General features: G+C 70.6%; 53 protein-coding genes and 2 tRNA genes. 33 read left to right on the top strand and 22 right to left on the bottom strand.

Annotation, left to right across the window (positions count from 1 at the left end):
* Positions 1 to 241: 241 nt before the first annotated feature.
* Positions 242 to 370, top strand: coding sequence for a DLW-39 family protein (locus tag ACYSUO_RS14805; protein WP_003999697.1), 129 nt, complete (start codon positions 242 to 244; stop codon positions 368 to 370).
* Between the two features lie 148 nt (positions 371 to 518).
* Positions 519 to 2000 carry a hypothetical protein gene (locus ACYSUO_RS14800; protein ID WP_461776560.1) on the top strand — a complete coding sequence of 494 codons (1482 nt, stop codon included), beginning with the start codon at positions 519 to 521 and terminating at the stop codon, positions 1998 to 2000.
* Positions 2001 to 2037: 37 nt separating this feature from the next.
* On the opposite strand, the gene ACYSUO_RS14795 is transcribed toward ACYSUO_RS14800, so the two are convergent.
* Together ACYSUO_RS14795 and ACYSUO_RS14790 are read right to left on the bottom strand one after the other, a co-directional pair.
* Positions 2038 to 3798: a serine/threonine-protein kinase gene (locus tag ACYSUO_RS14795; protein WP_461776559.1), complete on the bottom strand. Its 1761-nt coding sequence runs from the start codon at positions 3796 to 3798 to the stop codon at positions 2038 to 2040.
* Between the two features lie 54 nt (positions 3799 to 3852).
* The gene (locus tag ACYSUO_RS14790) at positions 3853 to 4401 is read right to left on the bottom strand and encodes a DNA-binding protein (RefSeq protein ID WP_426902745.1); all 549 of its coding nucleotides are present in this window, start codon (positions 4399 to 4401) and stop codon (positions 3853 to 3855) included.
* 183 nt (positions 4402 to 4584) lie between these two features.
* On the opposite strand from ACYSUO_RS14790, the gene ACYSUO_RS14785 reads away from it, so the two are divergent.
* A tRNA-Ala gene (locus ACYSUO_RS14785) sits at positions 4585 to 4657 on the top strand.
* A gap of 61 nt (positions 4658 to 4718) precedes the next feature.
* Here the strand turns inward: ACYSUO_RS14785 and ACYSUO_RS14780 are convergent.
* On the bottom strand, positions 4719 to 5417 hold the full coding sequence (locus ACYSUO_RS14780; protein ID WP_461776723.1) for a DUF5324 family protein: 699 nt from the start codon (positions 5415 to 5417) through the stop codon (positions 4719 to 4721).
* 282 nt (positions 5418 to 5699) lie between these two features.
* On the opposite strand from ACYSUO_RS14780, the gene ACYSUO_RS14775 reads away from it, so the two are divergent.
* Positions 5700 to 6227 (top strand): peptidylprolyl isomerase, encoded by a 528-nt coding sequence (locus ACYSUO_RS14775; protein WP_426902746.1) that lies wholly within the window; start codon positions 5700 to 5702, stop codon positions 6225 to 6227.
* A 151-nt stretch (positions 6228 to 6378) separates the two neighbouring features.
* Positions 6379 to 7278: a rhomboid family intramembrane serine protease gene (locus ACYSUO_RS14770; protein ID WP_461776558.1), complete on the top strand. Its 900-nt coding sequence runs from the start codon at positions 6379 to 6381 to the stop codon at positions 7276 to 7278.
* 298 nt (positions 7279 to 7576) lie between these two features.
* Here the strand turns inward: ACYSUO_RS14770 and crgA are convergent, their stop codons facing one another.
* On the bottom strand, positions 7577 to 7834 hold the full coding sequence (crgA, locus tag ACYSUO_RS14765; protein ID WP_326022336.1) for a cell division protein CrgA: 258 nt from the start codon (positions 7832 to 7834) through the stop codon (positions 7577 to 7579).
* 153 nt (positions 7835 to 7987) lie between these two features.
* Here crgA and ACYSUO_RS14760 point away from each other — a divergent pair, with 153 nt between their 5' ends.
* From ACYSUO_RS14760 to ACYSUO_RS14735, 6 genes are all read left to right on the top strand, one after another.
* Complete coding sequence (locus ACYSUO_RS14760; protein ID WP_461776557.1) at positions 7988 to 8755, top strand: DUF881 domain-containing protein; 768 nt, start codon at positions 7988 to 7990, stop codon at positions 8753 to 8755.
* A gap of 30 nt (positions 8756 to 8785) precedes the next feature.
* A complete protein-coding gene (locus ACYSUO_RS14755) occupies positions 8786 to 9481 on the top strand; it encodes a class E sortase (RefSeq protein ID WP_461776556.1) in 696 nt (231 codons plus the stop codon).
* 41 nt (positions 9482 to 9522) lie between these two features.
* Positions 9523 to 9684: a hypothetical protein gene (locus tag ACYSUO_RS14750; protein WP_327662535.1), complete on the top strand. Its 162-nt coding sequence runs from the start codon at positions 9523 to 9525 to the stop codon at positions 9682 to 9684.
* Complete coding sequence (locus ACYSUO_RS14745) at positions 9681 to 10355, top strand: aminodeoxychorismate/anthranilate synthase component II (RefSeq protein ID WP_461776555.1); 675 nt, start codon at positions 9681 to 9683, stop codon at positions 10353 to 10355. The genes ACYSUO_RS14750 and ACYSUO_RS14745 overlap by 4 nt, the downstream gene beginning before the upstream one ends.
* The gene (locus tag ACYSUO_RS14740; RefSeq protein WP_461776554.1) at positions 10352 to 11623 is read left to right on the top strand and encodes a class E sortase; all 1272 of its coding nucleotides are present in this window, start codon (positions 10352 to 10354) and stop codon (positions 11621 to 11623) included. The genes ACYSUO_RS14745 and ACYSUO_RS14740 overlap by 4 nt, the downstream gene beginning before the upstream one ends.
* A gap of 61 nt (positions 11624 to 11684) precedes the next feature.
* Complete coding sequence (locus ACYSUO_RS14735) at positions 11685 to 12425, top strand: class E sortase (RefSeq protein ID WP_461776553.1); 741 nt, start codon at positions 11685 to 11687, stop codon at positions 12423 to 12425.
* Positions 12426 to 12526: 101 nt separating this feature from the next.
* Here the strand turns inward: ACYSUO_RS14735 and pknB are convergent, their stop codons facing one another.
* The 6 genes from pknB to ACYSUO_RS14705 all read right to left on the bottom strand — a co-directional run bounded on the left by pknB (position 12527) and on the right by ACYSUO_RS14705 (position 20738).
* On the bottom strand, positions 12527 to 14527 hold the full coding sequence (gene pknB / locus ACYSUO_RS14730; RefSeq protein ID WP_461776552.1) for a Stk1 family PASTA domain-containing Ser/Thr kinase: 2001 nt from the start codon (positions 14525 to 14527) through the stop codon (positions 12527 to 12529).
* A 199-nt stretch (positions 14528 to 14726) separates the two neighbouring features.
* On the bottom strand, positions 14727 to 16187 hold the full coding sequence (locus ACYSUO_RS14725) for a peptidoglycan D,D-transpeptidase FtsI family protein (protein WP_461776551.1): 1461 nt from the start codon (positions 16185 to 16187) through the stop codon (positions 14727 to 14729).
* Entirely contained in the window at positions 16184 to 17611 is a 1428-nt protein-coding gene (locus ACYSUO_RS14720) for an FtsW/RodA/SpoVE family cell cycle protein (RefSeq protein WP_426902755.1), read from the bottom strand. The genes ACYSUO_RS14725 and ACYSUO_RS14720 overlap by 4 nt, the downstream gene beginning before the upstream one ends.
* Before the next feature lie 25 nt (positions 17612 to 17636).
* Entirely contained in the window at positions 17637 to 19166 is a 1530-nt protein-coding gene (locus ACYSUO_RS14715) for a Stp1/IreP family PP2C-type Ser/Thr phosphatase (protein WP_461776550.1), read from the bottom strand.
* Between the two features lie 158 nt (positions 19167 to 19324).
* Positions 19325 to 19846: an FHA domain-containing protein FhaB/FipA gene (locus ACYSUO_RS14710; protein ID WP_461776549.1), complete on the bottom strand. Its 522-nt coding sequence runs from the start codon at positions 19844 to 19846 to the stop codon at positions 19325 to 19327.
* 10 nt (positions 19847 to 19856) lie between these two features.
* Positions 19857 to 20738, bottom strand: coding sequence for an FhaA domain-containing protein (locus ACYSUO_RS14705; protein WP_461776548.1), 882 nt, complete (start codon positions 20736 to 20738; stop codon positions 19857 to 19859).
* 334 nt (positions 20739 to 21072) lie between these two features.
* Here ACYSUO_RS14705 and ACYSUO_RS14700 point away from each other — a divergent pair.
* A tRNA-Leu gene (locus tag ACYSUO_RS14700) sits at positions 21073 to 21155 on the top strand.
* Between the two features lie 183 nt (positions 21156 to 21338).
* Here the strand turns inward: ACYSUO_RS14700 and ACYSUO_RS14695 are convergent.
* Positions 21339 to 21992 carry an FMN-dependent NADH-azoreductase gene (locus tag ACYSUO_RS14695; RefSeq protein WP_461776547.1) on the bottom strand — a complete coding sequence of 218 codons (654 nt, stop codon included), beginning with the start codon at positions 21990 to 21992 and terminating at the stop codon, positions 21339 to 21341.
* A 154-nt stretch (positions 21993 to 22146) separates the two neighbouring features.
* Between ACYSUO_RS14695 and ACYSUO_RS14690 the strand changes: the two genes are divergently transcribed.
* The 4 genes from ACYSUO_RS14690 to ACYSUO_RS14675 all read left to right on the top strand — a co-directional run bounded on the left by ACYSUO_RS14690 (position 22147) and on the right by ACYSUO_RS14675 (position 25490).
* The gene (locus tag ACYSUO_RS14690) at positions 22147 to 22536 is read left to right on the top strand and encodes a winged helix-turn-helix transcriptional regulator (protein WP_461776722.1); all 390 of its coding nucleotides are present in this window, start codon (positions 22147 to 22149) and stop codon (positions 22534 to 22536) included.
* Positions 22537 to 22714: 178 nt separating this feature from the next.
* The gene (locus tag ACYSUO_RS14685) at positions 22715 to 24163 is read left to right on the top strand and encodes a DUF2252 domain-containing protein (protein ID WP_461776546.1); all 1449 of its coding nucleotides are present in this window, start codon (positions 22715 to 22717) and stop codon (positions 24161 to 24163) included.
* Between the two features lie 129 nt (positions 24164 to 24292).
* Positions 24293 to 25111 (top strand): hypothetical protein, encoded by an 819-nt coding sequence (locus tag ACYSUO_RS14680; RefSeq protein WP_461776721.1) that lies wholly within the window; start codon positions 24293 to 24295, stop codon positions 25109 to 25111.
* Between the two features lie 49 nt (positions 25112 to 25160).
* Positions 25161 to 25490, top strand: coding sequence for a rhodanese-like domain-containing protein (locus ACYSUO_RS14675; protein ID WP_461776720.1), 330 nt, complete (start codon positions 25161 to 25163; stop codon positions 25488 to 25490).
* A gap of 49 nt (positions 25491 to 25539) precedes the next feature.
* Here ACYSUO_RS14675 and ACYSUO_RS14670 read toward each other — a convergent pair whose 3' ends face one another.
* The 6 genes from ACYSUO_RS14670 to paaA all read right to left on the bottom strand — a co-directional run bounded on the left by ACYSUO_RS14670 (position 25540) and on the right by paaA (position 30636).
* On the bottom strand, positions 25540 to 26694 hold the full coding sequence (locus ACYSUO_RS14670; protein ID WP_461776545.1) for an acyl-CoA dehydrogenase family protein: 1155 nt from the start codon (positions 26692 to 26694) through the stop codon (positions 25540 to 25542).
* A gap of 142 nt (positions 26695 to 26836) precedes the next feature.
* Positions 26837 to 27931, bottom strand: a complete 1095-nt coding sequence (paaE, locus tag ACYSUO_RS14665; protein WP_461776544.1) for a 1,2-phenylacetyl-CoA epoxidase subunit PaaE — start codon at positions 27929 to 27931, stop codon at positions 26837 to 26839.
* A complete protein-coding gene (gene paaD, locus ACYSUO_RS14660; protein WP_461776543.1) occupies positions 27931 to 28518 on the bottom strand; it encodes a 1,2-phenylacetyl-CoA epoxidase subunit PaaD in 588 nt (195 codons plus the stop codon). The genes paaE and paaD overlap by 1 nt, the downstream gene beginning before the upstream one ends.
* Positions 28512 to 29201, bottom strand: a complete 690-nt coding sequence (gene paaC, locus ACYSUO_RS14655) for a 1,2-phenylacetyl-CoA epoxidase subunit PaaC (protein WP_461776719.1) — start codon at positions 29199 to 29201, stop codon at positions 28512 to 28514. The genes paaD and paaC overlap by 7 nt, the downstream gene beginning before the upstream one ends.
* Before the next feature lie 89 nt (positions 29202 to 29290).
* Positions 29291 to 29602: a 1,2-phenylacetyl-CoA epoxidase subunit PaaB gene (gene paaB / locus ACYSUO_RS14650; RefSeq protein WP_461776542.1), complete on the bottom strand. Its 312-nt coding sequence runs from the start codon at positions 29600 to 29602 to the stop codon at positions 29291 to 29293.
* The gene (gene paaA / locus ACYSUO_RS14645; RefSeq protein WP_461776541.1) at positions 29599 to 30636 is read right to left on the bottom strand and encodes a 1,2-phenylacetyl-CoA epoxidase subunit PaaA; all 1038 of its coding nucleotides are present in this window, start codon (positions 30634 to 30636) and stop codon (positions 29599 to 29601) included. Before paaA ends, paaB begins: the two co-directional genes overlap by 4 nt.
* A 291-nt stretch (positions 30637 to 30927) precedes the next feature.
* On the opposite strand from paaA, the gene ACYSUO_RS14640 reads away from it, so the two are divergent.
* From ACYSUO_RS14640 to ACYSUO_RS14630, 3 genes are read left to right on the top strand one after another with little or no spacing between them, the layout of a single operon-like run.
* Complete coding sequence (locus ACYSUO_RS14640; protein ID WP_461776540.1) at positions 30928 to 31794, top strand: DUF5819 family protein; 867 nt, start codon at positions 30928 to 30930, stop codon at positions 31792 to 31794.
* A gap of 23 nt (positions 31795 to 31817) precedes the next feature.
* On the top strand, positions 31818 to 33005 hold the full coding sequence (locus ACYSUO_RS14635) for an HTTM domain-containing protein (protein WP_461776539.1): 1188 nt from the start codon (positions 31818 to 31820) through the stop codon (positions 33003 to 33005).
* 46 nt (positions 33006 to 33051) lie between these two features.
* Positions 33052 to 33843, top strand: coding sequence for a TrmH family RNA methyltransferase (locus ACYSUO_RS14630; protein ID WP_461776718.1), 792 nt, complete (start codon positions 33052 to 33054; stop codon positions 33841 to 33843).
* Here the strand turns inward: ACYSUO_RS14630 and paaN are convergent.
* Positions 33840 to 35552 (bottom strand): phenylacetic acid degradation protein PaaN, encoded by a 1713-nt coding sequence (gene paaN, locus ACYSUO_RS14625; protein WP_461776538.1) that lies wholly within the window; start codon positions 35550 to 35552, stop codon positions 33840 to 33842. The genes ACYSUO_RS14630 and paaN overlap by 4 nt on opposite strands.
* Before the next feature lie 228 nt (positions 35553 to 35780).
* On the opposite strand from paaN, the gene ACYSUO_RS14620 reads away from it, so the two are divergent.
* Together ACYSUO_RS14620 and ACYSUO_RS14615 are read left to right on the top strand one after the other, a co-directional pair.
* Positions 35781 to 37289, top strand: a complete 1509-nt coding sequence (locus ACYSUO_RS14620) for a 3-hydroxyacyl-CoA dehydrogenase (protein ID WP_461776537.1) — start codon at positions 35781 to 35783, stop codon at positions 37287 to 37289.
* Positions 37286 to 37894 carry a TetR/AcrR family transcriptional regulator gene (locus ACYSUO_RS14615; protein ID WP_266711888.1) on the top strand — a complete coding sequence of 203 codons (609 nt, stop codon included), beginning with the start codon at positions 37286 to 37288 and terminating at the stop codon, positions 37892 to 37894. The genes ACYSUO_RS14620 and ACYSUO_RS14615 overlap by 4 nt, the downstream gene beginning before the upstream one ends.
* A 43-nt stretch (positions 37895 to 37937) precedes the next feature.
* Here ACYSUO_RS14615 and ACYSUO_RS14610 read toward each other — a convergent pair whose 3' ends face one another.
* Complete coding sequence (locus ACYSUO_RS14610; protein ID WP_461776536.1) at positions 37938 to 38447, bottom strand: Lrp/AsnC family transcriptional regulator; 510 nt, start codon at positions 38445 to 38447, stop codon at positions 37938 to 37940.
* A gap of 174 nt (positions 38448 to 38621) precedes the next feature.
* Here ACYSUO_RS14610 and pdhA (ACYSUO_RS14605) point away from each other — a divergent pair, with 174 nt between their 5' ends.
* The 7 genes from pdhA (ACYSUO_RS14605) (at position 38622) to ACYSUO_RS14575 (ending at position 46926) form a co-directional block, all read left to right on the top strand.
* Positions 38622 to 39764: a pyruvate dehydrogenase (acetyl-transferring) E1 component subunit alpha gene (pdhA, locus tag ACYSUO_RS14605; protein WP_461776535.1), complete on the top strand. Its 1143-nt coding sequence runs from the start codon at positions 38622 to 38624 to the stop codon at positions 39762 to 39764.
* Positions 39761 to 40783, top strand: coding sequence for an alpha-ketoacid dehydrogenase subunit beta (locus ACYSUO_RS14600; protein ID WP_461776534.1), 1023 nt, complete (start codon positions 39761 to 39763; stop codon positions 40781 to 40783). Before pdhA (ACYSUO_RS14605) ends, ACYSUO_RS14600 begins: the two co-directional genes overlap by 4 nt.
* Before the next feature lie 14 nt (positions 40784 to 40797).
* A complete protein-coding gene (locus ACYSUO_RS14595; protein ID WP_461776533.1) occupies positions 40798 to 42231 on the top strand; it encodes a dihydrolipoamide acetyltransferase family protein in 1434 nt (477 codons plus the stop codon).
* A gap of 81 nt (positions 42232 to 42312) precedes the next feature.
* Complete coding sequence (locus ACYSUO_RS14590; RefSeq protein WP_461776532.1) at positions 42313 to 43224, top strand: DUF6457 domain-containing protein; 912 nt, start codon at positions 42313 to 42315, stop codon at positions 43222 to 43224.
* On the top strand, positions 43221 to 44792 hold the full coding sequence (locus tag ACYSUO_RS14585; RefSeq protein ID WP_461776531.1) for a molybdopterin molybdotransferase MoeA: 1572 nt from the start codon (positions 43221 to 43223) through the stop codon (positions 44790 to 44792). The genes ACYSUO_RS14590 and ACYSUO_RS14585 overlap by 4 nt, the downstream gene beginning before the upstream one ends.
* The gene (locus tag ACYSUO_RS14580; RefSeq protein WP_426902776.1) at positions 44789 to 45886 is read left to right on the top strand and encodes a potassium channel family protein; all 1098 of its coding nucleotides are present in this window, start codon (positions 44789 to 44791) and stop codon (positions 45884 to 45886) included. Before ACYSUO_RS14585 ends, ACYSUO_RS14580 begins: the two co-directional genes overlap by 4 nt.
* A gap of 59 nt (positions 45887 to 45945) precedes the next feature.
* Positions 45946 to 46926: an NAD(P)H-quinone oxidoreductase gene (locus ACYSUO_RS14575; protein ID WP_461776530.1), complete on the top strand. Its 981-nt coding sequence runs from the start codon at positions 45946 to 45948 to the stop codon at positions 46924 to 46926.
* A 9-nt stretch (positions 46927 to 46935) separates the two neighbouring features.
* On the opposite strand, the gene ACYSUO_RS14570 is transcribed toward ACYSUO_RS14575, so the two are convergent.
* Complete coding sequence (locus ACYSUO_RS14570) at positions 46936 to 47352, bottom strand: hypothetical protein (protein WP_461776529.1); 417 nt, start codon at positions 47350 to 47352, stop codon at positions 46936 to 46938.
* 161 nt (positions 47353 to 47513) lie between these two features.
* Between ACYSUO_RS14570 and ACYSUO_RS14565 the strand changes: the two genes are divergently transcribed.
* Positions 47514 to 48059 (top strand): bacterial proteasome activator family protein, encoded by a 546-nt coding sequence (locus tag ACYSUO_RS14565; RefSeq protein WP_461776528.1) that lies wholly within the window; start codon positions 47514 to 47516, stop codon positions 48057 to 48059.
* A gap of 362 nt (positions 48060 to 48421) precedes the next feature.
* Positions 48422 to 50017, top strand: a complete 1596-nt coding sequence (locus ACYSUO_RS14560) for a protein kinase domain-containing protein (protein ID WP_461776527.1) — start codon at positions 48422 to 48424, stop codon at positions 50015 to 50017.
* A 43-nt stretch (positions 50018 to 50060) separates the two neighbouring features.
* Here ACYSUO_RS14560 and ACYSUO_RS14555 read toward each other — a convergent pair whose 3' ends face one another.
* Together ACYSUO_RS14555 and ACYSUO_RS14550 are read right to left on the bottom strand one after the other, a co-directional pair.
* Positions 50061 to 50498: a pyridoxamine 5'-phosphate oxidase family protein gene (locus tag ACYSUO_RS14555; protein ID WP_461776526.1), complete on the bottom strand. Its 438-nt coding sequence runs from the start codon at positions 50496 to 50498 to the stop codon at positions 50061 to 50063.
* Between the two features lie 110 nt (positions 50499 to 50608).
* Positions 50609 to 51265: a response regulator gene (locus tag ACYSUO_RS14550; RefSeq protein ID WP_461776525.1), complete on the bottom strand. Its 657-nt coding sequence runs from the start codon at positions 51263 to 51265 to the stop codon at positions 50609 to 50611.
* A 246-nt stretch (positions 51266 to 51511) separates the two neighbouring features.
* On the opposite strand from ACYSUO_RS14550, the gene pdhA (ACYSUO_RS14545) reads away from it, so the two are divergent.
* Genes pdhA (ACYSUO_RS14545) through ACYSUO_RS14535 form a run of 3 tightly spaced genes read left to right on the top strand, consistent with a single transcriptional unit; the run spans position 51512 to position 55277 of the window.
* Positions 51512 to 52888, top strand: coding sequence for a pyruvate dehydrogenase (acetyl-transferring) E1 component subunit alpha (pdhA, locus tag ACYSUO_RS14545; protein ID WP_461776524.1), 1377 nt, complete (start codon positions 51512 to 51514; stop codon positions 52886 to 52888).
* A gap of 5 nt (positions 52889 to 52893) precedes the next feature.
* Positions 52894 to 53874 carry an alpha-ketoacid dehydrogenase subunit beta gene (locus ACYSUO_RS14540; protein WP_461776523.1) on the top strand — a complete coding sequence of 327 codons (981 nt, stop codon included), beginning with the start codon at positions 52894 to 52896 and terminating at the stop codon, positions 53872 to 53874.
* Positions 53875 to 53888: 14 nt separating this feature from the next.
* A complete protein-coding gene (locus ACYSUO_RS14535; RefSeq protein ID WP_461776522.1) occupies positions 53889 to 55277 on the top strand; it encodes a dihydrolipoamide acetyltransferase family protein in 1389 nt (462 codons plus the stop codon).
* Positions 55278 to 55492: the final 215 nt, after the last annotated feature.

The raw sequence follows: 55492 nt of genomic DNA, 5'->3' as shown, positions 1-55492 counted from the left end.
GATTTGCGTACTTTCCTCATGATGTGGATGGGGGCCCGCGAGTGCGGGACCGACGCTCGCGGGTCGTCGATATTCAGATGAACACCACTCGGATGGGCGCAAACGGCCGTTTCTGCTCCGTTTCTACTGCGGTTCTGAGGGGTCGAGTTGAGGGGGATCCAGGTCACCGATCGGTATCGATCGGTGTGTATAGTCGGGCGCCAGAAGTCCCCTTACGTCAAAGGAAAGACGAGGTCGCGCGGTGAAGAAGCTTCTCCTGGTCGCACTGGCCGCCATCGGCGGGCTCCTCGTGTACCGCCAGATCCAGGCGGATCGCGCCGAGCAGGATCTGTGGACGGAGGCGACTGACTCCGTGCCCACGGGTTCGTGAGTATCGACAACAGTCTCTTCACAGGGCCCCGGTCGCAGCAGCGGCCGGGGCTTTGTGCTGTCCGGGGCGCCTTTACGTATGCGATTACGTGGCGGGAAACCGTCGGGCGCCGGACACCGCCCGGAGCGGAACGGCAGGATGACCGTCCATGGGAAGACTCCTGAGGCGGCTGAGGAAGGGGCGGCGCGGCCGGGGCCCGGCGAGGGGCGCGGCCGGGGCGGGGCTGTGTGCGGCCCTGGTGCTGGCGCTGCCGGGGGCGGCGACGGCGGCGGGGAACGGCAACCCGTATGACTTCGCCAAGGGCGCCAGGACCGTCGACGGGGCGCGCAGTGGCGCGACGGCGGCGCAGCTCAAGACGGGTGAGACGTACCGTAGTTCGCTCGCTGCGGGGGATGGCGTCACCTCCTACTACCGCGTCGAGCTGGACGGGGCCGCCACCGCTTACGCCTCGGTCGTGGCCGTCCCGCCGCTCGGCTCGGGCGTGAAGGCGGCGGCCGCGGACGGCATCGCGGTGTCGCTGCGGGACAGCCAGGGAAATCAGTGCGATGCGGAGCGTGCGACGTTCCGCTCCGGTTCCTATCCGCGGCCGATCGCGGCGGCGGTCGAGCGTCACGTACGTCCGGGAGGGCCCCGGTGCCAGTCGGCGGGGACGTACTACGTGGTGGTGGAGCGGACGGCGGCGGCCGGGTCGAGCGATCGGGACTGGGCGCTCGAACTGCGGGTGGCCACCGAGCCGGGGCTGGTGTCCGCCGCCCCCGGCGCGAGTGCGCGGACTTGGCCTTCGGAGCCGGCGGCGCTGCCGTCGGGGACGGGCGCGCGGCGCAGCGGAGGCACCGGGTTCAACGACGCGAGGGCGCTGACGTCCGGTGCGTGGAAGGACAAGATCGGGCCGGGGCAGAGCCACTTCTACCGGGTGCCGGTGGACTGGGGGCAACAGCTGTCCCTCGGCGCCGAGTTGGACGGTTCGGCGGGTGGCGGCTCTCGGCGGGAAGCGGTGCCGGGGGCGCTCGACATGGAGCTGTACAACCCCGCGCGGGCGCCGGTGGCGGCGAAGGGGGCCGCGTACTCGGGTGGCACGACGTCGGCCACGTTCGACCCGCTGCCGCCCGTGGCGTACGGGAATCGGCTGCTGTCGCGCGACGAAGAGGCGGCGATGGGGCTCGCCGGCTGGTACTGGCTCAAGGTCACGCTCAACCCGGCGATGGCGGGGCAGGCCGGGGGGCTCGGGATGACGTTGCGGGTGGCCGTCGACGGGTCGGCGAAGCAGGTGCCCGACTATGTGCGGGATCCGGGGGAGTTCCAGGTGACGACCGCGGATCGGGCGGCCGCCGAGCGGGGGGAAGGCGGGGTGGAGTGGGACTTCGGGGCCGGGGCGGGGGCGGGCTCCAGGTCTGGATCCGGGTCCGGCTCGGGGGCGGGGGCGGGGTCTGATCCGGGCTCGGATTCGGGTTCTGCGGGTGGGCGTGGTGGGGCTTCCGGTGGTGCGGTGGCTTCGTCCGGTACGTCGCCGGGGGACGGCCTGATGACGGTGGTGGGGGTGGCCGGGGTCGGGACCGGGAGTGCGCTGGTGCTGTGGCTGGCGGTGTGGCGGGTGGTTGCCGTGCGGAAGGTGCGGCGGGCGCAGGGCTGAGCGGGGCGGGCTCCGGGCGCGGGTGGAGTTGGAGCGGTCAGGGGCGGGTCAGTGCCCAGATGCCCACCGCGAAACAGACCAGGGCCAGGAGCAATACCGGGATCGTCACCCTCGCGGGTGGTCCTGGCCGGGGCCGGGGAACTTCTCCGTCACCCGATGCGTACAGAGAGTGATGGGCCTGGGGAGGGTCGAGCGGGGAGGGGGCGGACGGGTGCGGGGCGAGAAGCGGTGGTTCGGCGGCCGGTTCCGGAGCGGGATCGGGCGTGGGCTCCGGTACGGGTTCGGGTCCGGGGGCGGGTGTCGGCTCCGGGGGAAGCGGCGGCGGGGTGGGCTCGACCGGTGGCGGGGTGTGCGTGGACGGTGGCGTGAGACCGGCCGACGGCGAGGTGTGCGTGGGCGGTGGCGTGGTGCGGCTGAACGGGGGCGGGGTGAGGCCGGTGGGCGGCGCCGGGGGCATCTCGGGCACGGGAGGCACCCGGGGGGCCGGGGGCACGGCTGGAGCCGGTGGTGCCGAGGGCGTGGGGGACGCCAAGGCCTCGGGGGGAGCCGAAGGACGTGGTGGGAGCGGGGTGTTGGTGGGTGGTGGCGGAACATGCGGAGAATGCGGAACATGCGGCAACGAGGTGCCCGTACCGGGCCCTTGGCCCGTCGAGCCCGCCTCCTGCCCGGCTGGGCCCGCTGCGTGAGCCGAGGCGTGGGCACCTCGCCCGGCCGTCAGCTGCTCGTGCACCGACGTCTCCGCCCGGTACGGCGAAGGGCCGAGGCCGTGCTCTGCCTCTCCGTGCCCTGCCGCTCCAGGCCCCGTCGCACCATGTCCCGTCGTTCCATGCCCCGCCCCATTGGCCCCGGCCGCCGGGGGACCCGCCTCGCTCGTGGGCGTGCCCGCGCCGTTCACCGGGCGGGCTCGGCGGCCCCGTACTGCCGGGCCGCCGGGGCCGAAGCCCGGGGGAAGGGGGCCGAGTTGGTCGAAGACCTCGATCAGCTCGTCGTCGGGACCCGGCTCCGGGAGGAGTTCGGAGGCGGCGAGGAGGGCCTTGCGGGCGCCGGTCGCGGTGCGGAAGCGGGTATCGGGGTCCGGCTGCAGCAGACCGGCGAGGACGCCCCACAGCGGGCCGGGCACGCCCTGTGGTGCCCGCGGGGTGCCGTGTTCCTCGAAGTGTTCGATCAGCGCCTTGGAGTCGGGCCTGGCGCCCTCGAGGAGATAGAGCGCGACGAGCCCCGCGGCGAACAGGTCCGCGGTGAAGTCGGGCTCCGCGCCCATCTCTTGTTCGGGCGCGAAGTACCCCGGCGTGCCCACCACATAGTCCGCCTCCGTCAGGCGCGGCTCGCCCTTGCGCATCGCGATGCCGAAGTCGGACACGCGCAGATGCGGCAGCCCGGTACCGGTGGCCTCGAGCAGGAGGTTGGCGGGCTTGATGTCGCGGTGCACCACGCCTTCGGCGTGCACGGCGGTGAGCCCGGAGAGGAGCTGGTCGAGGAGGAGGCAGGCGAACTGAGGAGGCAGCGGCCCGTAGTCCGCGACGAGATGGACGAGCGAGCCGCCGGCGACCAGGTCCATGGTGAACAGGACCTTGTCGTCGTCCGCGGCCCAGCTGGCCGGGGCCAGGACGTGCGGGTGGTCGATGCGCAGCGCCTGCTCCCGCACGAAGCGCAGCAGGGTGTGGGCGTCGGACTGCTGCAGTACCTTCGCCGCCACATAGCGGCGGCGCCGGTGGTCCCAGGCGCGCCAGACCGCGCCCACTCCCCCGCGGCCGATCGGATCGGCCAGTTCGTACCGGCCGGCGAAGACCTCACCCATGGTCGAGCGTCGCTCCCCTCCCGGAGCCGGACAAGGCGCCGCGCCAGGCCGGGGTCAGCTCTGGTGCGACTGGTAGTGGGCCACGGCGTCGGAGGTGCGCCCCGCGCCGTACACCCGGAGGAACTCTGCCAGTTCGGGGTGGCTGGGGGCGAGCGAGTCCGCCGCCTCGATGATGTCGCTCGCGGCCGAGACGGAGCGCAGCAGCGACTGGATCTCACGCACCACGCGCTTCACCGTCGGCGCGCCCGAACTGTTCGTGGACTGCCCGGTGTTGCTGAGCACCGACCCGCCCTGCGACTTCTTGATCTCGTCCATCCGCTCGGTGGCCTCGGCCGCGCTGACGCTGCCGTCGGCCACCTGTCCCGCGAGCGCCTGCAACAGCTGTACGCGCTGCACCACGGCAGGGTTGCCGATCTTCGCGCGCTGACCGCTCATCAGCTGCGACAGCATGGGAGCGGAAAGCCCGAGCACCCCCGCGAGGCGGGCCTGATTGAGCCCCAGGTCCTCGATCAGCCGACGGAAGAGCGCCCCCAGCGGCTCCCCGTACCAGTTCCGCTGGAGCTCCCTGGCTCTTGCTGTGGCTTCCTGCTGTGCGGCGTCCATTGCGTCTCCCCATCGCTTCCCCAAGTACGGTCCTTCGCTGCCGCGAAGCACGTGGGGCATCTTACGGAGCGTGGTCGCCCGCCGGGAGCCCCAATCTTTTTGCAGGTTTCAGGGGGTGACCCGGTACTCTGGTCTGCGGTGCCGAACCGGAGCATGAACCTTCCGGTTGGACGCATCGTTTTCGGGGCCTTAGCTCAGTTGGTAGAGCGCTGTCTTTGCATGGCAGATGTCAGGGGTTCGACTCCCCTAGGCTCCACAGCAAAAAGCCCCTCCGGCCAGGTTCTCCCTGGTCGGAGGGGCTTTCGCCGTTTCTGGCGTCAGCGCTCGTCCTCGACGGACGTGTCCGCCTCGGCCTGCTTCGCCTCTACTTCCGGGTCGAGGATGTCCCGACCGCTGCCGTCGACGGAGGTCAGCGGAGTGCTGTCGGGGACCTCCGTCGCGGCCGGCGGCTCCACCAGCCAGTCCGGGTTGGCCTGCTTGTCCCACCACTTCCACGCGGCGAACGCGCCGCCCGCGAGGATGCCGAGCACGACGAGACGCTTGGCGATACGGCCGGAGCGGGCGCGGCGCTCGTGCTTGCGCACCAGCTTGCGGATCTCCTTCGGGGAGACCTCGCCGCGCAGTCCTGAGTAGGCCGCGCTGCTGCGGGCGACGGCCTCCTTGCGGACCGGCTCGGACGCGGCGACCGCCTGCTCGATGCGCGGCTTCGAATACGCCGCTGCCTGCCGGGCAGCCTCACGGGTGCGGGCCGCCGCGTCGTGCGCGGCCTGGTCGAGCTTCGGCGGGACATGTGTCCGCGCCTGCTCGAGGCGCGGGGCGAGGTGCGTGTCGTACTGGGCACGCGCCTGGTGCGCGGCCTGCGAAACCTTGGGTCCGAGCGCGACGCGCGCCTCTTGCGCGTACGTCGTGGCCCGGTCCTTGGCCGACTCGGCGTAGGGCGCCACCACTTCCGCGGCATGCAGCACGCTGTCCTTGGCCGAGCCGGTCGCGGCACGCACGCTGTCGATGCGGGTCACGGGATCCTCCTCCTCGGTGGCGTACAGGTTTTTCACCTTTCCACCCTTTCGCGGATCATGCCTGCCGGGAGCGTCAATACGGTGGTAAGGCTTCATACGGCTTGATAAAGGGACTTGGCGACGACAATGCCACGGATCGCGGCGGGGCGCGCCTCTTCGACTGCGAGTAGACCGGTTTTCGGCTGCTGAAACCCCACGCACAACCCTGACAAGTCCGTCCGGGGCCGCCGGGGGTGCGCCGTGCGAGGATCGGGGGGCACAAATGTCAACGGAAGGCAGATCGTGGCCGAGCAGCTGTACGCCACTCTCAGGACCAACCAGGGCGACATCGAGGTCCGGCTGCTGCCGAACCACACTCCCAAGACGGTCAAGAACTTCGTGGAGCTCGCCAAGGGCGAGCGTGAATGGACCAACCCGGAGACCGGGGAGAAGTCCACGGCACCCCTCTACGACGGCACGATCTTCCACCGCGTCATCGGCGGCTTCATGATCCAGGGCGGCGACCCGCTGGGCAACGGCACGGGCGGCCCGGGCTACCAGTTCGAGGACGAGTTCCACCCCGACCTGGCCTTCACCAAGCCGTACCTGCTGGCGATGGCCAACGCGGGGCCCGGTACGAACGGTTCGCAGTTCTTCATCACCGTCTCGCCCACCGCCTGGCTGACCCGCAAGCACACGATCTTCGGTGAGGTCGTCGACGAGGCCAGCCAGAAGATCGTCGACGCGATCGCCGGTACGCAGACCAACCCGCGCACCGACCGGCCGGTCAACGACGTGGTCATCGAGACCGTCTCCGTAGAGACCCGGTAGTCCCGCAGGGAACCAATACGCCCCGCCGTCCGTCGCCTGTTCGTAGGCACGGGGGCGGGGCGGTGCGTTGCGCAGCCGCGTGGCGCCGACGTCACCACATCCGACCACTCGATCCGAGACTCGAGACCTGAGACCCGAGGGGACGACCGCCATGGACCAGGCGCCCGGCAGCCCGCAGGAACCGAAGGACGCCGAGGGCCTGCCCGGCTGCTACCGGCACCCGGACCGCCCGACGGCCATCAGCTGCACCCGCTGCGAGCGGCCCATCTGCCCCGAGTGCATGGTCAGCGCGTCCGTCGGATTCCAGTGCCCGGAGTGTGTGCGCAGCGGCTCGGGGACCGGGCACGCGCCGAGCGCCAACCAGCCGAGGACCATGGCGGGCGGCACGATCACCTCCGATCCGCGCCTGGTCACCAAGGTGCTGCTCGGGATCTGCGTGGCCGCGTTCGTGGTGCAGATGACGGTCGGCGACCGGTTCACCGAGCGGTTCGAGATGCTCGGCCTCGCCTGGGTGCCCGACCTGGGCGGCCTCGAAGGTGTGGCGGAGGGGCAGTGGTACCGGCTGCTCACCGCGATGTTCCTGCACGGCTCCTTTGTCCACATCGCCTTCAACATGCTCAGCCTGTGGTGGATCGGCGGCCCGCTGGAGGCGGCCCTCGGCCGCGCCCGCTACATCGCGCTGTATCTGGTCTCGGGCCTGGCGGGCAGCGCCCTTACCTATCTGCTCGCCGCGCAGAACCAGCCCTCGCTCGGCGCTTCCGGCGCCATCTTCGGTCTGTTCGGCGCGACGGCGGTCCTGATGCGGCGCCTCAACTACGATCTGCGGCCGGTCATCGCGCTGCTCGTGATCAACCTGATCTTCACGTTCAACCCGGCCTTCAACATCGCCTGGCAGGCGCACATCGGTGGCCTCGTCGGCGGTCTGATCGTCGGCTACGCCATGGTTCACGCCCCGCGGGAGCGTCGGACGCTCGTGCAGTACGGGACCTGCGCGCTGGTTCTGGTCGCCGTGCTGGTCACCGTCGTCGTCAGGACCGCGCAGCTCACCTGAGCCCGGTTATCCACGGATGATGACCGGGGTTGTCCACAGCGGGTGGCGGATCTTGTGCATCCTGTGGGGAACAGCTGTGCCCCTCGTCATCAACCCGGGTTTGACCAGGAGGGACAAGGGGCGAACAGGTGGTCGAGCGGAGTTGACCCGGTCACACCGGCGTCAACACTCAGTGGGTTATCCACAGATCATGCGACCTTTTCCACGGCTGTGGAAAATCACCGAAAGTCTGTGGATAACTCAGTGGATAGCTCAGGGCAGAGCTGCTTCCGTGGCTACTTCCACAGCCGCGGCAGAGCTACTTCCACTGCGTGGAGACGCCGAAGCCTCCGGCGATGAAGCCGAAGCCCACGACGATGTTCCAGTTGCCGAGCGCCTTGATCGGCAGCGTGCCGTCGGCCACGTAGAAGACGACGATCCAGACGAGCCCGATGAGGAACAGCGCCAGCATTACTGGTGCCACCCACCCGCGGTTGGTCAGCTTGATATTGGCTGCCTGCTTCGACGCCGACGGCGGCGTGTAGTCGGCCTTCTTGCGGATACGTGACTTCGGCACGAGGGTCTCTCCTGTCGATGCGCTGCGTGGCCGCGCAGAGTACGTGGGCTGGCTCCGGAGCAGCGTACAAGGGGAAGTTGTGGGGATTCCCCGTGCTCCTCCGGGCGTCCGTTAGCGTAGTGCTTCCGTGGCGTCGAAGGAGATAAGGGTACGTTGAGCAATTCCGTCGACTCTGCCAAGAGTTCCGCCCGTGGGCGCCTGCGGCCCGTGCGGTTGCTCACCATTGGCGTTTTCGCGCTCGCCGGCCTCATCTTTTTCACCAGTTTCAATACGGCCAAGGGCACCAATATCCGGACGGACGGGTCCCTGCTGAAGCTTTCGGACCTCATCCAGGAGCGCAGCCGCAAGAACAAGGACCTGGAAGCGGTCAACGGTGGGGTCCGCGGCGACGTCGAGCGTCTCGCCGAGCGGGACAACGGCTCGACCAAGGCCGACGACGAGAAGGTGGACGCCCTGGAGAAGGCGTCCGGGACGAAGAAGCTGAAGGGCGAGGCGATCTCCGTCACACTCGACGACGCCCCGCCGAACGCCGCCCCCAAGCTCCCCGGCTACCCCGACCCCCAGCCCAACGACCTGGTCATCCACCAGCAGGACCTGCAGGCCGTGGTGAACGCCCTGTGGCACGGCGGCGCCAAGGGCATCAAGGTCATGGACCAGCGCCTCATCTCCACGTCCGCCGTCCGCTGCGTCGGCAACACCCTGATCCTCCAGGGCCGGGTCTACTCGCCCCCGTACAAGATCACCGCGGTCGGCGACCCGGAGAAGCTGAAGCAGTCGGTCGCGGCCTCGCCCGAGATCCAGAACTACATGCTCTACGTCAACGCGTACGGGCTCGGCTGGAAAGTCGAGGACGACGGGCCGATGACTCTTCCCGGTTACTCGGGCACAGTGGATCTCCACTACGCGAAGCCCGTGAACTAGCCATGGAGTAGCCGCCGTACTGGGGGGCCTGTGTCGGTACGTGTCGCCATCAGGACATTCAGCGAACTCTGCATCACCGTCGGCGCCTTGATCGTGCTGTTCGTCGCGTACGTGCTGTTCTGGACCGGTGTGAAGGCCGACAGCGCCATGGGTAGCCAGATCGACGACCTCCAGGACCAGTGGGCGAAGCGGCCGGTGGCCAGTGCGGCGCCCGATGGCGGGACCAGTGCGTCGCCGCCGAAGCAGGGCCCGTACAAGGACGGCAAGCCCTTCGGTGTGATGTACATCCCGCGGCTTGGTTTCACGTGGAACAAGCCCGTCCTCCAGAACACGAAGGTCGACACCCTCAAGAAGGGGCTCGGGCACTACGCCGGTACGGCGCAGCTCGGGGAGAAGGGGAACTTCGCGGTCGCGGGACACCGGCGCACGTACGGCGACCCGTTCAAGGACTTCCCCAAGCTCAGGCCCGGTGACCCGGTGGTGCTCACCGACGGGACCACCTGGTTCACGTACGTCATCGACACCAAGCCGTACAAGACGCTGCCCAGCGACGTCGGAGTGATCGATCCGGTGCCGAGCAAGTCCGGCTACCAGGAGCCGGGGCGCTATCTGACGCTGACGACGTGTGAGCCCGAGTGGGGCCACAGTCACCGTCTGATCGTCTGGGCGCATCTCGATGCCACTCAGCCTGTGGAGGCAGGCAAACCGAAAGCGCTACGCCGTTAGTCTGGTGCCGTAATCGCAGAACGGTGGAAGGGGAGCCCGGCATGTACGGCTGGATCTGGCGGCATCTGCCGGGGAACACCTGGGTGAGGGCGGGGATCTCGGTCCTGCTGATCCTGGCGGTCGTGTATGTCCTCTTCCAGTACATCTTCCCCTGGGCCGAGCCGCTGCTGCCCTTCAACGATGTGACGGTGAACGGCCAGTGAGCACCCGAAAGACCCGCATTCTCGTCGTCGACAACTACGACAGCTTCGTCTTCAACCTCGTCCAGTACCTGTACCAGCTGGGTGCCGAGTGCGAGGTGGTGCGCAACGACGAGGTGACGACCTCGTACGTGCTAGGGGGCACCTCCCGCTCGAAGAGTGGGGGAGGGTTCGACGGCGTGCTGCTCAGCCCGGGTCCCGGTGCCCCCGAACAGGCCGGTGTCTGCATCGAGATGGTGCGGCACTGCGCGGCGACCGGTGTGCCCGTCTTCGGTGTCTGCCTCGGCATGCAGTCGATGCAGGTGGCGTACGGCGGCGTCGTGGACCGCGCGCCCGAGCTGCTGCACGGCAAGACCTCGCTCGTCGGCCACGAGGGCAAGGGCGTCTTCGCGGGCCTCCCCGACCCGTTCACGGCCACCCGCTACCACTCGCTGGCCGCGGAGCCCGGCACCGTACCGGAGGAACTGGAGGTCACGGCGCGCACCGAGGACGGCATCATCATGGGCCTGCGCCACCGTGAACTGCCCGTCGAGGGCGTGCAGTTCCACCCCGAGTCGGTGCTCACCGAGCACGGGCACCTGATGCTCGCGAACTGGCTCGTCGAGTGCGGGGACAAGGACGCGGTGGCCAGATCGGCCGGGCTCGCGCCGGTCGTGGGCAGGGCCTCGGCGTGACCGCGTTGCGCCCCGAGCAGGACGGTGAGGCCGGCGGGTTCGAGGACGCCGTGCGTCGCCTCGACGACCCGCTGAACGACCCGTTGCCGGGGCAGCACCCGTCGCCGTGGTTCCGGCCGTCGGGAGCGCAGGAGCAGGAACCGCAGCCGGAGCCCCGGCAGGAGCGGCGGCGGGCCGAGGAGCCGAAGCGCCGCATCGAACCGGAGCCCGAGTGGTACGACCCGCAGGGGTACGCCCAGAACTGGTACGGCGGCACCCGGCAGCAGGCCCCGGAGCCGGCCGCCCCGCCCGTGACCGTGCAACAGACCCCGGAACAGGCCCCTGAGCCCGCCTACACGCCCGTACAGGAAGAACCCGGGCCCGAGCCCGCCGGGCCGGTCCTTGACGACGAGACCGTCGCCCTGCGCACCGCGGACACCCGGCGAATAGTCGAGACGCCGCCGCCCACCGGTGGCCGCGCCGCGCGCAGGAAGGCCGCCAAGCGGGGCGGCGGACGGCACTCGGCGGCGACCGCCACCGAGCAGGAGCCGGAGACGGGGGCGGACGGCAAGCCGCTGTCCCGGGTCGAGGCGCGCGCCGCCGCGCGTGCGGCCAAGCCGGGTGCAGGCGTGATCGCGAGCCGGGCGGTCGGCGAAGTCTTCATCAGCATCGGGGTGTTGATGCTGCTGTTCGTCACCTACCAGCTGTGGTGGTCGAACATAAGGGCAAACAACATCGCCGGCAGCGCCCGGCACAGCCTCGAGGACGACTGGGCCAACGGCAAGCGCAAGCCCGGCGCGTTCGAGCCGGGGCAGGGCTTCGCGATTCTCTACATTCCGAAGCTGGACGTCGTCGTGCCGATCGCCGAGGGCATCAGCAAGCCGCAGGTCCTCGACAAGGGCATGGTCGGGCACTACGACAAGGACAGCATTCCGACCGCGATGCCGGACGCGAAGAAGGGGAACTTCGCGGTCGCGGGACACCGCAACACCCATGGTGAGCCGTTCCGCTTCATCAACCGTCTCGAACCGGGCGACCCGATCGTGGTCGAGACGCAGGACAAGTACTACGTGTACAAAATGGCGAGCATCCTGCCGCAGACGATGCCGTCGAACACGGCCGTGCTCAACCCGATCCCGGCGGGCTCCGGATTCACCAAGCCGGGGCGCTACATCACTCTGACGACGTGCACTCCGGAATTCACCAGTACGTATCGAATGATCGTCTGGGGCAAGATGGTCGAGGAGCGTCCGCGCAGCAAGGGCAAGCCGGACGCGCTCGTCGAATAACCGGGGACCACCGGGCACCAGGCATCGGGCAGTACGGCGCACAGAGACGGGGCATGACGCAGTGGCAGCGACGACCGACCATGGGGAAGAAGCCGCACCGAAGGGCCCCTCGCGTTCGCCCTCACCCCGGCGCGGCCGGATCGCGACCGCCGTCAGCGTCTTCGGTGAACTGCTCATCACCGCGGGCGTGATCCTCGGTCTCTTCGTCGCCTATTCACTGTGGTGGACGAACGTCGTCGCCGATCGTGCGGCGGGCAAGCAGGGCGACAAGGTCCGCGACCAGTGGAAGGGCAACAGCGGCCCCGGCGCCCTGGACACCAAGAACGGCATCGGCTTCCTGCACGTGCCCGCGATGAGCAAGGGCGACGTGCTGGTCGAGAAGGGCACCGACGCCAAGATCCTCAACGACGGTGTCGCCGGCTACTACACGGACCCCGTGAAGGCGGCGCTGCCGACGAACGGGAAGAACGGCAACTTCTCGCTGGCCGCGCACCGGGACGGGCACGGCGCCAAGTTCCACAACATCGACAAGATCGAGAAGGGCGACCCGATCGTCTTCGAGACGAAGGACGACTGGTACGTCTACAAGGTCTACAACATCCTCCCGGAGACCTCGAAGTACAACGTGGACGTCCTGGACCGGGTGCCCGAGGAGTCGGGGAAGAAGAAGGCCGGGAAGTACATCACGCTGACGACCTGCACGCCGGTCTACACGTCCACGTACCGGTACGTGGTGTGGGGCGAGCTGGAGCGGGTCGAAAAGGTGGACGGCGACCGGACGCCCCCGAAGGAACTGCGCTGACCGACCGCGTCGGCCCACTGCGCTGACCAGCTGCACCGACCAACGCACTGCGCCCGCTGTACGGACTCCGTACAGCGGGCGCAGTGCGTTGTGGCGGGGCGTCAGCCTCCGAGGTTGCCCCCGAAGATGCCGCCGCCGTTGTCGTTACCGCCGTTGCCGTTTCCGCCGCCGCCGACCGTGGTCAGGGTGACCGTGGTGTTGGCGGGGTCGGACGCGGTGTTGGCCGCCGGGTCCTGGGTGATGACCCGGGCCTCGTCGCTCTGGTCGGCGCCGTCGGCGAACTGGACGTTCTTGAAGCCGGCGTCGTTCAGGATCTTCTTGGCGTCCTTGACCGTCTGGCCGACCACGTTCGGCGCCGGGGTCTGGGCGCCTTCCTTGGCGACCTTCAGCGTGACCGTGGAGCCGGGCTCGGCCTGGCTGTCCGCGGGCAGGCTCTGGGCGAACACCTTGCCGGGCTCGGCCGCGGTGCTCTCCTCCTCGGTGCAGCTCGCCTCCAGCTTGCTGTCCTTGAGCTGCTGGGTGGCCTCGTCGCAGGAGAGGTTGCCGCCGGCCACGTTCGGGACGGTGACGAGCGCCTTCTTCTTCGCGACGGTCAGGGTGATCTCGGTGCCCTTTTCGACCTTGCCGCTGGACGGGTCCTGCTTGGTCACCGTGCCGGGCGTCCGCTCGGACTCCTCGGTCGTCCTGGTGACGTTCTCGAAGCCCTTGTTCTTCAGCTCGGAGACGGCCTCGTCGTACGAGAGGCCCGTGACGTCCGGGATGGAGACCTTGGGAGCGCCCGTGGAGACCGACACCGTGACCGTGTCGTTCTTCTCGACCTGGGTGCCGGACTCCGGGGTCTGCGAGCAGATCTGACCCTTGGGGTAGTCCTCGCAGGGGCCCGACTTGCTGGAGTCCAGCTTGAGGTCGCGGTTCTCGGCCATCTTCTCGGCCTCGTCGACCGTCTTGCCGACGAAGTTCGGGGCCTTGAACGACTCGTTGCCGACGCTTCCGCTGCCGAAGATCTCCCTGCCGATCAGGATGGCGCCGACGAGCACCAGGATGCCCGCGAGGACCAGGAAGATCGTGGAGGTGCGGTTCTTGCCCTGCCTTCGCCGGTCGGACCGCTCGTCGTAGCCGAAGCCGCCGTCGTCCGGGTTGGTCGGCGGCAGCATCGACGTCTGGCCCGCACCGTTCTGCGGGCGCAGCATCGCGGTCTGCTGGTCGTCGGGGTGGCCGCCGCCGTAGCCGACCGCGCCCATGGCGGCGGTGGCGGCGACGGGCTGGCCGTCGAGGCAGGCCTCGATGTCGGCGCGCATCTCGTCGGCCGACTGGTAGCGGTAGTCGGGGTCCTTGGTCAGCGCCTTGAGGACGATGGCGTCCATCTCGGGCGTGATCTCGGAGTCGAAGACCGACGGGGCCTGGGCCTCCTCGCGGACGTGCTGGTACGCGACGGCGACCGGGGAGTCGCCGACGAACGGCGGCCGCACGGTCAGCAGCTCGTACAGCAGGCAGCCCGTCGAGTACAGGTCGGAGCGCGCGTCGACCTGCTCGCCCTTGGCCTGCTCCGGCGACAGGTACTGCGCGGTGCCGATGACGGCGGCGGTCTGCGTCATCGTCATCCCGGCGTCGCCCATCGCGCGGGCGATGCCGAAGTCCATGACCTTCACCTGACCGTTGCGGGTCAGCATGACGTTGGCCGGCTTGATGTCGCGGTGCACGATGCCCGCGCGGTGCGAGTACTCGAGAGCCTGGAGGATGCCGACGGTCATCTCCATGGCGCGCTCGGGCAGCAGCTTGCGGCCGGAGTGCAGCAGCTCTCTGAGCGTGGATCCGTCGACGTACTCCATCACGATGTACGGGATGGAGATCTGGTCGACGTAGTCCTCGCCCGTGTCGTACACCGCCACGATCGCGGGATGGTTGAGCGAGGCGGCCGACTGGGCCTCCCGGCGGAACCGGGCCTGGAACGACGGGTCGCGCGCGAGGTCCACCCGCAGCGTCTTCACCGCCACGGTGCGGCCGAGCCGGGTGTCATGGGCGAGGTAGACCTCCGCCATGCCACCACGGCCGAGCACCTGGCCCAGCTCGTACCGGCCGCCGAGGCGACGCGGCTCTTCCATTACCTACCAGCCCTCTCCGTCGGTCCCGACCGTCCCGTGCGGGGTCGGGCGGTGTGCTGTCCGGGCATACCGTACCCGGCTTGCTCAGCGTGACCTGGCCACCACCATGACCCGTGACAGGACCGGTATCGCCACGTGCGTCTATGTGAACAACGAGTGACCGGGCTCACAAGGCGCGGTGAAGCCGAGTTCCGCCGCGTCACTTCTTGCTGTCCACGACCGCCTTCATCACGTCCCGCGCGATGGGCGCGGCCAGGCCGCCACCGGAGATGTCGTCACGGTTGGCGCTGCCGTCCTCGACCACCACGGCCACGGCGACCGGCGAACCGGAGCTGGTCTTGGCGTAGGAGACGAACCAGGCGTAAGGCTTCTCACTGTTGTCGACGCCGTGCTGGGCGGTACCGGTCTTGCCGCCGACGGTGACGCCGGGGATCTTGGCGTTGGCGCCGGTGCCGTCGTTGACGACCGTCTCCATCATCGACTGGAGATTCTGCGCGTTCTCCTCGGAGAGCGGCTGGCTCATTTCCTTCGGGTCCGTCTTCTCGATGGTGTCGAGGTTCGGGGCCTTCAGCTCGTCGACCATGTACGGCTCCATGAGCTTGCCGTCGTTGGCGATCGCGGAGGCGACCATGGCCATCTGGAGCGGCGTCGTGGCGGTGTTGAACTGGCCGATCGAGGAGAGCGCGGTCTCCGACTTGTTCATGTCGTCGGAGAACACGGACGCGTTCGAACGGACCGGGACGTACTGCTGCTTGTTGAAGCCGAACTTCTCGGCCTCCTCGAGCATCGCGTCGTTGCCGAGGTCCGAGCCGATCTTGCCGAAGACGGTGTTGCAGGAGACCTTCAGGGCGTTCCGCAGCGTCGCGTTCTCACACGGGATGTTGCCCTCGTTCTTCAACGGGGTCGTGGTTCCCGGCATGATCCACGGCAGCGGGGTGTCGGTCTTCTGGTCCGGGGCGTACTTGCCGCTCTCCAGCGCGGCCGCGGCCGTCACCAGCTTGAACGTCGACCCCGGCGGGTACGTCTCGCGCAGCGCGCGGTTCAGGAGCGGCTTGTCCTTGTCCTTGTCGAGCCGCGTGAACGTCTGGCTGTCGTCGGTGGAGTTCCCCGCGAAGGACGAGGGGTCGTACGACGGGGTGGACGCGAGCGCGAGGATCTTGCCGGTGGACGGCTCGATGGCGGCGACGGCACCCTTGCCGCGGTTCTTCAGGCCGTCGTAGGCGGCCTTCTGCGCGTCGGCGTTGAGGGTGGTGACGACGTTGCCACCCTCCTTCTGCTTGCCCGTGATCATGTCGAGGGTGTTGCGGAAGAAGAGGCGGTCGTCGTTGCCGCTGAGGATGCCGTCCTCGAGGTTCTCGATCTGGCTGGCGCCGACGACCTGCGAGGCGTAACCGGTGACGGGCGACCACATGGGCCCGTCCTTCCAGGTGCGCTTGTACTTCAGGTCGGTGCCGGTGGTCGCCTTGGAGCCGGTGACCGACTTTCCGTCGACGATGATGTCGCCGCGCGGCGTCGAGTACCGCTCGATGGCGACGCGACGGTTCTCCTTGTCGGAGGCCAGCGAGTCGGCCTTCACGTACTGGAGCCAGTTGTCCCGGATCAGGAGGCCCAGGATCAGGAGGCCGCAGAAGATCGCGATGCGGCGCAGGGGCTTGTTCACGGTCGGACCACCTGGGTCATCTCGGCGTCGGGACTTGGCGTGGGGCTCGGAGCGGGCCGCCGCGCGGTGTCGCTGATGCGGATCAGGATGCCGATGAGCGCCCAGTTGGCGATGACGGAGGAACCGCCGTACGCGAGGAAGGGCATCGTCATACCGGTCAGCGGGATGAGGCCCATGACGCCGCCCGCGACGACGAAGACCTGCAGCGCGAAGGCGCCGGACAGGCCGACGGCGAGCAGCTTGCCGAAGGGGTCGCGGGCCGCGAGGGCGGTGCGCACGCCGCGCTCCACGATCAGTGCGTAGATCAGCAGCAGTGCCATCAGGCCCGCGAGGCCCAGCTCCTCGCCGAAGGTGGCGAGGATGAAGTCGGAGTTCGCGGCGAAGCGGATCAGCTCGGAGTGACCCTGGCCCCAGCCGGTGCCGAGGGTGCCGCCGCTGCCGAAGGCCCACAGCGCCTGCATCGCCTGCTCGGAGTGGCCCGCCACGCCCTGCCGGCTGAGCATGTACTCCTTCATCGGGTCGAGCCAGGCGTCGACGCGCTGCTGGATGTGCGGCTCGAACGTGGCCACGCCGACGGCGCCGACCGCGGACATCATCAGACCGAAGACGATCCAGCTGGTCCGCTCGGTGGCGACGTACAGCATGATGACGAACATTCCGAAGAACAGCAGCGACGTACCGAGGTCGGTCTCGAAGACCAGGATGAGGATCGAGATTCCCCAGACGACGAGGATCGGTCCCAGGTCGCGGCCGCGCGGCAGGTACAGGCCCATGAAGCGGCGCGAGGCGAGCGCCAGGGCGTCCCGCTTCACCATCAGATAGCCGGCGAAGAAGATCGCGAGAACGATCTTCGCGAACTCACCGGGCTGGATGGAGAAACCGCCGATGTTGATCCAGATCCGCGCGCCGAAGATGTTCTGGCCGAGGCCCGGAACCAGCGGCAGCAGCAGCAGGACGACGGCGCCGAGCATGGAGATGTAGGTGTAGCGCTGCAGGGCGCGGTGGTCCTTGAGGAAGATCAGGACCACGATGAACAGCGCGATGCCCATGGCCGTGTACATCAGCTGCTTGGGCGCGGCGCTGCCCGCCTGGTCGATCGACTGGAGCAGCTTCGACTGGTCGAGCCGCCAGATGACCACCAGGCCGAGCCCGTTGAGCAGCGTGGCCAGCGGCAGCATCAGCGGGTCCGCGTACGCCGCGAACTTCCGTACGACGATGTGGGCGACGCCCGCGAGCAGGCCGAGGCCCAGTCCGTAGCCGAGCAGGCCCGTGGGGACCTCGCCGTCGAGGGCGAGGCCGACATTGGCGTACGCGAACACCGGGATGATCACGGCGAACACCAGGAGCGCGAGCTCGGTGTTGCGCCGGCTGGGTGCTCCGATCGCTCCAATGGTCGACGTATGGGTCGTGGAGTTACTACTCATGGCGTGCTGAGGCCCCCAACGGCTTCTACTGCTGCGCGCACGCCTTGGCCAGCTGCTGCTCTTCGTCGGAGAGAGTGGGGCCAGGGGTGGGCTTGGGAGAGGTCTTGGACTTACCGGTCGAGGATCCCGACGGGTTCGGTGTGGGTGTGGCGGTTTCCGCGGTCCGGTACGACGCCTTGGACGCCGTGCCACCCGTGGAGGTTCCGCCGGCTTCGCCCTCGCCGGTCTTCGCGTTCTTCTCGTTCTCGGCCTTGTCCCGTGCGGCCTGCTTCTCGCATGCGGTGGCCTGCGCGGACAGTTCCTGGATCTTGTCCTGGGCGGCCGCCAGGTCGCCTTCGGCGATGGTCGCGTCGACCTGCTTGCGCTGGTACGGCGGCAGGTACTTGAGCTCGATCTCCGGGTGGTCCTTCTCGACGTCGGACAGGCTCACCCAGGCGAGGTCCTGACTGATGCCGCGGTACAGCGCCACGTGCGCCTCGTTGGTGCCGACGTAGTACTGCGTCTGCGTCCAGCGATAGCCGCCGTAGAGCCCGCCGCCGATGACGGCCAGCGCGAGCACCGTGTAGAGCGATCTCTTGAGCCACCTCCGGCGGGGCCGCGGCTTCACGAAGTCCTCGTCCGAGTAGGAGAAGCCCTCCACGGCGCCGCTGTCGGGCGGGCCGAACTCGCCGCCCCCGCCCGCGGATCCACCGTGGGCCTGGCGGCCGAGTCCGGCTGCGCGCCCCGCGGGGGTCTCCATCGCGTTGCCCTCGTGCAGCGCCTGCTGGTTCTCGGCGACGGCGCCCACGATGACGGGTGCGTCCGAGAGATGACCGGCGAGGGTGTCCCCGCTGTCGATGTCCAGGACGTCCGCGACGATCACGGTGATGTTGTCGGGTCCGCCGCCGCGCAGCGCCAGCTGGATCAGGTCCTGGACCGTCTCCTGCGGGCCCTGGTAGCTGGCGAGCGTCTCCTCCATCGTCTGGTGGGAGACGACGCCGGACAGACCGTCGGAGCAGATCAGGTAGCGGTCGCCGGCCCGGACCTCACGGATGGAGAGGTCGGGCTCGACGTGGTCGCCGCTGCCCAGCGCGCGCATCAGCAGCGAGCGCTGCGGGTGCGTGGTGGCTTCCTCTTCCGTGATGCGGCCCTCGTCGACGAGGCGCTGCACCCACGTGTGGTCCTGCGTGATCTGCGTCAGCACGCCGTCGCGCAGCAGGTAGGCGCGCGAGTCGCCCACGTGTACGAGGCCGAGCCGCTGGCCCGTCCACAGCAGTGCGGTCAGAGTGGTCCCCATGCCCTCGAGCTGGGGGTCCTCCTCGACCATCATCCGGAGCTGGTCGTTGGCCCGCTGCACGGCGGTGCCGAGCGAGGTCAGGATGTCCGAACCGGGCACGTCGTCGTCGAGCGCGACGATGGTGGAGATCACCTCGGACGAGGCGACCTCACCGGCGGCCTGGCCGCCCATGCCGTCGGCGATCGCGAGCAGCCGGGGGCCGGCGTAACCGGAGTCCTCGTTGCCCTCGCGGATCATGCCTTTGTGTGATCCGGCGGCGAAGCGCAGTGACAGACTCATGCGCACCTGCCCAGCTGGCTCAGACTCCGGGTACAGCCGGTCGTGTCGAACCACACTGCCCACCCTCCGGTCGGGAGCGCGCCGGTGTCCGGGGCAGCAAAGGCCCGGACGTCCGCGTCGGCCCGCTCGCTCCGCTCGCGCTCATTCATGACGTAGCACTACTTCCGCAGCTCGATGACGGTCTTGCCGATGCGGATCGGCGCGCCCAGCGGAATCGGCTGGGGCGTCGTGAGGCGGGTCCGGTCGAGATATGTGCCGTTGGTGGACCCGAGATCCTCGACGATCCACTGACCGTCCCGGTCCGGGTAGATCCTGGCATGCCGGCTCGACGCGTAGTCGTCGTCGAGCACGATCGTGCTGTCGTGCGCACGGCCGAGCGTGATCGTCTGCCCCTGCAGCGCCACCGTCGTACCGGTGAGCGTGCCTTCGGAGACGACCAGCTTGGTGGGGGCGCCGCGCCGCTGACGGCCACCGCCCCCTTGCTGCTGCTGCCGCTGCTGCGGAGGCGCAGCGGCTTGTCGTGCGGCCTGTTGCGAACGTCCGTTTTCACGGCGTGAGCCGCGTGCGGTGACGCGCGTTCCGAACAGGTCGCTGCGGATGACCTGGACGGCCACGATCACGAACAGCCACAGAACGGCCAGGAAACCCAGCCGCATGACCGTCAGGGTCAGCTCTGACATTGCCCCCGCTTCACCCTTCGGCTTGCCGGTAAACGATGGTGGTTTGGCCCACGACGATCCGCGAGCCGTCGCGGAGCGTAGCGCGGGTGGTGTGCTGCCCGTCCACCACGATGCCGTTGGTGGATCCGAGATCCTGGATCGTCGAGGGCGTTCCGGTCCGGATCTCGCAGTGCCGGCGCGATACGCCGGGGTCGTCGATCCGCACGTCGGCCTCGGTGGACCGACCGAGCACGAGGGTGGCGCGAGAGATCTGGTGGCGTGTGCCATTGATCTCGATCCAGTGGCGCATCCGGGCGCCGGGCAGCGGGCCCGCGTCGGGCTGCTGTCCCTGTACCGCGGGTGCCGACTGCGGTGCATGCTGCGGTGCCTGCGCCGGACGGGCCGGCGGCGGGGCCGAGGGCATCGGCGGGGCCGCGGTGGGCCCCGGGTATCCGTAGCCACCGGGCGCCTGGCTCGCCTGGTTCGGCCGGGCGGCCGGGGCGGGGCGCTGCTGTTGCTGGGGCCGGTCCTGGCTGGTGGAGGACGCGAGGGTGCGGCTGCGTACCCGGTACAGACCCGTGTCCAGGTCGTCCGCCTTCTCCAGGTGCACCTTGATGGGGCCCATGAAGCTGTAGCGCTGCTGCTTCGCGTAGTCGCGCACCATGCCGGACAGCTCGTCACCGAGCTGGCCCGAGTAGGGGCTCAGCCGCTCGTAGTCGGGCGCGCTGAGCTCCACGATGAAGTCATTGGGGACGACGGTCCGGTCGCGGTTCCAGATCGTGGCGTTGTTGTCGCACTCGCGCTGCAACGCTCCGGCGATCTCGACGGGCTGCACCTCGGACTTGAAGACCTTGGCGAAGGTGCCGTTGACCAGCCCCTCCAGGCGCTGTTCAAACTTCTTCAGGACTCCCATGGGGCACCTCCTCCTTCTTTGCCGCCCTGCCTACTTGGTACTGCTTACTGATCGTATCCACGCGTCGGGAAATCGGCTGGTTCCCCCTGTCCGCCTGCTCGATGAGTGTCGACGCTCACAGCCCCTCAACCGGGCCCCTTGTCTGGGGATCGTAGAGGTGGCCTCCACACAGTGTCCCGTACGCGGCTGTGGGCCGTGGGCGATCCAGGTCCCGGGTGCCCGCCGAGCGCCCCCAGGAACGGATGTGAATCCACCCTTCGCAGCGTGCTAATGTTTTGTTCGTCGGAAGGCACAGGGCCCGCAAGGGCACAGGGTTCGGAAGACACACTCGATTGCGCGAGTGGCGGAACGGCAGACGCGCTGGCTTCAGGTGCCAGTGTCCTTCGGGACGTGGGGGTTCAAATCCCCCCTCGCGCACAGTGAAAAGCCCCGCAGATCTTCGGATCTGCGGGGCTTTTGCGTTGCCCGCCGAGAGCGGGTGCGCATGCCCACAGGGCCCCACGATCGACTGGTCGTGGGGCCCTGTGGGTTATGTCACGTCGCTACGCGCGCGTGCGCGGGTACGTACGCAGGCTTACGCGCTCAGGTACGCGCGCGTGCTCAGGCGGCGAAGCGGGAGGCGAGCGCCTTGCCCTTCTCCTCGGCGTCCGCGAGGGCCTTGGCGCGGGAGGCCTCGAAGAGCGGGATCAGCTCGGCCATCGCCGGGTTCTGCGGGGCCATGGTCAGCTCCGGGACGATGAAGTCCAGGTCGAGACCGAGGCCGTCACGCAGGGCGGCGCCCAGGAAGTTCTGCACGTACTCGAAGCCCTCGCGCGGGGTGCCCGGCGCGTAGGAGCCGCCGCGGCTGGCGACGACGGTGACCGGGGTGCCCTTGGCGGACTGGGTCTCGGGGCCCGAGGTGCGGCCCATGAGGATCACGTTGTCCAGCCACGCCTTCAGCGTGGAGGGGATCGAGAAGTTGTACATCGGGGCGCCGATCAGGATGGCGTCCGCCTGCTCCAGCTCCTCGATGAGCTTGACGCGCTCGGCGAAGGCGGCGGCCTGCTCCGGCGTGTGCGCGTCGGCGGGGACGAAGCCGGCCACGTGGGCGTCGGCGGTGATGTGGGGCACCGGGTTCGCGGCCAGGTCGCGGTAGACGACGGTGCCCTCCGGGTGCTGCTCCTCCCAGGCCTTGCGGAAGGCGTCCGTGACGGCACGGGACGCGGAGGCCTGGCCGTCGAAGACGGAGGAGTCGATGTGGAGCAGGGTGGCCATGGTTCTCTCCCGTGAGGGTTGAGGGCGCCCTGTCAGGATGGGACCGAGGGCGCGGTAATTGAGTATGTAACTAGTAATAGCACAGTGGCTTACTTTTTTTCACCCCCATACGAGAACGCAGTACCCTGGAGGCATGGTGGGCAACGGGGAAGACATGAGCGAGGCGTGTGCGTCGGGCGCCGTGACCCACGAACCCCAGAGGTGTTCGACGGTCGACATCGGCATGACGCGCGTCTTCGGACTGCTGGGCAAGCGCTGGACGGGGCTGATCGTGTCCGTCCTGATGGGCGGACCGAGACACTTCGCGGATCTGCGCAGGGCCATCCCCGGCATCAGCGAGCGGATGCTCTCCGACCGGCTGACCGAGCTCGGGGCGGCCGGCCTCGTCGTGCGGCAGGTCGACGAGGGGCCGCCGCTGCGCGTCTCGTACCGGCTCTCAGCGGCGGGGGCGGCGCTGCAGCCGGCGCTGCAGGAGTTGGGGGACTGGGCCGGGAAGTATCTCGGGGCCGAGGGCGGGACGTGTCCGGAGGAGTTCCGGAAGTAGCCGGAGAGGTTCCGCCCGCGGAGTGAGTGAGTTGTGCACGTGCTGAGGGTTTTCCACAGGCCCTGACGGGTTTTCCGGACCGGCGGTACGGTCGTGACCGATTGCACACGACGTGCGGGGACGGCTCCGTGCGGCGTGCGTACGGGACGTTCTCAGGGGACGGGGGAGGCGGTCGGTCATGGGCGGATCGGATCACGTGGCGGTGCCGAGGCAGGGCGGGGTGCCGGAGCCCGGGGCGCGGCCGCTGCCGCGGGTGCCGGGGTTCGCGGCGGCCGCGGAAGGCTCGGGCAGCACACCCAAGGCGGCGGGCAAGGCGCTGCGCGAGAAGGTGCCGCGGTCCGTGCACCGGGACTTCGCGTCGGACCCGGACCGGCCCGACGGTTCGGCCGCCGTCGAGGAGTCCAACCGCGGCAGGATCCCCGAGCTCACACCGATACGCGTCGGACGCATGGCCGCCACCCCCTTCGCGTTCCTGCGCGGCTCCGCCGGCCTGATGGCGTACGACCTCGCGCGCACCCCGGTGACCGGCATCGGCGCCCAGATCTGCGGTGACGCGCACGCGGCCAACTTCGGCCTGTACGCGGACGCGCGCGGCGGCCTCGTCATCGACCTCAACGACTTCGACGAGACGGTGCACGGCCCCTGGGAATGGGACCTGAAGCGGCTCGCCACCTCGCTCGTGCTCGCGGGTCGGGAGGCGGGGGCCGACGAGGACACCTGCAAGGAAGCGGCGCACGACACCGTCGGTGCCTACCGGCGCACCATGCGGCTCCTCGCGAAGCTCCCCACCCTGGAGGCGTGGAACGCGATCGCCGACGAGGAGCTCGTCTCCCATGCGAACGCCCGGGATCTGCTCGGCACCCTGGAGCGGGTTTCCGAGAAGGCCAGCAGGAACACCAGCGGACGGTTCGCGGCCAAGTCCACGGTCGCCGTCGAGGGCGGTGGACGTCGGTTCGTGGACGCGCCGCCGGTGCTCCGCTCGGTGCCCGACGAGGAGGCCGCGGCCGTCGCCAGCGCGCTGGGCCCCTATCTGGACACCCTGTCCGCGGACCGGCTTCCGCTGCTCGGGCGGTACGCGATCCATGACGTGGCGTTCCGCGTCGTCGGCACCGGCAGCGTCGGCACCCGCTCCTACGTGGTGCTGCTTCTCGACCACCGGGGCGAGCCGCTCGTGCTGCAGGTGAAGGAGGCGCGGGCATCGGCGCTGCTCCCGCACCTGCCGACGGCCGGGTTCGCGGCGGAGCCCGTCGGGCACGAGGGCCGGCGGGTGGTGCTCGGGCAGAAGCGGATGCAGGTCGTCAGCGACATCCTGCTCGGGTGGACCACGGTCGACGAACGGCCTTTCCAGGTGCGGCAGTTCAGGAACCGCAAGGGCAGCGTCGACCCGGCCGCCCTCGCTGCCGACCAGATAGACGACTACGCCCGGATGACCGGCGCCCTGCTCGCCCGCGCCCACGCGCACAGCGCCGACCCGCGGCTCGTCGCCGGGTACTGCGGCAAGAACGAGGAGCTGGACGAGGCGGTGGCCGCGTTCGCCGTCGCCTACGCGGACCGGACCGAGGCCGACCACGGGGAGCTGGTGCGGGCCGTGCGCGAGGGGCGGGTGGCGGCCGAGGCGGGCGTCTGAGGAGCGGGCCGCCGCAGCCGTTCCGGCGCGGGAAACACCGTGCCCTACGCTGGTCGTGTGACGACCCCGGAGACCGACGATGTGGCAGGGCAGCCGGAGGAGCAACCTCGGGAGCGCCTCAAGGACCGCCTGAAGGAACGCCTCAACGAGCGGGCCCAAGAGCGGGACGCGGAGCGGCCCGAGGCGCGCCTCGAGCGGGCCGTGCGCGCCGCCGAGCAGGCGTTGATCGAGTTCGAGATCGCCGTGGAGACCTTCCGGGTCGAGGTGGAGAACTTCTCGCGCCTGCACCACCAGAAGCTCGGGCCGATGTACAGCCGGCTCGACGAGCTGGAGGCGCTGATCGCGGAGGCGACGGCGGCCCGCACCGGTGATCCGGAGGACCACCGCAAGGCCGACGAGGCGCGGGCGCGGGTGATGCCGATGCCGGGCGTCGAGGAGCTGTTCCACGGCTGGATGGACGGGGACGGGCTGTTCCCCGAGGCCAGCGCGATGCTGACCGATCAGCCGGTGCGGCCGCCGCAGCGGGTGCGGCCCAGCGAGGAGGCGCGCAAGCTCTACCGCGCGCTGGCCCGCAAGGCGCACCCGGACCTGGCGCAGGACGAGCGCGAGCGGGAGCGCCGCGACGAGTTCATCGCGCGGGTGAACGCGGCGTACGGCCGGGGTGACGCGGCGTTGCTGCGCGAGCTGACCGAGGAGTGGGACGCGGGTCCTGTGCCGTCCGAGCAGCAGCCGAGCGAGAGCGAGGAGCTGTACGCCCGCCTCGAGTGGCTGGCGCAGCGCAAGGAGCTGCTCACGGCGGTGGCGCAGGAGCTGGAGGAGAGCGCGATCGGCTCCATGCTGCGGATGGCTCCCGACGACCCGGACACCTTGCTCGACGAGATCGCCGAGAAGCTGCTGGCGCAGGTCGCCGAGCAGGAGGCGGAGCTGGAGCGGCTGACCGCCTCCTGAGTTCCGGGCCCGAGAGGGTAGCGTCGGGGGCATGGTTTTCGGTTCTGGTGTGCCCACGGTCACTGTCGACGAGCTCAAGGAAGAGGACTTCCTCCTCGACGTCCGTGAGGACGACGAGTGGCAGGCGGGTCACGCGGCGGGTGCGCTGCACATTCCGATGAGCGAATTCGTCGCCCGCTACGGCGAGTTGACGGAGGCGGCGCCGCAGGACGGCCGCGTCAACGTGATCTGCCGCTCCGGCGGACGCTCCGCCCAGGTGACGATGTATCTGGCGCAGCAGGGCGTCGACGCGGTGAACGTCGACGGGGGCATGCAGGCCTGGGAGGCGGCCGGCCGCGCCGTCGTGGATGACAACGGGCAGCCGGGCGCCGTGGCCTGAGAGCTGTTCTTTCGGCCTTCGGGGCCTGACATCTGCTTTCTGGGGTTGATCACCCCAGGGGGTGCGCCGCCAGCAGGTCGCCGAGTGCCTCCTCGTGGGCGGCGGCCGGGCCGAGCGAGAGCTCCAGGTGCTTGGCCCATGCGTGATAGCGGTGCAGCGGGTAGTCCGTGTCCGCGCCGAAGCCGCCGTGCAGATGCTGTGCGGTCTGCACGACGCGTCGGACGCCGTCGGACGCCCAGGTCTTGGCGACCGCCACGTCCCCCGCGACCGGCAGCGGGCCGCTCGCGTTGCTACTGATGCGCCAGGCCGCCTGCCACAGGGTGGCTTCCATGGCGCGCAGATCGATATAGCGGTCGGCGGCCTGCACGGCCACGGCCTGGAACGTGGCGATGGGGTACCCGAACTGCTCGCGCTTGCCCGCGTAGTCGCTGGTCATCTTGAGCACGCCCTCGCCGAGGCCGAGCGCGAGCGCGCAGGTGCCGGTGGCGAGCAGGTCGTGCAGGCGGGGCCAGGCCGTGGCGTCCTCGATGAGGTGCGGCCCCTCGACGCGCACGCCGTCCAGGCGCAGCTCGGCCTGGCGCTCGCCGGTCGTCGATATCTGCTCGGCGAGCGTGAGCCCCGGTACGTCGGCGAACGGGCCGGGGAGCACCGCCAGCACCGCTTCCCCCTCGCCGGTGTGCGCCGGGACGAGGATCCGGTCGGCGCCGTAGGCCCAGGGCACGGCCGTCTGCACGCCGTCGAGCACCCAGGTGTCCCCTCCCGCGTCGGGCTCCTTGCGCGCGGTGACGGCCAGTTCGGCCGGGTCGTGCCCGGTGTGGCCCGCGGAGGCGACGGTCAGCACGAGCTCGCCGCGCGCGGCGCGGGGGAGGATCTCCTGCCGCAACTGGTCTCCACCGCAGGCCTCCACGACCGTCGCGGCCGCGCTGTGTTCGAGCAGCGGGATCCGGGCGAGGACCTTGGCCGATTCGCGCAGCACCAGGCAGAGCGCGATGGCGTCGAGTCCCGCTCCGCCGTGTTCCGGCCCGATCAGCAGACTGAGCAGATCGGCGTCGGCGGCCTTCGCCCACAGCGCCCGGTCGAAGTCCTCGGCGACCGCGCCCGAGGTGAGTGAGGGGCTGGGCACACCGTCCGGCGCGACCGGCCCGAACACCGCCTGCGCCGCTTCGACGGCCGCCTGTTGCTCCTCGGAGAAGGTGAAGTCCACTGGCCTTTCCTCCCGTTGCTGCCATTCCGGCCGTGCCTGCCGTACCTACCGTGCCTGCCGTACCACGCCCGCGATCTGACGGGTCGTCAAGATAGAACAGGTTCTACGAGAAGGGAACAGGGGTCGGCGGGGCGCTCCGGGGTCAGCGGTCGAAGTCCAGCTCCACCTTCTCCGTGGTCGGGTGCGACTGGCAGGCCAGCACATAGCCCGCCTCGGTCTCCTCCGCCTCCAGCGCGAAGTTCCGGTCCATGCGGACCGACCCCGAGACCAGGAACGCGCGGCAGGTCCCGCAGACCCCGCCCTTGCAGGCGTACGGCGCGTCCGGACGGTTGCGCAGCACGGTCTCCAGGACGGACTCGCCGTCCTCGACCGCCCAGTTGCCCGAACGGCCGTCGAGCTGCGCCGTCACCGTGCTGTGCGCGGGCGTCGGCGTGGACCCCCGGTCCCGGTCCTGGCCGCCGTCGTCGACGTGGAATATCTCCTCGTGGACGCGTTCGCGCCGCACGCCGAGTGCGCGCAGCGCCCGCTCGGCGCTCTGCACGAGCCCGTACGGCCCGCACAGGTACCAGCCGGCCACCCGCTCCATCGGCAGCAGCGCGGGCAGGAGGGCGGTGAGCCGCTCCTCGTCGAGCCGGCCGGATGCCAGGCCCGCCTGCTGTTCCTCCCGGGAGAGCACGGTGACCAGCTGGAACCGGTCCGGGTAGCGGTCCTTCAGGTCGGCGACCTCCTCCAGGAACATCGTCGACGCGGTGCTGCGGTCGCTGCGTATCAGGCAGAACCGGGCGTCCGGTGCCCGCTCCAGGAGGGTGCCGGCGATGGACAGCACCGGTGTGATGCCGCTGCCGCCGACCACCGCGGCGTAGTGCGCGGAGGCGGTGTCGGGGGTGGGGTCGAGGGTGAAGCGGCCGGCCGGGGTCATCACCTCCAGCTCGTCACCGACGGCGATCTCCTTGTGCGCGTACGTGGAGAACGCGCCGTCGTCGACCAGGCGCACGCCGACCCGGAGGCTGCTCGGTGCCTCGTGCGCCGGGGCGGTTGAGCAGATCGAGTACGTGCGCCGGATCTCTGCTCCGTCCACGGTGCGGCGCAGGGCGAGGTGCTGTCCCGGAGTGAAGCGGTACGCCTCGCGCAGCTCGGGCGGTACGGCGAGGGTCAGTGCCACGGAGTCGTCGGTGAGCCGGTCGACCGCCGCGACGCGGAGCCGGTGGAAGCGGGCCCGTCCCCCTTCGTGCGCCATCACAACTCCTTGAAGTGGTCGAAGGGCTCGCGGCAGGACAGGCAGCGGCGCAGCGCCTTGCAGGCGGTGGAGGAGAACCGGCTCAGCAGCTCGGTCTCCGTCGAGCCGCAGTGCGGGCAGGCGATCGCTTCCTCGGCGACGCTTGCTTTCTCGGAGGCGGCCGGTTGGGACGTGTGCCGGGTCGGACTGAGGGACACGGCCACCGGGCCCGCGGGCGCGCGCGTCGTGCGCGGCGGCGCTATGCCGAACTCCCGCAGCTTGCGGCGGCCTTCGGGTGTGATGTCGTCCGTCGACCAGGCCGGGGTGAGCACCGGGCGGACGGTGACCTCGGGGACCCCGTGCTCGTGCAGCACCCGCTCGATGTCGGCCGACATCGCCTCGATCGCGGGGCACCCGGTGTACGTCGGGCTCAGCTCGACCTCCACGCGGCCGGGCCCGCGCGTGTGCACGGCGCGCAGCACGCCCAGCTCCTCCAGGCTCAGGACGGGCAGCTCGGGGTCGGGCACGGACCCGGCCAGCCTGCGCAGTTCGGCCTCCAACGGGGTTTCCCGCTGTGCGTGGTGGGCCCGGGGCGAGGCGGTCACCATGACGCCCCCGGGTGGCTGCGGTGCAGATGCTGCATCTCGGCGAGCATCCGGCCGAAGGACTCGGTGTGCACGCCCTGCCGACCTGCTCCCGCGCTCCATGCACCGAGCTGCGGGCCCTCGGGCACGGTCAGCGTCGCCTCTTGCAGCGTGTCGGCGATGGACGTGTTCCAACTCGCTTGCAGTTCGTGCTGGTTGATGTCCAGGCCGGGGACCGGCTGGAACATCTCGCCGGTGTACCGCCACAGCGCGTCGACCGCGCGCTGCATCCGCGCGTGGCTCTCCTCCGTGCCGTCACCGAGGCGCAGCGTCCACTGCCGGGCGTGGTCCTGGTGGTAGGCGACCTCCTTGACCGCCTTGGCGGCCAGGGGAGCGAACTCGGATCCGTTCTCGGCCAGTTGGGCGTAGAGGAGGTGCTGGTAGGTCGAGAAGTAGAGCTGCCGGGCGATGGTGTGGGCGAAGTCCCCGTTCGGCTGCTCGACCAGCTGCACGTTGCGAAAGGCGCGCTCCTCGCGCAGGTACGCCAGCTCGTCCTCGTCGCCCACCAGGCTCAGCAGGACGCGGGCCTGGCCGAGCAGGTCGAGCGCGATGTTCGCGAGGGCGACCTCCTCTTCGATGACCGGTGCGTGGCCAGCCCACTCCCCCAGGCGGTGCGAGAGCACCAGGGCGTCGTCGCCGAGGGCCAGGGCGGCGGACGCGGTGTCCGTCGTGCCGTGCGTGCGGGGCCGCGTCGTATCGAGCCGCGCCGTTTCAGGCCGCGTCGTTTCGGGCTGCGTCACAGGTGCTTCACCCCTTCCGGGATCTCGTAGAACGTCGGGTGCCGGTAGGCCTTGTCGGCGGCGGGCTCGAAGAACGGGTCCTTCTCGTCCGGCGAGGAGGCGGTGATCGCCGCGGACGGCACGACCCACAGGGAGACGCCCTCGCCGCGGCGGGTGTAGAGGTCGCGCGCGTTGCGCAGTGCCAGCTCCGCGTCCGGGGCGTGCAGGCTGCCGGCGTGCGTGTGGGAGAGGCCGCGGCGGGAGCGTACGAAGACCTCCCACAGGGGCCAGTCCGGGGTACCGGAGGCGCTGCTCGGGGTGTCGCTCATGCCGCCCTGCCTTCTCGCGTCGCCGTGGTGGATGCGGTGGATGGGGAGTGCTTGGCCGCGTGGGCCGCGGCGGCGTCGCGCACCCACGCGCCCTCGTCGTGCGCGCGCCTGCGCTGGGTGATGCGCTGTTCGTTGCACGGCCCGTTGCCCTTGAGGACGGCCTTGAACTCCGACCAGTCGATCGGCCCGAAATCGTGCTGCCCGCGCTCCTCGTTCCACTTCAGCTCCGGGTCGGGGAGCGTGAGTCCGAGGGATTCGGCCTGGGGGACGCAGATGTCCACGAAGCGCTGGCGCAGCTCGTCGTTCGAGTGCCGCTTGATCTTCCACTCCATCGACTGGGCGGAGTGCGCGGACTCGTCGTCGGGCGGGCCGAACATCATCAGGGACGGCCACCACCAGCGGTCCACGGCGTCCTGCGCCATCGCGTGCTGGGCCTCCGTGCCACGGCTGAGCGCGAGCAGCAGCTCGTACCCCTGGCGCTGGTGGAAGGACTCCTCCTTGCAGATCCGCACCATCGCCCGCGCGTACGGACCGTAGGAGCAGCGGCACAGCGGCACCTGGTTGGTGATCGCCGCGCCGTCCACGAGCCAGCCGATCGCTCCGACGTCGGCCCAGGTCAGCGTCGGGTAGTTGAAGATCGAGGAGTATTTCTGACGGCCGCTGTGCAGCTTGTCGAGCAGCTCGTCGCGGCCGGTGCCGAGGGTTTCCGCGGCGCCGTAGAGGTAGAGGCCGTGCCCCGCCTCGTCCTGGACCTTCGCCATCAGGATCGCCTTGCGGCGCAGCGAAGGGGCGCGCGTGATCCAGTTCGCCTCCGGCTGCATGCCGATGATCTCGGAGTGGGCGTGCTGGGCGATCTGGCGCACGAGCGTCGCGCGGTAGGCGTCGGGCATCCAGTCGCGGGGCTCGATGCGCTCTTCCGCCGCCACCGCCGCGTCGAACACGGCCTGGAACGCGGCGGTGCCCGGCTCGGCGGCGGCGCCGGTGTCGTCCGGCCGCGCTCCGGCCGCGCGGTGCTGCGGGGTTGCTGTCGCCATGCCCGGTCCCCCTCGACCTTGGGTGCCCGACCTCGGGTCGAGGGCCTCACCGGCTCCCGACCGATCGTTCGGTTCGTCGGATTCAATGGTGGGTCTCGGCGCCGTAAGGTGTCAACCCTGTGCGGTCGGCCTGTGGATAACCTCGGATGTCTGTGCCGCGCGGGCGCTCCCCAGTACGGTTCCGGTGCGTCGTCCCGCGGGGCGACGGCTCGGGATCGGTTTGTCACGGGGGCGCCGATCGGCGGATGGACCGGGAGCCGGGCAGCACCGGATCGGGATCGGGGAGCACCGATGGAGACAGAAGCAGGCGCCGCGGACGAGGGCGCGCGGCTCACGACGGAGCCGTCGGCTCCGCCGCGACCCCGCCTGCCCGAGCCGTCGGGGTCATCGGGTTCGTCGGGGCCGTCGGGTCCGTCGGGTACGGAATCGGGCGGGGGACCGTCCGATACACCCGAGCAGCGGCGCGGGCTCGCGGCGCTCTCCCCCGGTCACCAGCTGACCGCCGTCCTCGCGCTCATCGGCATCTCGCTCGTCACCTGCGTACACATCCTGATGGTGTTCCTGCACGTCGCGCCGTCGAACACGATCACCAAGAAGCACGGTGAGCTGGTCGGCGCGTGGGTCTACCCGGAGTTCGAGCAGAACTGGAAGCTGTTCGCGCCCAACCCGCTGCAGCAGAACATCGCGGTGGAGGCCCGCGCCGAGGTGCGCACGCCCGACGGCGAGCTGCGCGCGACCCGCTGGTACGGACTGTCCGCGCAGGACGGCGCCGCCATCGACGGAAACCTGCTGCCCAGCCACACCCAGCAGAACGAGCTGCGCCGCGCCTGGGACGTCTACACGGGCACCCACGACGCGCAGAACCGGCCGAACGGTCTGCGCGGCACCCTCTCCGAGCAGTACCTGCGCCGCATCCTCGTGCTGCGCCTCGACCGGCTCGGGGCCGCGGGCAAGGGCGAGACCGTCGAGCGCGTTCAGATCCGCTCGAAGACGACCATGGTCGAGCCCCCGAAGTGGAGTGACGAGAAGGTGAACCAGAAGCCGGTGTACCGGCAGGTGCCGTGGTGGACGGTCACCTCCAGCGATGCCCCGCTCGACAGCGGCACGCGCGTGCGGGTGCAGTCGTCGGTGGCGCCCTCGGCTGGCGGTGACCGATGAACGGCGCGCCTTCCGTGGGGCTCATGGACCGCATGCAGCGGAGGCTGGGCGACGGCCTCCAGTGGATCACCGGGTCCGCGCTCGCTCCCTATCAGAGCGCCGTGATCCGCATCGGGTTCTCCGCGACCTGGCTGCTGTTCCTGCTGCGCGAGTTCCCGCACCGCCAGGAGATGTACGGCCCCGACGGGCCGTGGAGCTGGGGCATGGCCCAGCAGCTCACCGACGACAACCACGCGTTCAGCGCGCTCATGTGGTCCGACGGGCAGGGCTGGTTCGAGCTGGTCTACATAGTGGCGGTGGTGTCGTCCGCGCTGCTGATGCTGGGCTGGCGCACCCGCACCATGTCGGTCGTCTTCATGATCGGCGTGCTGTCCCTGCAGAACCGCAGCGTCTTCATGGGGGACGGCGGCGACAACGTCATCCACCTCATGTCGATCTACCTCGTCTTCACGCGGTGCGGGCAGGTCTGGTCGCTGGACGCCCGCAGGCTGCGGCGCGGGGCCGAGGACCGGTTCGGCATCGTGCTGTGGTGGGGCATGGGCCTCGTGCTCGCCGCGATCACGTTCACGGGGAAGGTCGGCGGCGGCTGGCTGCTGTTCTTCTGGGGTATCTGGGCGGCCCAGGCGGTGTGGTGGTCCGTGAACCGCCGCGACCGGCAGGGCGATTCCCGCCTCCTGTGCGACGTCGTCGCCAACCTGCTGCACAACGCCGGGCTGCTCGTGGTGATGGTCGAGGCGTGTCTGATCTACGCGACGGCGGGCTGGTACAAGATCCAGGGCAGCCGATGGCAGGACGGCTCCGCGGTCTACTACCCGCTCCACCTGGACTACTTCTCGCCCTGGCCCGCCCTGGGCGACCTGCTCACGACGTACGGCCCGATGGTGCTGCTCGTGACGTACGGGACCGTGGCCGTCCAGGTCGCCTTTCCGTTCACCGTCTTCAACCGGCGCCTCAAGAACGTCCTGTTGGTGTTCATGATGCTGGAGCACGCGGTCATCGCCGTCGTGCTCGGGCTGCCCTTCTTCTCGCTCGCGATGATCGCCGCGGACGCGGTGTTCCTGCCGACGTCCTTCCTGGTGCGCGTCGGCGGCTGGGTGGCACGCGCGCGTAGTCGCGTTTTCTCCTCTACGAAGGCCCCGGCCGAGCCCGGCCGGCCCGTGGAGGACGAGGGCGAACCGGTGGCGGCGGAGCAGTCGGCCGTGCGCACGTAGGCTTCCTGCCGTGAACGGGACGACTACGGCGGACGGCGCGGGCGGCATGCGGGACGAGCGGCCCGAGGGCCCACAGGGCGCGGGGACCGCCGAGGACGCCGTGCGTGCCTGGCGGCGGCTCGCGGACTCCGCGGTGCTGCTCGACGGGTTCCACGCCCTCAAGCACGCCCTGCGCTTCGGCGCCGACGTCCCGGTCGCGCTCGCCGTCGACCGTGCGTCCGCGCTCGCCCTGGCCGACGAGCTTGCCCCTGATGTCGTACGGGATCTGGCGGGGCTCCTCGTGGAGGTGCCGGACGAGGTGCTGCGGGGGCTCGTGCCGCGGCTGCACCCCACCGGGGTCGCCGCGCTCGCCGGGCGCCCCGCGCGGGCCGACAACCTGGCCGCTCTCGGGCGCGACGCGCGCACCACCCCCGTCGTCGTGCTCGACAACCCGCGCAACCTCGGCAACGCGGGCGCCGTGATCCGCCTCGCCGCCGGCTACGGCGCCACCGGGGTCGTCACCACCGGCGACCTCGACCCCTGGCACCCCACCGTCGTACGGGGCGGTGCAGGGCTGCACTTCGCGACCGCCGTGGAGCGGCTCGCGGTCGACGAGCTGCCGAGCGGGCCGCTGTACGCGCTCGACCCCGAAGGCGCGGACATCCGGGGCCTGAAGCTGCCCGACGACGCCCTGCTCGCCTTCGGGTCCGAGCGCAGCGGCCTCTCCGCCGAACTACGCGCGCGTGCCGACCAACTGGTGTCGCTGCCGATGCGGCCCCAGGTCTCCAGCTACAACCTGGCCACCAGCGTCGGCATGACGCTCTTCCACTGGAGCGCGCACAGCACCCAGGCGCCTTAGGAGGCCTCCCGGCGCACCTCCACCACCCGGAAGCGGTTCGCCACGAAGGCGCTGTCGCACAGGGCCGCGTTCGCCGCGGGGTTGCCGCCCGAACCGTGGAAGTCGGAGAACGCCGCCGTCTGGTTCACGTACACCCCGCCCGTCAGGTTGAGCGAGAGCTGCGCGCACTCCTCCAGGCAGACGTCCTCGACGGACTGGGCCACTTCTTCGGAGGTGGTGTATGCGCCGACCGTCATGGCGCCCTTCTCGCGCACCGTGCGGCGCAGGAGGTCCACCGCGTCACCGGTCGAGTCGACGCAGACCGCGAAGGACACCGGGCCGAAGCACTCGCTCATGTAGGCGGCTTCCGCGTCGGCCCCCTCCCAGTACTTCCGCGCGCCGTCCTGCTTCACGATCACCGGCGTACGGACCACGGCGTCGGGGAAGTCCGGGTTGCTGATCTCCCGTGAGGGCAGGGCGACTTCGCCGATGCCGGGGGCCGCGTCGAGCCGCGCCTTCACGTCCGGGTTGACCAGCGCGCCCAGCACCCCGTTCGCCCGGGCGTCGTCGCCGAGCAGGCCGCCGACCGACTTCGCCAGGTCGGCCACCACCTCGTCGTACGCCTTGGGGCCCTCGTCCGTGGTGATGCCCTCGCGCGGCACCAGGAGGTTCTGCGGAGTGGTGCACATCTGGCCGCTGTAGAGGGACAGCGAGAACGCGAGGTTGGCCAGCATGCCCTTGTAGTTGTCGGTCGAGTCGATCACCACCGTGTTGACGCCGGCCTTCTCCGTGTAGACCTGCGCCTGCCGGGCGTTCGTCTCCAGCCAGTCGCCGAAGGCCGTGGATCCCGTGTAGTCGATGATCCTGATCTCGGGGCGTACGGCGAGGGTCTTTGCGATGCCCTCTCCGGGCCGCTCGGCCGCCAGCGCCACCAGGTTCGGGTCGAAGCCCGCCTCGGCGAGGACCTCGCGGGCCACCTGCACGGTGAGCGCGAGCGGCAGCACCGCGCGCGGGTGCGGCTTCACCAGGACCGGGTTGCCGGTCGCCAGGGAGGCGAACAGGCCCGGATACCCGTTCCACGTAGGGAACGTGTTGCAGCCGACCAGCAGGGAGATGCCGCGCGCCACCGGCGTGAACTCCTTGGCCAGGACCAGGGGATCGCGCTTGCCCTGGGGCTTGGACCACTCCGCGGCGCCCGGGGTCCGCACCTGCTCCTCGTACGCGTACGCCACCGCCTCCAGGCCGCGGTCCTGCGCGTGCGGGCCGCCCGCCTGGAACGCCATCATGAAGGCCTGGCCGCTGGTGTGCATGACCGCGTGCGCGAACTCGTGCGTCCGCGCGCCGATCCGGGCCAGGATCTCCAGGCACGTCACCGCGCGCACCTCGGCGCCTGCGTCACGCCACGCGCGCATACCCGCGCGCATGGCCGGAAGCAGCACGTCGATGTCGGCGTGCGGATACGTGACGCCCAACTCGATCCCGTACGGCGACACTTCACCGCCCACGAACCCGTCCGTACCGGGCTGGCCGAGGTCGAGGCGGGTGCCGAGCAGGGCGTCGAAGGCGGCCTTGCCCTCGGGCATGCTCAGGCTCCCGTTCTCCCCGTACGCCTTGGGGTGCTCCGGGTGCGGGGACCAGTACGCGCGCGTGCGGATCGTCTCCAGCGCCTGGTCGAGCGTCGGCCGGTGCTTGGCGATCAGGTCGTGCGCGGTGAGTTCGGCGGCGGCCATGGGGGACCAACTCCTCCTGGGCTGCGGCTCCTCGTCGAGCCGGCGAGCTGGGCGGGACTGGACGGGACTGGGCAGGCTGGTCTGGGCAGGAACGAACCAACAGAGTTAGAGTAACCGAACGATCGGTCGGGACAAGGGGGTGCGGAAAAGCTGTGGAAAAGCCGGAGAAAATCGGCCGCACCAGCCCCCGGACCCCATGGCTTGGCCCGGTACGGGAGGATCACGTGCATGACAGCACATGACCGCCTCGTCGGCGTGGTGGGCACCGGCACCATGGGGCAGGGCATCGCCCAGGTCGCCCTCGTCGCCGGGCATCCCGTCCGGCTGTACGACGCCGTGCCGGGGCGTGCGAGGAGCGCCGCCGAGTCGATCGCAGCGCGCCTCGACCGGCTCGTCGAGAAGGGCCGCTTGGACGCCGCCGAGCGGGCGGCCGCGATCGCCCGGCTCGAACCCGCGCAGACGCTCGGCGAGTTGGCGCCCGCCACGCTCGTCGTCGAGGCCGTACTGGAGCGACTCGACGTCAAACAGGACCTGTTCCGCGAGCTGGAGGGCGTCGTCGCGGAGGACTGTCTGCTCGCGACCAACACCTCGTCCCTGTCCGTGACGGCGATCGGCGGGGCGCTGCGCCGGCCGGGCCGCTTCGTGGGGCTGCACTTCTTCAACCCGGCGCCCCTGATGCCGCTGGTGGAGGTCGTCTCCGGCGCCGCCACCGACGTCACCGCGGCCACGCGCGCGTACGAGACCGCCCGCGCCTGGGGCAAGACCCCGGTGGCCTGCGCGGACACCCCCGGCTTCCTGGTCAACCGGATCGCGCGGCCCTTCTACGCGGAGGCGTTCGCCGTGTACGAGGAGCAGGGCGCCGACCCCGCCACCATCGACGCCGTGCTGCGGGAGAGCGGCGGCTTCAGGATGGGGCCGTTCGAACTCACCGACCTGATCGGCCAGGACGTCAACGAGGCCGTGACGCGCTCCGTGTGGGAGGGCTTCTTCCAGGACGTGAGGTTCCGGCCGTCGCTGGCCCAGCGCCGCCTGGTGGAGGCCGGCCGCCTGGGCCGCAAGTCGGGCCAGGGCTGGTACGCGTACGGGGAGGACGCCGAGCGTCCCGAGCCGCACACCGCAGGTCCGGCCGGGCCGCCCGCGCGCGTGACCGTCGAGGGCGACCTGGAGTCCGCGGGCGAGCTGATCCCGATGATGCGCGAGGCGGGCATCGAGGTCGTCCAGGAGGACGAGGACAAGGGCACGCGCATCGTGCTGCCCAGCGGCGGCCAGCTCGTGCAGGCGGACGGCCAGACGTCCGTCGAGTTCCGCGACGTCGTCTACTTCGACCTCGCCTTCGACTACCGCAAGGCCACCCGCATCGCCCTGGCCACCAGCCAGGAGGGCAACCCGCGCACCATCGGCGAGGCCGTCGGCCTCTTCCAGGCGCTCGGCAAGGAGGTCAGCGTCATCGGCGACGTGCCCGGCATGATCGTGGCCCGCACCGTGGCGCGGATCATCGACCTGGCGCACGACGCCCTCGCGCGCGGGGTGGCCACCGAGGGCGACATCGACACCGCGATGCGCCTGGGCGTCAACTACCCGCTGGGGCCCCTGGAGTGGGGCCGCAGGCTCGGCCGTGGCTGGGCCTGCGGGGTGCTCGAGGAACTGCACGAACGCGACCCCTCGGGGCGGCACGCGCCGTCCCTCGCCCTCTTCCGGCACTCGTACACCCCCAAGAAGTGGGAGGGCTCCGCATGACCACCGCACGACGGGACACGGGCGCGCGCCGCGACACCTACACGCCCGAGAGCCTCCTCGCGGTCGCGGTCACCGTCTTCAACGAGCGTGGCTACGACGGCACGTCCATGGAGCACCTCTCCAAGGCGGCCGGCATCTCCAAGTCGTCGATCTACCACCATGTGACGGGCAAGGAGGAGCTGCTGCGCCGCGCCGTGAGTCGCGCGCTGGACGGTCTCTTCGGGATCCTCGACGAGCAACCCGCGCGCGCGGGACGCGCGATCGAGCGCCTGGAGTACGTCACGCGGCGCATGGTCGAGGTGCTCACCGGTGAACTGCCGTACGTGACCCTGCTGTTGCGCGTACGCGGCAACACCGACACCGAGCGGTGGGCCATGGAGCGGCGCAGGGAGTTCGACCACCAGGTCGCCCAGCTGCTCAGGGCGGCCGCTGCCGACGGGGACGTACGCGGTGACATCGAGGTGCGGCTCGCCACGCGGCTCGTCTTCGGGATGATCAACTCGCTGGTGGAGTGGTACCGGCCGGACGGCGGCGGGCTCGGCGACCGTGAAGTGGCGGACGCCGTGGTCGAGCTGGTCTTCCAGGGGCTGCGCAAGGCCGGCTGACCCTGGGAGGCGCTGGGGGCGCTGAGAGGCCCTCGGCGGGCCCTCAGGAGTCCGGTGTGCTGCCTTCGAGGTCTTCCTCGTCGAAGACCAGCAGCGTGCGTGTGCTCAGCACCTCGGGGATGGACTGGAGCTTGGTGAGGACCAGTTCGCGCAGGGCGCGGTTGTCCTCCGTGTGCACGAGGATCAGGACGTCGAAATCGCCGCTGACCAGTGCGATGTGCGAGGCCTCCGGGAGCCGGCGCAGCTGCTCGCGCACGGTCCGCCAGGTGTTCTGGACGATCTTGAGCGTGATGTAGGCGGAGGCGCCCTGGCCGGCCCGCTCGTGGTTGACGCGGGCGCCGAAGCCGCGGATCACGCGGTCCTCGATGAGGCGGTTGATCCGCGCGTAGGCGTTCGCCCGGGACACATGGACCTGCTCGGCGACGGAGCGTATCGACGCGCGCCCGTCCTTCAGCAGCAGCTGCAGGATGTCCCGGTCGATGGCGTCCAACGGGCGGGCCGCGGGGTCCGGCACCGGGGTCCCGGAGCCTTCGGCCATTTGTTCAGATGCCATCCGCCCCCGCCTCCTTACCATGGACGTACTGCATTCATCTCAGGCTGTGGAGAACCGATTGTCCACAGCCTGGAGGTGCCTGTAGCCAAAATGTGCCGTCGACCGAACAATCGGTAGGTGAGGCGCATCACATCCGACGCGCCGTCCGAGCCGCTCCCACGAGGAGGTGCCGTCATGACGGTCATGGACCAGCGGGCCACGCGCGAGGGCAGGCCCGTCCCGCCGCCCGCCTGGCAGCCCCGCACGGATCCCGCGCCGCTGCTGCCCGACGCCGAGCCCCACCGGGTCCTGGGCACCGACGCCGCCGCCCACGTCGACCCGGAGCTGCTGCGCCGCCTGTACGCGGAGGTGGTGCGCGGCCGCAGGTACAACGCGCAGGCGACCGCGCTGACCAAGCAGGGCCGCCTCGCCGTGTACCCCTCGACGACCGGCCAGGAGGCCGCCGAGGTCGCCGCGGCGCTGGTCCTCGAGGAGCGGGACTGGCTCTTTCCCAGCTACCGCGACACCCTCGCGGCCGTCGTCCGCGGCCTCGACCCCGTCCAGGCCCTGACGCTGCTGCGGGGCGACTGGCACACCGGATACGACCCGCGCGAGCACCACATCGCACCGTTGTGCACCCCGCTCGCGACGCAGCTCCCGCACGCCGTGGGCCTCGCACATGCCGCGCAACTTAAGGGCGACGATGTGGTGGCGCTCGCCATGGTCGGCGACGGCGGCACCAGTGAGGGCGACTTCCACGAGGCGCTGAACTTCGCCGCCGTGTGGCAGGCACCGGTCGTCTTCCTCGTACAGAACAACGGGTTCGCCATCTCCGTGCCGCTGGCCAAGCAGACCGCGGCGCCGTCCCTCGCCCACAAGGCCGTCGGGTACGGGATGCCGGGCCGCCTGGTCGACGGGAACGACGCCGCGGCGATGCACGAGGTGCTCAGTGACGCGGTCTCCCGCGCGCGCGGGGGCGGCGGTCCGACGCTGGTCGAGGCCGTCACGTACCGGATGGACGCGCACACGAACGCCGACGACGCGACCCGCTACCGCACCGACGCCGAGGTCGAGATGTGGCGCGCGCACGACCCGGTGCTGCTCCTGGAGCGGGAGTTGACCGCGCGCGGCCTCATCGACGAGGACGGCATCCGGGCCGTGCGCGACGGCGCGGAGGAACAGGCGGCCGAGCTGCGCGCGCGCATGAACCAGGACCCCACCCTCGATCCGATGGACCTGTTCGGCGACGTGTACGCAGAGCAGACCCCCCAACTGAGGGAGCAGGCAGCACTGTTGCGGGCCGAGCTGGACGCCGAGGCGGAAGGGGAGCAGGCATGACGACTGTGGCCCGGCCACCCAGGAGCAAGTCCGCGACCAAGCCCGCCACCATGGCGCAGGCCCTCGGCCGCGCGCTGCGGGACTCCATGGCCGCGGACCCGGCCGTGCACGTCATGGGCGAGGACGTGGGCACCCTGGGCGGCGTCTTCCGGATCACCGACGGGCTCGCGAAGGAGTTCGGCGAGGACCGCTGCACGGACACCCCGCTCGCCGAGGCGGGCATCCTCGGCGCCGCCGTGGGCATGGCGATGTACGGCCTGCGCCCGGTCGTGGAGATGCAGTTCGACGCGTTCGCGTACCCCGCCTTCGAGCAGCTGATCTCGCACGTCGCGCGGATGCGCAACCGCACGCGCGGCGCCATGCCGCTGCCCATCACCGTGCGGGTGCCGTACGGCGGCGGGATCGGCGGAGTGGAGCACCACAGCGACTCCTCCGAGGCCTACTACATGGCGACGCCCGGTCTGACCGTCGTCACGCCGGCCACGGTCGCGGACGCGTACGGGCTGCTGCGGCAGTCCATCGCATCGGACGACCCGGTCGTCTTCCTGGAGCCCAAGCGCCTTTATTGGACGAGGGATTCCTGGAACCCCGAGGCACCGGAAGACGTTCTTCCGATAGGTACGGCAGTGGTTCGCCGCCCCGGCACCAGTGCCACGCTGCTCACGTACGGACCGTCCGTCCCCGTCTGCCTGGAGGCGGCCGAGGCGGCCCGAGGGGAGGGGTGGGATCTTGAAGTGGTCGACCTGCGCTCGCTGGTGCCGTTCGACGACGCGACGGTCACCGAGTCCGTCCGGCGCACGGGACGCGCGGTCGTCGTGCACGAGTCGGGTGGCTTCGGCGGGCCCGGCGGGGAGATCGCCGCGCGCGTGACCGAGCGCTGCTTCCACCACTTGGAGGCGCCGGTGCTGCGTGTGGCCGGTTTCGACATTCCGTATCCGCCGCCCATGCTGGAGCGGCACCATCTGCCCGGAGTGGACCGGGTACTGGATGCGGTGGCCCGGCTGCAATGGGATCAGTGAGGGACGGTGGGGTAATGGCGCAGGTGCTCGAGTTCAAGCTGCCCGACCTCGGGGAGGGTCTCACCGAGGCGGAGATCGTGCAGTGGCTGGTGGGAGTCGGTGACGTCGTCGCCGTCGACCAGCCCGTCGTCGAGGTGGAGACCGCCAAGGCGATGGTCGAGGTGCCGTGCCCGTACGGCGGTGTGGTCACGGCCCGATTCGGCGACGAGGGCAGCGAACTGCCGGTCGGTGCGCCGCTGTTGATGGTGGCCGTGGGCGCGACGTCGTCGTCGGACGTGCCGCTGTCGGACGTTCCCGCACCGTCGTCCGTCGCCGCCGGGGAGCCCGCGAAGGTGCGCCAGGCGGCTCCCCAGGCGGCTCCTGAGAGGGCGGAGAAGGCGGAGAACGCGGACAAGGCACAGAAGTCCGAGGGCTCGGGGAACGTGCTGGTGGGGTACGGAACCACCACCGCGCCGACCCGGCGCAGGCGCGTGCGGCCCGCGCCGCTGGACAGCGTGCCCGCCGCCCCGGAGAGCGCACCGCGCGCCCAGGGCCCCGTCCCCGTGATCTCGCCGCTCGTCCGCAAGCTCGCCCGCGACCGCGGCGTGGACCTCAGAGAGCTGACCGGGTCAGGGCCCGACGGGCTCATCCTCAGGGGAGACGTGGAGAACGCGGCGAACGCCGCGAGCACGGCCAACGACACGAACATCGCCCCTGAGCGCACCCCTGCACCCCCCGCCCCCGCCCCCGCTCCGGCCGCCACCCGGCAGGAGCACCGCACCCCCCTGCGCGGCATCCGCGGCGCCGTGGCCGACAAGCTGTCCCGCAGCCGGCGCGAGATACCCGACGCGACCTGCTGGGTGGACGCCGACGCCACGGAACTCATGAACGCGCGCGTGGCGATGAATTCCGCGACCGGCCCCTCCGCGGGTCCCAAGATCTCCGTGCTCGCGCTCCTCGCCCGCATCTGCACCGCGGCCCTGGCCCGCTACCCGGAGCTGAACGCCACGGTCGACACCGAGCGGCGCGAGATAGTCCGGCTCGACGAGGTGCACCTCGGGTTCGCAGCGCAGACCGACCGCGGCCTGGTCGTGCCCGTCGTACGGGATGCCCACGCGCGCGGGGCCGAGTCGCTGAGCGCCGAGTTCGCCCGGCTGACCGAGGCGGCCCGCTCCGGGAAGCTGTCGCCCTCGCAACTCACCGGTGGCACCTTCACGCTGAACAACTACGGGGTGTTCGGCGTCGACGGCTCCACGCCGATCATCAACCACCCCGAGGCGGCCATGCTCGGCGTCGGCCGCATAGCCGCCAAGCCCTGGGTGCACGAAGGGGAGTTGGCGGTCCGCCAGGTCGTCCAGCTCTCGCTCACCTTCGACCACCGGGTGTGCGACGGCGGCACGGCGGGCGGCTTCCTGCGGTACGTCGCGGACTGCGTGGAACAACCGGCGGTGCTGCTGCGCACCCTGTGACCAATCGGCCCGGGCGGACCGTCGGCAAGGATCGCCCGCCCGCCTGGTGGCAATGATCGCCCGTGAGCCCATACTCGGGGGATGAACGCGTACGACGCCATCGTCCTCGCCGGGGGCGGCGCGCGCCGGCTCGGCGGTGCGGACAAGCCGGGTGTGCGGGTCGGCGGTCGCGCGCTGCTCGACCGGGTCCTGCACGCGTGCGCCGGGGCCCGCGCCACTCTGGTGGTCGCCGAGCCGCGCCGCACCGCGCGCCCCGTCGTCTGGGCCCGCGAGGAGCCGCCGGGCGGGGGGCCGCTCGCCGCGCTGGAGGCGGGGGTCCGGGGACTCGAGGCCGCGCCGGGCCCGGTGGCGGAGAGCATCGTCGTGCTCTCCGCCGATCTGCCGTTCCTGGGCGACCGCACCGTACGAGGCCTCCTCGAAGCCCTTGAGGGCGATGCGGTCGACGGCGCGGACGACGGCGTGAACGACGGCCCGATCGACGGCGCGCTGCTGGCCGACGCCGACGGCCGTGACCAGCCGCTCGTCGCCGCCTACCGGTACGCGGCACTGCGACGCGTCCTCGGCGAACTCAAGGCCGAACACGGTGACCTCACGGGCCTTCCGTTGCGTCTGTTCACCCGTAACCTCAGGCTGACCCGCATCACCGACCCCGTCGCGTCGTTCGACTGCGACACCTGGGACGACATCGCCGCCGCCCGGTCACGTATCAGGGAGCATGGACGAGTGCTTGACGAATGGATCACCGCAGCCAAGAACGAACTGGGCATCGAGCTGGACGTCGACACGGGCGTCCTGCTCGACCTCGCCCGTGATGCCGCGCACGGCGTCGCACGCCCCGCGGCGCCGCTGACGACGTTCCTCGTCGGATACGCGGCGGCGCAGGCAGGAGGCGGCCCCGAAGCCGTGGCGTCCGCCGCGGCGAAGGCGGTCGAACTCGCCAACCGCTGGGCGCAGGAGGCCGAGGCCGAGGCCAAGCCGGACGACGCGGGATGAGCGCCCCCAACGGGCGGTCGCCGCAGGCCGCCCCGGTGGGCGTCGACCCGATGGACGTCGACGTGGACGAGGCGCTCGCCCTCGCCAACGACAACCGCCCCCACGGCGGCCGGCACCACGGAGAGCAACACCACGGAGAGCGGCACCAGGACGACCGGCGCCGCGACGAACAACCCAACGGCGAGCGGACCACCGGGCGGACCACCCCGGAGGGTTCCGCCGCACCCGGGACCCCCGCCCCCGCCCCGTCGCACCGCCACGCCGCGACCTCCTGGGCCACCGCCCGCCGCACCGCCGCACGAGCCGAACGCGGCCCCCGCGCAGCGATCAGCGTCCCGCTCGACCGGGCCCTCGGCCTGGTCCTCGCCGCCCCGCTGACCGCCCTCACCGACCTGCCCTCCTTCGACACCTCGGCGATGGACGGCTGGGTCGTCGCAGGCCCGGGCCCCTGGGCCGTGGGCGCCGAAGGGCTGCTCGCCGGGCACGAGCCGCCCGCCCCGCTGACCGACGGCGAGGCCGCGGCGATCGCGACCGGCGCCCGTGTGCCCCCGGACGCCACGGCCGTCATCCGCAGCGAGCACGGACACCTCGACGCGGGCGGCCAGTTGCACGCGCTGCACGCCGTCGCCCACGGTCAGGACATCCGCCCGCGCGGCCAGGAGTGCCGCAGCGGCGACCTGCTGCTGCCCTCGGGCGCCCTCGTCACCCCGGCCGTCCTCGGTCTCGCCGCCGCCGCGGGCTACGACACCCTGACCGTCGTCCCGCGGCCGACGGTCGAAGTCCTCATCCTCGGCGACGAGTTGCTCACCGCCGGTCTCCCCCGCGAGGGCCTCATCCGGGACGCGCTCGGCCCGATGCTCCCGCACTGGCTGCGCGCGCTCGGCGTCGAGGTGACCGCCGTACGCAGGCTCGGCGACGACGCGAAGGCGCTGCTCAAGGCGGTACGAGAGGCCGGCACCGACCTGGTCGTGACCACCGGCGGCACCGCGTCCGGGCCCGTCGACCACGTGCACCCCACCCTGCGCGCCCTCGACGCCGAGCTCCTCGTCGACGGGGTCGCCGTCCGCCCCGGCCACCCGATGCTGCTCGCCCGGCTCAAGGAGGGGCAGCACCTCGTCGGCCTCCCCGGCAACCCGCTGGCCGCCGTCTCCGGTCTGCTCACGCTCGCCGAGCCGCTGCTCCGGGTGCTCTCGGGCCGGGCACAGGACCAGACGCACAGCTCTGCGCAGCGCCAAGCCCACGACGGGCAAAGGAAGTTGGACGGGGCCCGGAACGCGGACGCGTACACCGCACCCCTGCACAGGCCCGCTCCCGGCCACCCCCACGACACCCGCCTCATCCCCATCGTGCTGCGGCAGGACGACGGCAGTGGGCACGAGTGGGCGGTGCCGCTGCACTACAACGGTCCGGCCATGCTGCGCGGCATCGCAGCCGCCGATGGGCTCGCCGTCATCCCGCCCGGCGGCGCCACGGAGGGCCAGGAGGTGGAGATCCTCGACCTGCCGTGGTCGTGGAACCCTGGCCTGCCCGGTCTCAACCCGGCGGGAAACGAAGGGTGTTTCACGTGAAACTGGCCGGCGATGACGCCATCGCACGCCAAGAGGAAGAGCGGACCGCGACCTACCGGGTGAAACTTCCCCGGCAGGTCGTCGAGCGTCCGCTCCTCCAAGTGGCCCGGCGCGTGCTGATAGCGCTCACCGTGCTTGTCGTCACCGCACTGATCGTGTGGATCGACAGAGACGGCTACAACGACAACTCAGATGGCCATGTCGACCTGCTCGACTCGTTCTACTACGCGACCGTCACGCTCTCCACCACGGGATACGGCGACATCACGCCGGTCAGCGACGCGGCGCGGCTCACCAATATCTTCGTCATCACGCCGCTGCGTGTGCTCTTCCTGATCATCCTGGTCGGCACCACGCTCGAAGTCCTCACCGAACGGACGCGGGAGGAATGGCGCCTGAAACGCTGGAGGTCCACCTTGCGTGACCACACTGTCGTCGTCGGCTTCGGAACCAAGGGTCGCAGCGCCGTGGAGACCGTCTGCGCGAGCGGCCTGAAGCCCGAGCAGGTCGTCGTGGTCGACCCCAGCCCCAAGGTCGTCGAGAGCGCCAACGCCCATGGATACGCGGGCGTGACGGGCGATGCCACGCGCAGCTCCGTCCTGTTGCAGGCCGAGGTGCAGCGGGCGCGGAAGATCATCATCGCGACGCAGCGCGACGACACGGCGGTCCTGGTGACGCTCACCGCGCGGCAGTTGAACCGCGGGGCGAAGATCGTCGCCGCGGTCCGCGAGGAGGAGAACGCGCCGCTGCTGCGCCAGTCCGGCGCCGACGCCGTCATCACCAGCGCCAGTGCGGCGGGGCGGCTGCTCGGCCTGTCGGTGCTCAGTCCGCACGCGGGCATGGTCATGGAGGACCTCATCCAGAAGGGCTCCGGCCTCGACCTGGTCGAACGCCCGGTCACCAAAGCCGAGGTCGGCCTGCAGCCGAAGGAGACGGAGGACCTGGTCGTCAGCGTCATCCGAGGGCATCGGGTGCTCGGCTACGACGACTCGGCCGTCGGCTCGCTCAAGCTGACGGACCGCCTCATCACGATCACTCGCGTCACGCCCAAGACCCAGCTGGCACCGGACATGAAGCCCACTCCGCGCAGCTGATCCGCTCCGTGCGGTCGGCCCTCTCCACTCGGCTGATCCACGGGAGTAGCCTCGCGGCCATGCATGCGATCACGATCCCGGAACCCGGCGGACCCGAGGCGCTCGTCTGGACGGAGGTCCCCGACCCCGTACCCGGCGAGGGCGAGGTCCTGGTCGAGGTGGTCTCCAGCGCCGTCAACCGCGCCGATCTGCTCCAGCGGCAGGGCTTCTACAACCCGCCGCCCGGCACCTCCCCCTATCCCGGCCTGGAGTGCGCCGGCCGGATCGTCGAGCTCGGCACCGGCGTCTCCGGCTGGTCGGTCGGCGACGAGGTGTGCGCGCTGCTCGTGGGCGGCGGCTACGCGGAGAAGGTCGTCGTCCCCGCGGGACAGCTCCTCCCGGTGCCGGGGGGTCTCGACCTGGCCACGGCCGCCGCGCTGCCCGAGGTGACCTGCACCGTCTGGTCCAACGTCTTCATGATCGCCAACCTGCGGCCCGGGGAGACCTTCCTCGTGCACGGCGGCTCCAGCGGCATCGGCACCATGGCGATCCAGCTCGCGAAGGCGGTCGGCGCCAAGGTCGCGGTCACGGCCGGCACCAAGGAGAAGCTCGACTTCTGCGGGGAGCTCGGCGCGGACATCCTGATCAACTACCGCGAGCAGGACTTCGTGGAAGAGATCAAGAACGCCACGGACGGGGCGGGCGCCGACGTCATCCTCGACAACATGGGCGCCAAGTACCTGAACCGGAACGTCGACGCCCTCGCCACCAACGGCCGGCTCGCCATCATCGGCATGCAGGGCGGGGTGAAGGGCGAGCTGAACATCGCCACGCTGCTCGGCAAGCGCGGCGCCATCACCGCGACCACGCTGCGGGCCCGCCCGCTGACCGAGAAGGCGGCGGTCGTCGCGGCCGTGCGCGAGCACGTGTGGCCGCTGGTCGAGGGCGGCCATGTGCGGCCGATCGTGGACCGGACGCTGCCGATGAGCGACGCCGCGCAGGGCCACCGGGTCCTGGAGGAGTCGGGTCACATCGGCAAGGTCCTGCTCACCAACCAGTAGCCGGCAGCGTTACCGGCGCAGCCGCAGCGCCAGGAACCCGAGGCCGAGCCCCGTGAGCAGCAGCCCTGCCCCCAGCGGCAGCACGTTCACCAGGGGCCCGGACCCGGGCTCGCCGACGGCCTGCCCTTCGGGGGCGGTGGACCGCTCGGGGCGCGGCTCCCGCGACACGGCGGGCGGCGGCTCGGTGGGGGCCGGGGGCAGCACGGCCCCGGTGGTGTCCGGCGTGGGCAGCTCGCGCCCCGGCGGCGTCCGGCCCACCCCCGCACGGCTCCCCGCGAGGGACCCGTGCGGCGAGGGCTCGGCGACGTACGAGCGAGCCTCGGTGACGTACGAAGAGGACCCGGCGGCGTACGACAGGGACACGGGCGCCGCCAGGAACAGCAGTGCTGAGAAGAGAAGCCCGGCCACCCACCGAAGCCGCCGCATCCCCAGCCCCCTTCCGCTCCCGGTTCGTCCAGATGCTTGTGCCAAGCCTCACATAGCCGGATAAAACAGGCACGCCGGATTTCGTCCCGCCAGGCATGGTGGATCAGCTCCGAACGGGGGCACCACCGAGATGTGACAGCGACGTACGAGAGAATGGCGGCATGGAGATGCCGAGGAACGAACAGTCGCCGGAGAACCCGCAGGTCCTGGTCGTGGGCCAGGACGGCATGGCGCTTGGCGGCGGTGGCGGCGACGAGTCCCGCGAGATCCCGGTGACCGACATGGTGGAACAGCCCGCCAAGGTGATGCGCATCGGCAGCATGATCAAGCAGCTGCTCGAAGAAGTGCGCGCGGCTCCCCTCGATGAAGCGAGCCGGCAGCGCCTCAAGGAGATCCACGCCAGTTCGGTCAAGGAGCTCGAGGACGGTCTCGCCCCCGAACTCGTCGAGGAACTGGAGCGGCTCTCCCTGCCCTTCACGGAGGAGGCGACCCCGAGCGACGCCGAGCTGCGTATCGCGCAGGCCCAGCTGGTCGGCTGGCTCGAGGGGCTCTTCCACGGGATCCAGACGACGTTGTTCGCCCAGCAGATGGCGGCGCGCGCCCAGCTCGAGCAGATGCGCCGGGCCCTGCCGCCCGGCGTCGGCGGCGGCGAGGAAGAGGACGAGGACCCGCGCGCGGGCGGCCGCGTGGGCGGTCCGTACCTCTAGAGCCTGCCCTGGACCGACGGACAGGTGGGCCGGCGGAAAGGTCAACCTCCAGGTCAACAAGTACATAGGTGCACATACGTAGGGGCCCGTCTTCTAGGCGGGCCCCTACGTATGCGTGAACTTGGCCACCGGACGACAGGTGCCGATCGCCCCGAGTGATCACGAAATCGTCATCGGCCGCCTACAAATATCCTGCTCACGATTTGCAAGGCCTGCACGGCAACGGGTTGGATGTCCGGTCCATCTCGGAACAGCGACATGGCCGATGCCTGTAGCGTGGCCCGACGGAGTCGGTATTTCGCAACCGCGCGTACTCCGATATATGGATCCGGCAGCACGGACAGAAACGACGGCGAGGACTGATGGCACAGCAGCAGCGCGCTCAGGGCCCGTCCGACCCCGAGGCGACTGGCGGCGGTATGTCAGATGCGCCGGAGATGTGGGGTAACGGCGGGCTCGTCGGGGACGGTCGGTATCGACTGACCGGCAGACTCGGCCGGGGTGGCATGGCGGAGGTCTTCGCGGCCGAGGACGTACGCCTCGGGCGCACGGTCGCCGTCAAGCTGCTCCGTTCCGATCTTGCCGAGGACCCGGTCTCCAAGGCCCGCTTCACCCGCGAGGCACAGTCGGTCGCGGGGCTCAACCACCACGCGGTCGTGGCGGTCTACGACTCCGGCGAGGACATCGTCGCCGGCAGCACCGTCCCGTACATCGTCATGGAGCTGGTCGAGGGCCGCACCATCCGCGACCTCCTGCTCAGCGCGGAGGCTCCGGGTGCCGAGCAGGCCCTGATCATCGTCTCGGGTGTCCTGGAAGCGCTCGCCTATTCGCACCAGCACGGCATCGTGCACCGCGACATCAAGCCCGCGAACGTGATCATCACCAACACCGGCGCGGTGAAGGTGATGGACTTCGGCATCGCGCGCGCCCTGCACGGCGCGCAGTCGACCATGACGCAGACCGGCATGGTCATGGGCACCCCGCAGTACCTCTCGCCCGAGCAGGCCCTCGGCAAGGCCGTCGACCACCGCTCCGACCTGTACGCCGTCGGCTGCCTGCTCTACGAACTTCTCGCGCTGCGCCCGCCGTTCACCGGTGAGACCCCGCTGTCCGTGGTCTACCAGCATGTCCAGGACACCCCCGTGCTGCCGTCCGAGGTCCTGGACGAGGTGCCGCCGGAGCTGAACGGCCTCGTGATGCGCTCGCTCGCCAAGGACCCGGACGACCGGTTCCAGACGGCCGAGGAGATGCGCGGGCTCGTCCAGTACAGCCTGCAGATGCTGTACGAGCAGGGTGGCCACACCGGCACCTGGAACACCGGACCCGTCGACGCCCACGAGGGCGGCTCGACGCCCGCGATGGGTATGGGTGTCGCCGCCACCACGGCGATGCAGCACCCCGGCGACTCCGGCACGGCCCAGCAGCCGATGCTGCGCCCGCCGGGCGGCGACGACGGCGGCTTCGACGGGAACGGGAACGGGAAGGGTGGCGGCCGCGGCAAGCTGTGGATCGTCGCCGTGCTCGCGGTCATCGCGATCGCGGTGGGCGTCGCCTGGGCGCTCAGCGGCGGTGACGGCGACAAGGACCACCGCCCCAAGAAGTCGCCGAGCGCCACGAAGTCCGAGAAGAGCTCGGAGCCCAGCGAGACGGCCTCGGACGACGCGTCGGAGGGCGCGACCGAGGAGCCGGGCACGAGCACGGGCGGCGACACCGGCTATACGCCGACGCAACAGCCCACGACGACGAACCCGTCGCCCACGCAGTCGGAGGAGCCGACGGGCGATCCGACCAGCGCGGACCCGACGCCGACGCAGACGGCTACCAAGCCGACCCCGAGCCAGACGACCACGCCGCCCGACGACAGCAACGGTGGCACGGGTGGTGACGACGGCGGCGTCATCGGTGGTGACACCGGCGGCGACACGGGTGGGGACACCGGCGGCGACGGCGCCGAGTAGTCCGCCCGGCCACACCACGGGGCTCCGCCCCGGACCCCGCTGCTCAAACGCCCCGCAGCTCGTGCACCGTCACGAACTGCGGGGCTACGTGCAGGTAGACCGGGTCGAAGGGCTCGCCGTCCGCGGAGTGCGGGGCGGGTCCGAAGAGTTCGAGGTCGGCCGTGGTCGGCTCGACCTGCTCGCAGGTGCCGACGCACTGCACCGACCACTGGCCCGCGTCCTCGGGGCGCTCCTGCCCCAGGTTGTCCGCCCCGTAGGCGACGACGCTGCCGATGCACGCCTCGTGGTAGCCGAAGCCGCGGTGCATGCGCAGCAGAAGCCGTCCGCCGGTCACGATGTGGCGGGCTGAGGCGAGGAAGGGCAGGGCGCGCATGCTGGTCGCGACGCGGCCGTAGGGCACGCGGGCGAGCAGTTCGAAGGCGAGGTCCCGGTCCGGCCGCGGGGGCGCCTGCTGTGGGTCTTTCTGCGGGTCGGAGGGCATGTCACCACTCTGCGCCGCGGGCTCGTCCGTAAACCAGAGGAGCCCGCCCCCAGGACGCGTGACCTAGGTCCTGTGCGGGCGGGCATCCCGGGAGGGGGACGGGGGAGCCGTCAGTGCTTCTCGGCCTGCATACGGGCCACGTACGCGGCCGCCTGGGAGCGGCGCTCCATGCCGAGCTTCGACAGCAGGCTGGACACGTAGTTCTTGATCGTCTTCTCGGCGAGGTGCAGACGCTCGCCGATGACCCGGTTCGTCAGGCCCTCCCCGATCAGGTCGAGGATCTTGCGCTCCTGGTCGGTGAGGCCGGCGAGCTTGTCGTCACCCTTGCGGCCGCCGTCGCGCAGCCGCTCCAGGACGCGGGCCGTGGCGACCGGGTCGAGCAGCGACTTGCCACCGGCGACGTCCCGTACGGCGGTGAGCAGCTCATTGCCGCGGATCGCCTTCAATACGTAGCCGGAGGCGCCGGCCATGATCGCGTCGAAGAGGGCCTCGTCGTCCGCGAACGACGTCAGCATCAGGCACTTGACCGACTCGTCCTGGGAGCGGATCTCCCGGCACACCTCCACCCCGCTGCCGTCCGGCAGGCGCACGTCGAGCACCGCCACGTCGGGCCGGGTCGCGGGGATGCGCACCAAGGCGTCGGCGGCCGTTCCGGCCTCTCCGACGACCTCGATGTCGTCCTCGACGGACAGCAGCTCATGGACGCCGCGACGGACCACCTCGTGGTCGTCGAGCAGAAATACATGGATTTTTCCGTCTTCGCGCACGGCCTCAGTCTCACACAAGAACCTTGGCCGCGCCCTAGATGCCTGTGGGGTGACCGGGATAACGTGCCGGTGTTCCGGCCCCCTGCCAGGCTGAGATCCAGGACTCGTCGCACAGCTGTGACCTGCGACGCTTCGTCTTCCCTCGCGATACTAGGAAATCCAACCAACCACTTACTTGGAAATCCAAGCAAAATCGCAGGTCAGATGGGGTTTCGCAGATGTGTGACCCACTGGGTAACGTGCTGGGTGAAGGGTGTTTGCCGGAGCACTTGTCACGCCTGTTGCCGGCGCCTCGCACCCACCCCGTGCGTGGACGGATCAGGCGAGCCGAGCCGACTGGCCATCCGGCAATCCCGGGGCCGGACCGACGGAGGAGCACACGTGACCGTAGACAGTGCGGACAGCACTGCCGCAGCGCAGAAGGCACAGCCGCCGCGCAAGCGGACCGCTGCGAAGAAGTCTGCGAAGAAGTCCCCCGGCAAGACGCCCGCGAAGAGCACCGCTGCCAAGGCGCCCGCGAAGACGCCTGCCAAGGCCGGAGCGCCGCAGAGCGACCTGGTGCAGCTGCTGACCCCTGAGGGCAAGCGGGTCAAGAACGCCGAGTACGACCGCTACGTCGCCGACATCACCGACGACGAGCTGCGTGCCCTGTACCGCGACATGGTCCTCACCCGCCGTTTCGACGCCGAGGCCACCGCGCTGCAGCGCCAGGGCGAGCTGGGCCTGTGGGCGTCGCTGCTCGGCCAGGAGGCCGCCCAGATCGGTTCGGGCCGGGCCACCCGGGAGGACGACTACGTCTTCCCGACCTACCGTGAGCACGGCGTCGCCTGGTGCCGCGGGGTCGACCCGACGAACCTGCTCGGCATGTTCCGCGGCGTGAACCACGGCGGCTGGGACCCGAACAGCAACAACTTCCACCTGTACACGATCGTCATCGGCTCGCAGACCCTGCACGCCACCGGCTACGCGATGGGCGTCGCCAAGGACGGCGCGGACAGCGCGGTGATCGCGTACTTCGGTGACGGCGCGAGCAGCCAGGGCGACGTCCTGGAGGCCTTCAACTTCGGGGCCGTCTACAACGCCCCCGTGGTGTTCTTCTGCCAGAACAACCAGTGGGCGATCTCCGAGCCCACCGAGCGCCAGATGCGCGTGCCGCTGTACCAGCGCGCGCAGGGCTTCGGCTTCCCCGGCGTACGCGTCGACGGCAACGACGTGCTGGCCTGCCTCGCCGTGACGCGCTGGGCCCTCGACCGGGCCCGCCAGGGCGAGGGACCGGCGCTGATCGAGGCGTTCACGTACCGCATGGGCGCGCACACCACCTCCGACGACCCGTCGAAGTACCGGTCCGACGACGAGCGCGTGTCCTGGGAGGCGAAGGACCCGATCCTGCGCCTGCGCGCGTACCTGGAGTCCCAAACCGACACGGATGAGGGATTTTTCGCGGAACTCGACGCCGAGAGCGAGACGTTGGGCAAGCGAGTACGCGATGTCGTACGGGCCATGCCGGACCCGGACCTCATGGCGATCTTCGAGAACGTGTACGCGGACGGGCACGCGCTCGTCGACGAGGAGCGCGCTCAATTCGCCGCCTACCAGGCGTCGTTCGCGGATGGGGAGGCCTGACGGTCATGGCTGTACAGAAGCTTCCGATCGCCAAGGCGATCAACGAGTCGCTGCGCACCGCGCTCGACAACGACCCGAAGGTCCTCGTCATGGGCGAGGACGTCGGCAAGCTGGGTGGCGTCTTTCGTGTCACGGACGGCCTGCAGAAGGACTTCGGCGAGGACCGGGTGATCGACACCCCGCTCGCCGAGTCCGGCATCGTCGGCACCGCGATCGGCCTCGCGCTGCGCGGCTACCGGCCCGTCGTGGAGATCCAGTTCGACGGTTTCGTCTTCCCCGCGTACGACCAGATCGTCACGCAGCTCGCGAAGATGCACGCCCGCGCGCTCGGCAAGATCAAGACGCCGGTCGTCATCCGTATCCCGTACGGCGGGGGCATCGGCGCGGTCGAGCACCACAGCGAGTCGCCGGAGACGCTGTTCGCGCACGTGCCGGGGCTCAAGGTCGTCTCGCCTTCGAACTCCAGCGACGCGTACTGGATGCTCCAGCAGGCGATCCAGAGCGACGACCCGGTGATCTTCTTCGAGCCCAAGCGCCGCTACTGGGACAAGGGCGAGGTCGACACCGAGGCCGTGCCCGGTGATCTGCACAAGGCCGCCGTCGCGCGCGAGGGCAGCGACCTCACCCTCGCCGCGTATGGGCCGATGGTGAAGGTCTGCCTGGAGGCGGCCGCGGCCGCCGAGGAGGAGGGCAAGTCCCTGGAGGTCCTCGACCTGCGCTCCATCTCGCCGATGGACTTCGACGCCGTGCAGAAGTCGGTGGAGAAGACGCGCCACCTCGTGATCGTGCACGAGGCGCCGGTCTTCCTCGGCGCCGGCGCGGAGCTGGCGGCCCGGATCACCGAGCGGAGCTTCTACCACCTGGAGGCGCCCGTGCTGCGGGTCGGCGGGTACCACGCGCCGTATCCGCCGGCGCGCCTGGAGGAGGAGTACCTGCCGGGCCTCGACCGGGTGCTCGATGCCGTCGACCGTTCCCTTGCGTACTGAGAGGAGGCCCCATCATGGCTCGTGAGTTCAAGATGCCCGACGTGGGCGAAGGCCTGACCGAGGCCGAGATCCTCAAGTGGTACGTCCAGCCGGGCGACTCCGTCGAGGACGGGCAGGTCGTGTGCGAGGTGGAGACCGCGAAGGCGGCGGTCGAGCTGCCGATCCCGTACGACGGGGTGGTGCGGGAGCTGCTCTTCCCGGAGGGGACGACGGTCGATGTCGGCCAGGTGATCATTTCGGTGGATGTGGCGGGCGAGGAGCCTGCGCCTGAGCCTGCGGCGGTTGAGCCGGAGGTTGAGGCTGCCGAGCCGCAGGGGCGGCAGCCCGTGCTCGTCGGTTACGGCGTGGCCGAATCTTCCACGAAGCGTCGTGCCCGCAAGGGAGCCAACGGGGTTGAGGCCTCCGTCTCGGACGCTGCACCGGCGGCTGTGCCCACCCCTTCTGCCCCTGCGGAGCAGTTGCCCACAGCGGCGGTGAACGGCAACGGCAATGGCACGGCCGCCCTGGACCGGCCGCTGGCCAAGCCGCCCGTGCGGAAGCTTGCCAAGGACCTTGGCGTCGACCTCGCCACCGTGATTCCGTCCAGTGCCGACGGGATCATCACGCGGGAGGATGTGCACGCCGCCGTCGCACCCGCGCCGGAAGCACCGGTGTCCGCACCGGCTCCGGCACCGGCCGCCGCCCCCGCCTCGTACGACTCCGTCCGTGAGACCCGGATCCCGATCAAGGGTGTGCGGAAGGCGACCGCGCAGGCGATGGTGAACTCGAAGTTCACGGCGCCGCACGTCACGGAGTTCGTGACCATCGACATCACGCGCACGATGAAGCTCGTCGAGGAGCTCAAGGGCGACAAGGACATGGCGGGGCTGCGGGTCAACCCGCTGCTGCTCATCTCCAAGGCGCTGCTCGTCGCGATCAAGCGCAACCCCGAGGTCAACTCGGCCTGGGACGAGGCGAACCAGGAGATCGTCCAGAAGCACTACGTGAATCTGGGCATCGCCGCCGCCACCCCGCGCGGTCTGATCGTGCCGAACATCAAGGACGCGCAGGCCAAGACCCTGCCCGAACTGGCGTCCGCGCTGGGCGACTTGGTGTCCACCGCACGTGAGGGCAAGACGTCCCCGGCCGCGATGCAGGGCGGGACCGTCACGATCACCAACGTGGGCGTCTTCGGCGTCGACACCGGTACGCCGATCCTGAACCCCGGTGAGTCGGCGATTCTTGCCGTCGGAGCGATCAAGCTTCAGCCGTGGGTCCACAAGGGCAAGGTCAAGCCGCGTCAGGTGACGACCCTGGCGCTGTCCTTCGACCACCGCCTGGTGGACGGGGAGCTGGGCTCCAAGGTGCTGGCGGATGTGGCGGCGATCCTGGAGCGCCCGAAGCGGCTCATCACGTGGGCTTAGCAAGCCCCGCCGGCGGCTTAGTAAGCCCCGCCGGCGATTGAGGCGCGGGGTCTGGGGGGGGGGGGGGGGCGGCCCCCCCCCCCCCCCCCCCGCCCGGGGGCGGGGGGGGGGGGGCGCGGGCGGCCGGGGGGGGGGGGGGGGGGGGGGGGGGGGGGGGGGGGGGGGGGGGGGGGGGGGGGGGGGGGGGGGGGGGGGGGGGGGGGGGGGGGGGGGGG

This window comes from Streptomyces sp. UC4497 (assembly GCF_054871485.1).
This window is presented reverse-complemented; position numbering and strand designations above follow the sequence as displayed.

Coding starts and splice junctions, on each gene's coding strand:
- ACYSUO_RS14685 (WP_461776546.1), top strand. CDS start 22,715: ATGGGCGGATCGGATCACGTGGCGGTGCCGAGGCAGGGCGGGGTGCCG.
- ACYSUO_RS14570 (WP_461776529.1), bottom strand. CDS start 47,352: ATGCGGCGGCTTCGGTGGGTGGCCGGGCTTCTCTTCTCAGCACTGCTG.
- ACYSUO_RS14695 (WP_461776547.1), bottom strand. CDS start 21,992: ATGGCCACCCTGCTCCACATCGACTCCTCCGTCTTCGACGGCCAGGCC.
- ACYSUO_RS14595 (WP_461776533.1), top strand. CDS start 40,798: ATGGCGCAGGTGCTCGAGTTCAAGCTGCCCGACCTCGGGGAGGGTCTC.
- ACYSUO_RS14575 (WP_461776530.1), top strand. CDS start 45,946: ATGCATGCGATCACGATCCCGGAACCCGGCGGACCCGAGGCGCTCGTC.
- paaE (WP_461776544.1), bottom strand. CDS start 27,931: ATGGCGCACGAAGGGGGACGGGCCCGCTTCCACCGGCTCCGCGTCGCG.
- ACYSUO_RS14555 (WP_461776526.1), bottom strand. CDS start 50,498: ATGCCCTCCGACCCGCAGAAAGACCCACAGCAGGCGCCCCCGCGGCCG.
- ACYSUO_RS14630 (WP_461776718.1), top strand. CDS start 33,052: ATGCGGGACGAGCGGCCCGAGGGCCCACAGGGCGCGGGGACCGCCGAG.
- paaN (WP_461776538.1), bottom strand. CDS start 35,552: ATGGCCGCCGCCGAACTCACCGCGCACGACCTGATCGCCAAGCACCGG.
- ACYSUO_RS14610 (WP_461776536.1), bottom strand. CDS start 38,447: ATGGCATCTGAACAAATGGCCGAAGGCTCCGGGACCCCGGTGCCGGAC.
- ACYSUO_RS14615 (WP_266711888.1), top strand. CDS start 37,286: ATGACCACCGCACGACGGGACACGGGCGCGCGCCGCGACACCTACACG.
- ACYSUO_RS14750 (WP_327662535.1), top strand. CDS start 9,523: ATGTACGGCTGGATCTGGCGGCATCTGCCGGGGAACACCTGGGTGAGG.
- ACYSUO_RS14540 (WP_461776523.1), top strand. CDS start 52,894: ATGGCTGTACAGAAGCTTCCGATCGCCAAGGCGATCAACGAGTCGCTG.
- ACYSUO_RS14720 (WP_426902755.1), bottom strand. CDS start 17,611: ATGAGTAGTAACTCCACGACCCATACGTCGACCATTGGAGCGATCGGA.
- ACYSUO_RS14560 (WP_461776527.1), top strand. CDS start 48,422: ATGGCACAGCAGCAGCGCGCTCAGGGCCCGTCCGACCCCGAGGCGACT.
- ACYSUO_RS14600 (WP_461776534.1), top strand. CDS start 39,761: ATGACGACTGTGGCCCGGCCACCCAGGAGCAAGTCCGCGACCAAGCCC.
- ACYSUO_RS14535 (WP_461776522.1), top strand. CDS start 53,889: ATGGCTCGTGAGTTCAAGATGCCCGACGTGGGCGAAGGCCTGACCGAG.
- pknB (WP_461776552.1), bottom strand. CDS start 14,527: ATGGAAGAGCCGCGTCGCCTCGGCGGCCGGTACGAGCTGGGCCAGGTG.
- paaB (WP_461776542.1), bottom strand. CDS start 29,602: ATGAGCGACACCCCGAGCAGCGCCTCCGGTACCCCGGACTGGCCCCTG.
- ACYSUO_RS14710 (WP_461776549.1), bottom strand. CDS start 19,846: ATGTCAGAGCTGACCCTGACGGTCATGCGGCTGGGTTTCCTGGCCGTT.
- ACYSUO_RS14590 (WP_461776532.1), top strand. CDS start 42,313: ATGAACGCGTACGACGCCATCGTCCTCGCCGGGGGCGGCGCGCGCCGG.
- ACYSUO_RS14705 (WP_461776548.1), bottom strand. CDS start 20,738: ATGGGAGTCCTGAAGAAGTTTGAACAGCGCCTGGAGGGGCTGGTCAAC.
- paaD (WP_461776543.1), bottom strand. CDS start 28,518: ATGGTGACCGCCTCGCCCCGGGCCCACCACGCACAGCGGGAAACCCCG.
- ACYSUO_RS14690 (WP_461776722.1), top strand. CDS start 22,147: ATGAGCGAGGCGTGTGCGTCGGGCGCCGTGACCCACGAACCCCAGAGG.
- pdhA (WP_461776535.1), top strand. CDS start 38,622: ATGACGGTCATGGACCAGCGGGCCACGCGCGAGGGCAGGCCCGTCCCG.
- ACYSUO_RS14790 (WP_426902745.1), bottom strand. CDS start 4,401: ATGGACGCCGCACAGCAGGAAGCCACAGCAAGAGCCAGGGAGCTCCAG.
- ACYSUO_RS14620 (WP_461776537.1), top strand. CDS start 35,781: ATGACAGCACATGACCGCCTCGTCGGCGTGGTGGGCACCGGCACCATG.
- ACYSUO_RS14715 (WP_461776550.1), bottom strand. CDS start 19,166: ATGAGTCTGTCACTGCGCTTCGCCGCCGGATCACACAAAGGCATGATC.
- paaA (WP_461776541.1), bottom strand. CDS start 30,636: ATGGCGACAGCAACCCCGCAGCACCGCGCGGCCGGAGCGCGGCCGGAC.
- ACYSUO_RS14565 (WP_461776528.1), top strand. CDS start 47,514: ATGGAGATGCCGAGGAACGAACAGTCGCCGGAGAACCCGCAGGTCCTG.
- ACYSUO_RS14795 (WP_461776559.1), bottom strand. CDS start 3,798: ATGGGTGAGGTCTTCGCCGGCCGGTACGAACTGGCCGATCCGATCGGC.
- ACYSUO_RS14640 (WP_461776540.1), top strand. CDS start 30,928: ATGGAGACAGAAGCAGGCGCCGCGGACGAGGGCGCGCGGCTCACGACG.
- ACYSUO_RS14800 (WP_461776560.1), top strand. CDS start 519: ATGGGAAGACTCCTGAGGCGGCTGAGGAAGGGGCGGCGCGGCCGGGGC.
- ACYSUO_RS14770 (WP_461776558.1), top strand. CDS start 6,379: ATGGACCAGGCGCCCGGCAGCCCGCAGGAACCGAAGGACGCCGAGGGC.
- ACYSUO_RS14635 (WP_461776539.1), top strand. CDS start 31,818: ATGGACCGCATGCAGCGGAGGCTGGGCGACGGCCTCCAGTGGATCACC.
- ACYSUO_RS14585 (WP_461776531.1), top strand. CDS start 43,221: ATGAGCGCCCCCAACGGGCGGTCGCCGCAGGCCGCCCCGGTGGGCGTC.